The organism is Streptomyces sp. NPDC001750, from assembly GCF_042892615.1.
Taxonomy (GTDB): domain Bacteria; phylum Actinomycetota; class Actinomycetes; order Streptomycetales; family Streptomycetaceae; genus Streptomyces.
The window spans coordinates 122,760-180,430 of the sequence record NZ_JBIAUE010000002.1; the positions used below are offsets into that span (position 1 = coordinate 122,760).

Genomic DNA, 57,671 nt, shown 5'->3' on the forward strand with positions numbered 1-57,671 from the left:
TCGCCCCCGGTTCCCCCCGTAGGTTCCCGCCACCCCCGGGGCACGCTCACCGGGCGGTGGTGCACCCCCCCCCCCCCGCCTTCCAGGAGTCGTTCGCTGGAATCCGGGGACGGCGGGCGCCCCTCGCATACGGGATACGGGCCGCCGCACGGCCCGCGTCCTCGGCCGGCGGCGCGGTCAGCCCATGAACTTCTTGAACTCGTCCGGCAGCTCGAAGCCCTTGTCCCCCGGGGCCGGAAGGCCGGGCGCACCGCCCTGCGCGGCCTGGGCGCGTCGGGCGGCGGCGGCCTGCTCCTCGGCCTTGCGCTTCATCGGGTTGCCGCTCTTGCGCTTGCCCTTGGCCTGCTTGACCTGCTTCTTCTGACGGCCGGGACCACCACCCATGCCGGGCATCCCCGGCATACCAGGCATCCCGCCGCCCTGCGCCATCTTCGACATCATCTTGCGCGCGTCGAAGAACCGCTCCACCAGGTTCTTCACCGCGCTGACCTCGACGCCGGAACCCTTGGCGATGCGCGCCCGGCGCGAGCCGTTGATGATCGTCGGCTCGGCCCGCTCCTTCGGGGTCATCGACTTGATGATCGCGGCGGTGCGGTCCACGTCGCGCTCGTCGATGTTGTTGATCTGGTCCTTGATCTGCCCCATGCCGGGCAGCATCCCGAGCAGCTTGGAGATGGAGCCCATCTTCCTGACCTGCTCCATCTGGGCCAGGAAGTCGTCGAGCGTGAAGTCCTGCCCCTTCTTGGACGCCAGCTTGGAGGCCATCTTGGCGGCCTCTTCCTGGCTGAAGGTCTTCTCCGCCTGCTCGATCAGGGTGAGCAGGTCACCCATGTCGAGGATGCGGGACGCCATGCGGTCGGGGTGGAAGGCGTCGAAGTCGTCGAGCTTCTCACCGTTCGACGCGAACATGATCTGCTTGCCCGTGACATGGGCGATCGACAGGGCCGCACCACCGCGGGCGTCGCCGTCGAGCTTGGAGAGCACCACGCCGTCGAAGCCGACGCCGTCGCGGAACGCCTCGGCGGTGTTGACCGCGTCCTGACCGATCATCGCGTCGACGACGAAGAGGATCTCGTCGGGGCTGACGGCGTCACGGATGTCCGCGGCCTGCTGCATCAGCTCCTGGTCGATACCGAGACGGCCGGCGGTGTCGACGATCACGACGTCGTACTGCTTGGACCGGGCGTGCTCGATCGAGTCCTTGGCGACCTGGACCGGGTCGCCGACGCCGTTGCCCGGCTCGGGGGCGTACACCGCGACACCGGCGCGGTCGGCGACGACGCTGAGCTGGTTGACGGCGTTGGGGCGCTGGAGGTCACAGGCGACGAGCAGCGGGGAGTGGCCCTGGCCCTTGAGCCAGCGGCCGAGCTTTCCGGCCAGGGTGGTCTTACCGGCACCCTGGAGACCCGCGAGCATGATCACGGTCGGCGGGTTCTTGGCGAACCGCAGCCGCCGGGTCTCGCCACCGAGGATGGAGACGAGCTCCTCGTTGACGATCTTGACGACCTGCTGGGCCGGGTTCAGCGCCTGGGAGACCTCGGCACCGCGCGCCCGCTCCTTGACGTTGGCGATGAAGGCCCGGACGACGGGGAGGGCTACGTCCGCTTCGAGCAGGGCGATACGGATCTCGCGTGCCGTGGCGTCGATGTCCGCCTCGGACAAGCGGCCCTTGCCCCGGAGGTTCTTGAAAGTCGCGCTAAGACGGTCGGAGAGAGTATCGAACACGGCGCTCGTCGGTCCTCGGGGTCGGGGGCATAGCAGATCGCTCTCTAGAGTATCCGGCTCGGGCGAGCGGCAGCCCTTGCCCGCCCTCTCCGGCCGACGAGGGCCGCAGCGCGGCGGTGGCGGGGAGCGGTGTCCGCCCCGGCGGGGAGCGGGATGTCCGCCCCGGGCGCGCACGCGGGGGACGGCGATCGACGCCGGAACGTCCTGCGGCCGACAGGGAACACGTCCATCGGCATCCGCCCGGTGTCCACCCGGACGAGCACGCCGTCCACGGGGGCGAGCGCGCTCCCCCACGCCTCACCGCAAGGCATCCTCCAGAGCCTTCGCGAGGGTCGCCGCCTCCTCGTCCGTCGGCACCGAGCCGTCCTCCCGTGTGACGTAGACCGTGTCCACCGCGTTCGCCCCCAGCGTCGACACACGCGCGCCGCGTACCCGCACCGCGCACCCCTCGAGCGCGCGGCCGATCCGGTGCAGCAGCCCGGGGGCGTCCTGTGCCCGCACCTCGATCACCGTCGCCAGCCGTGAGGCGGCCGGCGCGACCGTCACCCTGGGCGGCGGAGCCTGTGCCCCGCGCCGCCTCGGCCGGGCCGCCTCGCGCTCGGCCAGGCGGGCGCCGAGGTCCAGGCCGCCGTCCAGGGCCCGTACCAGATCGGCGCGGAGCCGGGCGGCCTGCGGCAGGGAGCCGTACTCGGCCGCGACCCGCCAGCGCAGCAGGAGCAGGCACGGGCCGCCGGGTGCGCCGACGGCGGCCTCGGCGACCCCGGCGGGGAGTTCCAGGGTGCGCAGGTCGGCGGCGCGCACGGTGAGCCGGTGCAGAGCGAGGACGCCCGCGGTGGCGGGAAGCACGCCGGGGCGGTCGGGCAGGACGACGAGGAGTTCGGCACCGACCGGTTCCGGTGTGCCGTCCGGATCCGGTGCGCGGCCCCGAGCCGGATCGCGGTCCGGATGCGGTGTGCCGTCCCGAACCGGTTCGCCCTCCCGGGCCGGGGTCCCTGTCCGGGCGTGCAGGGCGAGGGCGGGCCCGCCGGTGCGCAGGGTCTCGACGGCGAGCCGTTCCTCCTCGGCGTCGGGCCCGGCGGGTTCCGGTCCCTCGGGTTCCCGGCCGGCGAGCACGGCGGCGACGCGCCCGACGAGGTCGTCGACGAGCTGGGCGCGCCAGGCGGACCAGGCGGCGGGGCCGGTGGCGAGGGCGTCCGCCTCCGTGAGGGCGTGCAGGAGCTCCAGGGTGGACGGGGTGGAGACGGCCTCGGCGACGGAGCGGACGGTCGCGGGGTCGTCCAGGTCGCGCCGGGTCGCGGTCCCTACGAGCAGCAGGTGATGGCGTACGAGGGTGGCGATCACGCCCACGTCGTGCCGGTCGAATCCGATCCGGGCCGCCGTGTCGCGGGCGATGACCTCACCGGTGACCGAATGGTCGCCCGGCCGGCCTTTGCCGATGTCGTGCAGGAGCGCGGCGACGAGCAGGAGGTCGGGCCGCCCGACGCGCCGGGTGAGCGAGGAGGCCCGGACCGCCGTCTCGACGAGGTGGCGGTCGACGGTCCAGGTGTGGACGGGGTTGCGCTGGGGGCGGCAGCGGACGCGTTCCCAGTCCGGGAGCAGTCGGCCGATCAGCCCCTCGGCTTCGAGCGCCTCCCAGACGGGGACGGCGGCCTCGCCCGCGCCGAGGAGGATGACGAGTTCCTCGCGGGCCTCGGCAGGCCAGGGCACCGGGAGCGGGCGGGCGGTGGCGGCGAGGCGGCGTACGGCGTGCCGGGAGAGCACGAGCCCGGAACGGGCCGCCGCCGCGGCGGCGCGCAACGGCAGCACCGGGTCGCGTTCGGGGCGGGCTGTGCGGGCGAGGACGGCCTCGCCGTCGGCCTCGACCACGCCGTCGGCGAGCGGGGTGCGCTCGGTCCCCGCGGGCCTGCCGCCGCCGAGGGGGGCACGCGGCCGGTGGCGGGCGGAGCGGGCGCGCAGGACGCGGTCGACCTCGCGCCAGGTGGTGTCCGCCGCGTACGAGACCGTGCCGGCGGCCTCGTACACCTGCCGGAGCAGGGCGTCGGCGTCGAGGAGTCCGAGGGCGGCGGCGACCTGGTCCTGTTCCTGGAGGGCGAGGCGGTCGGTGGCGCGGCCGGTGGCGAGGTGGAGTGCGTCCCTGGTGTCGAGGAGGGCGCGGCGGGCCCCGGCGAGGCCCTCGCGAGGGGCGTCGGCGATCCACGAGGCGGCCACGGCCCGCAGGGCGGTGAGGTCGCGCAGTCCGCCGCGCGACTCCTTGAGGTCGGGTTCGAGGAGGAAGCGCAGCTCGCCGTGGTGTTCGGCCCGTGCGCGGCAGAGTTCGGCGAGGGCGGGGAGCCGCCCGGGAGCCGTCTCGCGCCAGTCGGCGAGGACCGCGGTGCGCAGGGCGGCGACGAGGCCCGGGTCCCCGGCGACCGGTCGGGCGTCCAGCAGTCCGAGCTGGACCCTGAGGTCCCGGCCGGCCGTCCGGCGGGCTTCCGCGAGGGTGCGTACGGAGTGGTCGAGCGCGATGCCGAGGTCCCAGACGGGGTACCAGAGGTGGTCGGCGAGGGCGGCGACGGCTCCGGCGTCGGCCCTGCCGTCGTGCAGGAGCAGCAGATCGAGGTCGCTGCGCGGGGAGAGTTCGCCGCGTCCGTAGCCGCCGACCGCGACGAGGGCGGCGCCCCCGACGCCGACCCGCCCGGCGGCGGTGGTGAACAGTGCGGTGAGCCAGTCGTCGGTGAGCGACGCGAGGGCGGTGCGGCGCCGTGGCCCGGACCGCTCCGCCGCCCGGAGGAGGCGCAGCCGGGCCGCCGCGTAGCCGCCGTGCCCCGAGGCCGTGGATCCGATGGTCGCATCGGCGTTCACGTCGGGGGTCGCTTCGGTGCTCGTCATCCGGGTGCCTTTCGTTTCGGGGCCCCGGGGAGGCCGTGCGGGCCGCCCCGGGGTCCGGGCCGGTCCCGGGCGGCGTGCGCCCGGTCCTCGGCCGGCCGGAACGCGCCCCAGCACGCGTCCGGTCGGAGATGGTCCGTCAGAGCGCGTCCGGGCCGCGCTCGCCCGTCCGGACCCGGACGGCGGTGTCGACCGGCACGCTCCAGACCTTGCCGTCGCCGATCTTGCCGGTCCGGGCGGCCTTCACCACGACGTCGATGAGCTGCTCGGCGTCCTCGTCCTCGACGAGGACCTCGATGCGGATCTTGGGAACGAGGTCGACGGTGTACTCGGCGCCCCGGTAGACCTCGGTGTGGCCGCGTTGCCGACCGTATCCGCTGGCCTCCGTGAGCGTGAGTCCCTGGACGCCGAAGGCGTGCAGGGCCTCCTTGATCTCGTCGAGCCGGTGCGGTTTCACGACCGCCGTGATGAGCTTCATGCGTCCACCTTCCTGGTGTGCCGTACCGCCGTGGAGCCGGATCCCGGGGCCGTGGCTGCGGCGCGCGGCGACATTCCGCCGCCCGCTCCACCGAAGTCGTACGCGGTCTCGGCGTGTTGGGCCCGGTCGACACCGGAGATCTCGTCGTCCTCGCCGACCCGCATCCCAATCGTCCGGTCCAGGAGGAAGGCCAGGGCCGCGGAGACGACCAGGGAGTACGCGAGGACGGAGAAGACCCCGACGGCCTGCTTGCCCAGCTGTTCGAGGCCACCGCCGTAGAAGAGGCCCTTGGCGTGGGACTGGACGCCGCCGGTGGCGAAGAGACCGACGAGGAGGGAGCCGACGACACCGCCGACGAGGTGGACGCCCACGACGTCCAGGGAGTCGTCGTAGCCGAACCGGTACTTCAGGCCGACGGCCATGGCGCACAGCACCCCGGCGACGGCCCCGACCGCGAGGGCGCCGAGCGGGCTGACGGCGCCGCCGGACGGTGTGATGGCGACGAGGCCCGCGACCGCGCCGGAGGCCGCGCCGAGCGTGGTGAAGGAGCCGTGGCGGAGCTTCTCGTAGGCGAGCCAGGAGAGCATCGCGGCGGCGGCGGCGACCTGGGTGTTGACGAACATGACCGCGGCGACGCCGTCGTCGTTGCCCAGCCACGATCCGGCGTTGAAGCCGAACCAGCCGAACCAGAGCAGTCCGGCGCCGAGCATCACCAGCGGCAGGCTGTGCGGCCGCATCGGGTCCTTGGCGAAGCCGACGCGCCTGCCGATGACGAGGACGACGCCGAGGGCGGCGGCGCCCGCGTTGATGTGGACGGCCGTGCCGCCCGCGAAGTCGATGACGCCCATCTCGTAGAGCCAGCCGCCCGAGCCCCAGACCCAGTGGGCCACGGGGAAGTACACGACGGAGGCCCACAGCGTGACGAACAGGGCCCAGGAGGTGAACTTCACCCGGTCGGCGAGGGCGCCGCTGATCAGTGCCGGGGTGATGACGGCGAACATCAGCTGGAAGACGGCGAAGACGTACACGGGGATGGTGCTGCCGTCCCAGAGCCGGTTCGGGCCGATCCCGCTCAGACCCACGTAGTCCGAGGCCCAGCCGACGACCGAACCGACGTCGTTGCCGAAGACGACACTGAACCCGTAGAGCACCCACAGGACGGTGACGATCCCGAGGCTGATGAAGCTCATCATCAGCATGTTGAGGGTGCTCTTGACGCGGACCATTCCGCCGTAGAAGAAGGCCAGGGCCGGGGTCATGAGCATCACCAGGGCCGAGCAGATGAGCATGAACCCGGTGTTGGCGGCAGACAGGCTCGGGGGGTCTGCGGCGAGCGTCGTGATGCCTGGGGGCATCGGCGCCTCCTCGTCGTCGGAGCGGCCGCGGCGCGACGGACGGGCCGTGTGCGCAACCGCTGGGGAGGACCCGTGCGGGACCGTCGGGAACGCCGCGTGCGGGACCGTTGGGAAGGAAAGGACAGGTGCGGACCGCGGGGAAAGGGTGCGGGCCGTCGTGCACCACGAGACTCGCCCGGCGCGGTTTCCGGCGATGCCGCACGGTGTTTCACGGCGGTGACGAACGAGTCCGGTGTGTTAAGTCCCCATGAACCGCCGATGGCGCCCGCGCCCCGGGTGCGTGCGACGCCCGATGCCGCGCACGGGCCGCTCCGGCGCCCGCGAGCAGGGCCCGGCCGGACCCCTTCCGTGTCCCGCCGGGCTCACGCCCCGGCTTCGCGCACCGGCCTCCTGCGCACGCTTCGCGTCGGCTCCCGCACCGGGGGCGGGAACGCGAACCGGCCACGCCGTCCGCCCCGCGACCTGGCGATTGGGGGAGCCGAAGTCGATGTGTGCGGGGCGGCCGTCGTGGCCGGTGTCCGGGGCGCCGCTCGTCAAACCGCCTCGGCGGTTTCGGGCAGCTGCTCGGTGAGGAGGTCGGTCAGCCTGGCGACCTCGGGGATGTCCCCGAAGTCCCTGGCCGCGGTGTCGACGGTCTTGCGGAGTCGGGTGTTGACGCGTTCGGAACGGATCTTCTTCGCGACCCGGAGCGCCTGCTCGGCGAGCATCGTGGACTCTTCGGGCTCGCGTTTGAGCAGGTGGACGGTGGCGAGACCGATCAGGTTGAGCGCGTAGGACCGCTGATGCTCGTCGTCCTCGCTGAACAACTGGACCGCCTTGCGCATGCGCGGCTCGGCGAGCCCGGCGTACGTGGGCCGGCGGCCCGCGATGTAGGCGAGGTCGCGGAACGAGTGGGAGTTCTCGCCGTTGAGCTCGGCCTCCGAGAAGAAGCGGATCCAGTCGGGTTCGGGCTCGCCGTCGATCCCGACGTCGAGGAACGTGTCCTCGGCCATCCGGACGGCCCGCTTGCACTTGGCCGCCTGGCCCATGTTGGCGTACGCGCGGGCCTCCATCGCGTACAGCATGGCCTGGGTGCGCGGGGTGGCGCAGTCGCGGCTGCCGTACTGGGCGAGGTGGATCAGTTCGAGGGCGTCGTCGGGCCGTCCGAGGTGGATCATCTGCCGGCTCATGCTGGACAGAACATACGAACCGAGCGGTTTGTCCCCGGCCTCTTTCGACGCGTGCAGCGCCAGAACGAAGTACTTCTGGGCCGTGGGCTGGAGACCGACGTCGTAGCTCATCCAGCCCGCCAGCTCGGCCAGCTCGGCCGCGCAGCGGAAGAGGCGCTTGGCGGTGGCCTCCGGCTGGGGCTCCTGCAGGAGGTCGGTGACCTCGTGGAGCTGGCCGACGACGGCCTTGCGGCGCAGACCGCCGCCGCACTGCGCGTCCCACTGGCGGAACATCGCCGTGGTCGACTCCAGCAGGTCGAGCTCGGGCCCCGAGAGCTTGGAGGGACGACGGGCCGCCGCGGCCGGCTCGGGCTCCGCGGGTCCGGAGGCGGTCACGGGCACCAGCCAGCGCTGCATGGGTTCGACGAGGGCGGGTCCGGCGGCGAGGGCGAGCGAGGACCCGAGGAATCCGCGCCGCGCGAGCATCAGATCGCTGCGGGAGAACTCGCTGAGCAGGGCGACGGTCTGCGGTCCGGCCCAGGGCAGATCGACCCCGGACACGGACGGCGACTGGTGCGCGGCGCGCAGTCCGAGATCCTCGACCGCCACGACCGAACCGAAACGCTCCGAGAACAGCTCGGACAGAATGCGCGGAATGGGCTCGCGCGGCTGCTCGCCGTCGAGCCAGCGCCGCACCCGGGAGGTGTCGGTGCTGATGTGATGCGCACCCATTTGCCGCGCCCGCCGATTGACCTGCCGCGCCAGCTCGCCCTTCGACCAGCCGCTGCGCACGAACCACGAGCTCAATTGCTCGTTGGGGCGCTTACCGGCATTCGTATCGCCTGCGCCGCTGCCACTCACTGGAACGCCCCCATCCCGCTGAAACCGTCGCGATCCCGACGAACGCTGTCGCGCGAACCGCTATCAGAATGCCCTGATCCGATGACGCCCATACGGAGACTGCACGCGATCGAACAGGAAATCGGGTTGCCTCCGGCATACCCATGCGCGCACATACTTCCATGGTTCGTGTACCGACGGTAATCCTACGATCACCACCTCGGCGAGGGTGCTCACGGAAACGCCACCATTCGCCACCCCTTCGGATGAACGCGAACGCCACCAGGCGCGATTCACTTGACACACGGTCGATCAATTGTGGTTGCAGCGACGCACGAAAGGGGCGCGCGGCTCACGCCGCGCCACCGCGTGCGCACCGGCGCATCACGGATCGCGACGACGACGGGGTGTCATGCCGTCATTCCGCGTCGTAACCACCGGCGAGTCGGACCCGTTGGAGGGGGCATGGGCTTCACGATCGGCGGCATCCGCGAGATGCGCACCGGCTCACGACGCCGCGGCCGCACGGCCGAGAGCACGGCGGTGGCCGAGTACACAGGACTGTGGGGCTGGGCCGTGGCACCCGGAGCGCGCGTCGTGGACGGCCGCTGCTCGTGCGGGAAGGACCGGTGCCCCTCCCCCGGCGCCCATCCCCTCGACTTCGCGCCCGAGATCCCGCCGGGCGCCGCGCTCGACGCGGCGGTGGAGGCGTGGGCCCGGGTGCCGGGCGCCTCGCTGCTGCTGCCCGTGGGGCGCGGCTTCGACGTGCTGGACGTCGCGGAGGCCGCCGGGCGCCGGGCCCTGGCGCGCATGGAACGGATGGGGCTGCCGCTCGGCCCCGTCGTGCTGACGCCTTCGGGGCGGGCGCGGTTCTTCGTCGCCCCGGGCGCCGCCGCCGAGCTCCCGCGTCTGCTCTACCGGATGGGCTGGGACGACGCGGGGCTGGACCTCCGGGCGCTGGGCCCGGGCCGCCACATCACGGCCCCGCCGTCCGACGAGGGTGGTCTCGGCCCCGCCCGGTGGCTGCGCCCGCCGGTGCTGGACACGGCGGCCGCGCCGCCCCCGGCCCGGCTGCTGCTGGGCACGCTGGCGTACAGCTGCCATCGCGCCCCCCTGCGCGGCTGACGTCGGCGCGCCTCCCCGCGCATTCGGGGGTCTCGCGCGCGCATTCGGGCGCCCCCCGCGCGCATTCGTGGCGTCCTCTCACAAGAGGGTCCGACACCCGGAAGGGTCCGGCACGAAATCGGACCCTGGAGAGGATCCGGCACGAAAGAGCCCGACCGCCGGCGTTCCGGCGGTCGGGCTTCTTCGCGAACGGGGACGGCGCGGGCGTCAGTCCCCGATCAGGGCGTCCACGAACGCCTCCGGCTCGAACGGCGCCAGGTCGTCCGGTCCCTCGCCGAGGCCGACCAGCTTCACCGGTACGCCCAGCTCGCGCTGCACGGCGACGACGATGCCGCCCTTCGCGGTGCCGTCCAGCTTCGTCAGCACGATGCCGGTGATGTCGACGACCTCGGCGAACACCCGGGCCTGCACCAGGCCGTTCTGCCCGGTCGTCGCGTCGAGGACGAGCAGGATCTCGTCGAGCGGCCCGTGCTTCTCGACGACCCGCTTGACCTTGCCGAGCTCGTCCATGAGGCCGGTCTTGGTGTGCAGCCGCCCGGCGGTGTCGATGAGGACGACATCGGCGCCCTCGGCGATGCCCTCCTTCACCGCGTCGAAGGCGATCGACGCCGGGTCGCCGCCCTCCGGGCCCCGGACGGTACGGGCGCCGACGCGCTCGCCCCAGGTCTGGAGCTGGTCTGCGGCGGCGGCACGGAAGGTGTCGGCCGCGCCGAGCACGACGCTGCGGCCGTCGGCGACGAGCACCCGGGCCAGCTTGCCGGTGGTGGTGGTCTTGCCGGTGCCGTTGACGCCGACGACCATCACCACACCGGGGGTGTCCAGGCCGCTCTCGGTCTTGACCGCACGGTCGGCGTCGGTGCCGATCAGCGTGAGGAGCTCCTCGCGCAGCAGGGCGCGGAGCCCTTCGGGGGTACGGGTGCCGAGGACGCGGACGCGCTCGCGGAGCCGTTCCACCAGCTCCTGGGTGGGGGCGACGCCGACGTCCGCGGTGAGGAGGGTGTCCTCGACCTCCTCCCAGGTCTCCTCGTCGAGGTTGTCCCGGGACAGGAGCGTGAGAAGCCCCTTGCCGAGGGTGTTCTGCGAGCGGGCGAGCCGGGCGCGCAGCCGGACGAGCCGGCCGGCGGTGGGCTCGGGTACTTCGAGGGCGGGGACGGCGAGCGCCTCCGGCCCGACCTCCTCGACGGCCTCCACGGCGGGCGCCTCGGCCGTGGGGGGAGCGACCTCCTCGATGGTGCGGCGCGGTTCCTCGCGCGGCGTCTCGGCTTCCTCGCCGACTTGGGGCTCGGCGGGAGGAGTGATGGTCGGCGTGCTCGGCGGCGCCGGGGGCAGCTGCTTCTTCTTGCGGCCGCTGACCACGAGCCCGCTGATCACGCCGACCGCGACCAGGGCGATGACTACAGCAAGGATGACGAATTCCATAACCCGTCCAGTATCAGCCACACCCGGCCGTGCGGGCCGCCCCGAGGAGCGGGCCGCGCGAGGCGCCACGGAGAATCACCCGCACTCCCACATGGCCGTCATGCACTTTTTCATGACATCTGCGGCAAATATACGATCACGTCCGCGGAGACCCGCGACCTGGAACCCGCCCCCGACAGCCAACGCACCGGCCGGGTCCGGACCCCCTTCCCCCCACCTGGGCCGGTGCGAATTCCCCACCTGGTTCGGAGCGCACCCGACCGTGCCGTCGCTCCCCATCGGCGCCGGACCGGAGCGGTTCTCCGGACCGCTCTCCGACACCCGAGCCGGGCGGCACGGGCTGGGGCGGGTGGCCACGATCACCGTCTCCGGGGAGCTGCACGCGGGCCCGCCGCGGCCCGTCGCCGGGCGCGCGGGAGCACCGCGGAACGACACACCCCTACACTTCTGACGGCACGTCAGATAGTGTCCGGCCTCGCCGAGTCCGACCGACGAAGAGGACACGCGTCATGGCCTTCACAGTGGTCCGGTTCAATCTCGTCGATCCCGCCGCAGGCCCCGAGTCGCTCTCGGCGCGCTACCGCGCCTCGCTGGAGATGGCCGCGTACGCCGACGAGCACGGGATCGACACCGTGCAGACCGAGGAGCACCACGGCGCCGAGAACTCCTGGCTGCCCTCCCCCTTCGTCTTCGCCGGGGCGGTCCTCGGCTCCACCCGCCGGATCGCCGTCACCGTCTCGGCGATCATCGGCCCGTTGCACGACCCGCTGCGGCTGGCCGAGGACATCGCGGTCCTGGACCTGCTGGGCGCGGGCCGTCTGATCACGGTGGCAGGGCTCGGATACCGGCCGCAGGAGTACGAACGGGCGGGCGTCGAGTGGACGAACCGCGGCAGGCTCCAGGACGAGCTGCTGGAGACCCTGGTGCGGGCGTGGACCGGGGAGCCGTTCCCGTACCGCGGCCGTACGGTCCGGGTCACGCCGCGCCCCTACACCCGGCCGCACCCTCCGTTGCTGGTGGGCGGCAGTTCGCGGGCGGCGGCGCGGCGTGCGGCGCGGTTCGGTCTCCCGTTCTTCCCGAGCGCGCATCTGCCGGAGCTGGAGGCGTACTACCACGAGCGTCGGGCGGAGCTCGGGACGGACGGGTTCTGCATGATGCCGTCGGCCGAGACGCCCCTGCTGCACGTGTCCGAGGACCCGGACCGGACGTGGGCGGAGCACGGCGAGCACTTCCTGCACGAGGCGCGCACGTACGCCTCCTGGCAGTCCGCGGGTATCCGTTCCGCCGTGCGCTCGGCGGCGGGCACGGTGGGCGCGCTGCGGGACGAGGGCGTCTACCGGGTCGTCACCCCGCGGGAGTGCGCCGCTCTGGCCGGGAAGCTCGACAGTCTGGTGCTGCATCCGCTGTGCGGCGGGATGCCCCTCGATGAGGGGTGGCGCAGCCTGCGGCTGTTCTGCGAGGCGCTCGCGTCGCGCTGATCCGGCGCGCGGGCGGTCCGCGTCCGGAGCGGGGCGCGGGAACGGGCACGGGTCAGCCCATCTCCTCCAGCGCCTTGCCCTTGGTCTCCCGCACGAACCTGAGCACGAACGGGACGGAGAGTGTGGCGAAGCACGCGTAGATGATGTACGTGCCCGAGAGGTTCCAGTCGGACAGGCTCGGGAAGCTCGCGGTGATCAGCCAGTTGGCCATCCACTGCGCGGAGGCGGCGACCCCGAGCGCCGCCGCACGGATCCGGTTCGGGAACATCTCGCCCAGGAAGACCCAGACGACGACGCCCCACGACAGGGCGAAGAAGAGCACGAACACATGGGCCGCGACGAGCGCCACGACGCCCTGGATGTGCGGCAGCTTCCCGCCGACGAGCAGGGCGGAGAAGGCCCATGCCTCGAAAGCGAGGGCGACGGCCATGCCGGTGGAGCCGACCAGCGCGAGCGGCTTGCGCCCCACCCGGTCCACCAGCGTCATCGCGATGACGGTACCGATGATGTTGATGATCGACGTGGTGAACGAGTAGAGGAACGACTCGCTCGGGTCGATGCCGACGGACTGCCACAGCGTCGCCGAGTAGTAGAACGCCACGTTGATGCCGACGAGTTGCTGGAAGACCGAGAGACCGATGCCGATCCAGACGATCGGCAGGAAGCCGAAGCGCCCGCCGAGCAGGTCCTTGAACGTGGACTTGTGTTCCCGGTGCATGGCGGTCTCGATATCGGCCACCCGCGCGTCGAGGTCGACGCCCTTGCCCTCGACCTCCTCCAGGATCCTCCGGGCCCGGTCCTTGCGGCCGATCGAGATCAGGAACCGGGGCGATTCCGGGATCGCCAGCGACAGCAGCCCGTACAGGGCGGCGGGGACGACCATCACACCGAGCATCCACTGCCACGCCTCCAGACCGCCGATCCGGCCGCGCTGATCCCCTCCGGCGAATTGCAGGATGCCGTAGTTGACCAGTTGCGAGATGGCGATGCCGACGACGATTGCCGCCTGCTGGAAGGAGCCGAGGCGGCCCCGGTAGGCGGGCGGCGAGACCTCTGCGATGTACGCGGGGCCGATCACGGACGCCATGCCGATGGCGAAGCCTCCGATGATCCGCCACATGGCCAGGTCCCAGAGCGCGAACGGGAGTGCGGAACCGACGGCGCTGATGGTGAAGAGCACGGCGGCGATCTGCATGCAGCGGATCCGGCCGATGCGGTCGGCGATGCGTCCCGCCGTGGCCGCGCCCAGCGCACAGCCGATCAGGGCGATGGCGATGACCTGGGCGAGTGTCGCCGAGCCGATGGCGTACCGGCTGCGGATCGCCTCCACGGCGCCGTTGATCACCGAACTGTCGTAGCCGAAGAGGAAGCCGCCCATGGCGGCGGCGGCCGTGATGAAGACGACATGGCCGAGGTGATCCGGTTGGGCGGCGCGGGCTCCGGACGCCGGTCCCTGCGCGGTGTCGGTCACATGAACTCCTGATGCCTGTACGCGTCGTCAGGTGCGGGCAACGAGCCGTGCGGGAAGCGTGCTCCCCACAGGGGACACACCCCAGTGGGGCACAACTTTCCGGCTGCCACCACTTGAGGGGGAGCGGACCGTACGACCGTCGCGTTCGGCCCCCGAAGGCGTCGTCGTCGCATCGGCACCCGTCCGTTCGGGACAGCGCGCGAGAGGGGTTGAAGTGTCGAAGACCGACAGACCCCGACGGGGCTCAGCGCAGCCGCTGGCTGATGACCTTGGAGACCCCGTCCCCCTGCATCGAGACGCCGTACAGCGCGTCGGCGACCTCCATCGTCCGCTTCTGATGCGTGATCACGATCAGCTGCGAGCTCTCCTGGAGCTCCTCCATGATCCGGATCAGCCGCTGCAGATTGGTGTCGTCGAGGGCCGCCTCGACCTCGTCCATCACGTAGAACGGGCTGGGCCGGGCCTTGAAGATCGAGACCAGCAGGGCCACCGCCGTCAGCGAGCGCTCCCCGCCGGACAGCAGCGAGAGCCGCTTGACCTTCTTGCCCGGCGGCCGGGCCTCGACGTCCACCCCGGTCGCGAGCATGTTGTCCGGGTCGGTCAGGACGAGCCGCCCCTCACCGCCCGGGAACAGCCGCGAGAACACGCCCTCGAACTCCCGGGCCGTGTCCCGGTACGCCTCCGTGAACACCTGCTCGACCCGCTCGTCGACCTCCTTGATGACCTGCACCAGATGGGCCCGGGTCTTCTTCAGGTCTTCGAGCTGCTCGGAGAGGAACTTGTGCCGCTCCTCCAGGGCCGAGAACTCCTCCAGGGCGAGCGGATTCACCTTTCCGAGTTGCTGATACGCCCGTTCGGCCGCCTTCAGCCGCTTCTCCTGCTCGGCCCTGACGAACGGCCTCGGCCGGTTGCGCGGGTGTCCGGGATCGTCCGGCACCTCCTCGCCCACCGCGGCGGGCGAGGGGGGTACGGGCTGGTCGGGACCGTACTCGGCGACCAGGGCGGCCGGCTCGACGCCCAGCTCCTCCAGCGCCCTCGCCTCCAGCTGCTCCATCCGCAGCCGCTTCTCGGCGCCGAGCACCTCCCCCCGGTGGACCGAGTCGGTGAGCTTGTCCAGCTCGTCCTTGAGCGCGCGGCCCCGGTCGCGCTCGGCCGTCAGCTCTCGTTCGCGCTCCGCCTTCGCCTCCTCGGCCGCGGACCGCTCGCGCTCGGCCCGTACGACGGACACCTCGACGTGGGCGAGCAGCTGACGCGCCCCGGTCGCGACGGCGGAGGCCACGTGGGCCTCGTGACGCCGCCGGGCGCGGCGCCGCTCGGCACGGGCCCGGGCCTCGCGTTCGGCGCGGGCCGCCCGGTCGAGGGAGTCCGCGCGGCCCGCGAGCCCCTTGACCCGCTCCTCGTGGGTACGCACCTGGAGGCGGGCCTCCATCTCGGTCTGCCGGGCGTTGGCCCCGTCGGCGGCGAGCCGGTCGCGCACGGAGGTGTCCGGCTCCTCCTCGATGGGAGTCTCCTGGGCGACGAGCAGCCGTTCGGCCAGTTCCTCGGCCTCCTCCGTCGCCCGGTCGAGGGCTTCCTGGGCACGCGCGGCGGACGCGGTCGTGCGCTCGGCCTCACCCGCCGCGCCACGCGCCTGCCCGGCGAGCCGTCCCAGCCGCTGGGCCACCCCGGACTTCTCCCGTTCGGCGGCCCGGCGCCGTTCCCCCAGTTCCTCGACCTGCCGGGCGCACGCCTCGCGCCGCTCCCCCGCGATCCGCTCGACCTCGGTCAACTCCGCACACCGCACGGCCAGTTCCTCCATCTGGGCGGCGGCCTCGTCGACCGACGCCTGCACTTCGAGGAGGCTGGGCGCCCCGGCGGAACCGCCGTGCGCGAAGTGGGCCGAGAGGATGTCGCCCTCGGCGGTCACGGCGGTCAGTCCGGGATGCTCGGCGACGAGGTCCTCGGCGTCCTCCAGCGTGCCGACCACCACGGTGTCCCGCACCAGTCCGCGTACGGCGTCCACCAGTTCGACGGGGCCGCGGACCAGGTCGGCCACGGCCGGCGGCGTCCCGACCGGTCCCGCACCTGCCCCCTCGGCCAATCCCGCGCCGGCCCCCTCGGCCAATCCCGCGCCGGCCTCCTTGGCCGGTCCCGCGCCGAGACCGTCGGCCGGCCCCGCCACCGGGCCTCCGACGGGGGCGCCCAGCAGCAGGGCCGCCCGCCCCGCGTCCTGCTTGCGCAGCAGCCGGATAGCCTCCGCCGCCGTAGCCGGATCGGTCACCGCGACCGCGTCCGCCGCGGCGCCCAGAGCCGCCGCCACCGCCACCTCGTACCCGGGCTCCACGGACAGGAGCTCCGCGGCCGGCCCGAGCAGGCCGGGCAGCCGGCCCCGTGCGCCGAGCAGCGCGCCCGTGCCGTCCTTGCGGCGCAACCCGAGGGCCAGGGCCTCGTGACGTGCCGCGACGGCCGCCCGCTTCCGTTCGACGGCGGTGGCGGCCTCCCGGGCCGCGGAGAGCGCCGCCTCCGCCTCCGCGAGTTCCCGCCGGGCTTCCTCGTACCGCTCGCCGAGTTCCGCGTCGCCCGCGTCCAGGCCCTCGACCTCGGCCCTGAGCTGCTCGTACTCCTCCTGAGCGGCGACCGCCCGCTCCTGGGCCTCGTCGCGTGCGGCGGCGAGCCGGTCGATCTCGGCCTGGGCCGAAGCGGCCCTGCCACGGGCCGCGTTGGCCTGTCCGCCGAGCCGGGCGAGCCCTTCGCGGCGATCGGCGATGGCCCGGGCGGCGTCCTTGAGCCCGCGCTCCTCGGCGGCCAATCGCCGTTCCAGCTCGGCACGGTGGGCGGCGGTGTCCTCCAGCGCGTGTTCCGCCGCCTCCAGGGCGGCCGTCAGCTCCGCCTCCTGCTCACGGATGCGGGTGGCCTCCCGTTCCATGTCCTCCGGATCACGGCCGCGCCGCTCCTCCTCGACGGGCGCGGTGGCGCTCTTCACCCGGGCATCGGCCAGCGAGATCGTGCCGCGCACCCGTTCGGCCAGCTGCGACAGCTCGTACCAGGTCTGCTGGGCCCGCTGGAGTCGCGGCGCCAGCCGCCGCACCTCGTCCTCCAGGCTCGCCTCGCGCGCCAGAGCCGCCTTGAGCTCCGCCTCCGCGGCCTCCCGGCGCTCCTTGAGCGCCGCCTCGTCCGCGAGTTCGCTGCGCAGCGCGACCCGCAGCGCGACCAGGTCGTCGGCGAGCAACCGCAGCCGTGCGTCGCGCAGATCCGCCTGGATGACGGCGGCCCGCCGTGCCACGGCCGCCTGCCTGCCCAAGGGCTTCAACTGCCGTCGCAGTTCGTCGGTCAGGTCCTGGACGCGGGCCAGATTGGCTCCCATCGCGTCCAGTTTCCGCAGCGCCTTCTCCTTCCGCTTGCGGTGCTTGAGCACACCCGCGGCTTCCTCGATGAACGCGCGCCGCCCCGAGGGGTCGGCGTGGAGCACCGAGTCCAGCTGGCCCTGGCCGACGATGACGTGCATCTCCCGGCCGATACCGGAATCCGAGAGGAGTTCCTGGATGTCCAGGAGCCGGCAGGTGTCACCGTTGATCTGGTACTCGCTGCCGCCGTTGCGGAACATGATCCGAGTGATCGTCACCTCGGCGTATTCGATGGGTAGTGCGCCGTCGGAATTGTCGATGGTCAGCGAGACCTCGGCCCGCCCGAGCGGCGGTCGCCCGGTGGTGCCGGCGAAGATCACGTCCTCCATCTTGCCGCCGCGCAGGGATTTGGCCCCCTGTTCCCCCATGACCCAGGAAAGCGCGTCCACCACATTGGACTTGCCCGACCCGTTCGGGCCGACGACACACGTGATGCCGGGTTCGAACCGCAGCGTCGTGGCGGAGGCGAACGATTTGAAACCACGCAGGGTCAGGGCCTTGAGATGCACGCCGCCGGACTCTACCCTTCGCGCTCGGTTTCACCGATGAAGGTGCAGGGCACATCAGACGGTAAGGGAAGGAATGTATGCCGGGGGGATCGGTCCCCGTGCAGCCTGTGGGCACCATTGCGGTCGGCCCGGCGCACGCGGGAGCCGGAGTGAGAAGCCCGGCCCGGGGCACCGAAAAGGCTCTGCCGAGGGGACCGGAAACCGGTCGCGGAGGAAACCGGTCGCGGAGACCGGGAGAGAAAGAAGGGACGCCGGGGCGCCCCTTGTGAAATCTTGCCGCGTTGTTGCGTATGCGATCTCGCTGGTGCAGCGGCACATGGTGGACCACGGACTTGTCACGCAGGTGACAGTTCAAGAGCGATGATCTTCAATGATCCGGCGACGATCCGGGTGATGATCTCGAACGGTTGACGCGAGCATCCCGACCGGGCCCCGAGGGCCATCGGTCAGGTCAGCGCCGGCTCCGCCCGAGGTACGTCGATGTCCATGCTGTCGAGCAGCGACTCTTGGTGCTGGGCGGCGGCGTTGAGCGCGTCGTTCTCGTGCTGAATCCGTACGAGCTCGGATTCGAGGTCCTGCACGCGCTGCTGGAGCCGTCGCATCTCGGCGAGGAGTCGCGGGTCGGAACCGCCGACGTAACCGAGAAGCGCCTTTGCCATGATGGATGGTCCTCCACACTGAGTGACCGACCGATGCGGTGTGGGTCGTGAGGGATTCGCACCCGCGGTGCTCGGCAGTGCTTCCATTCACTGCTGTTCTGCTGCCAAACAGCTCTGCCGAACAGCTCAGGTGCGCGGGGATTTCAGCGTCTCACCAAAAAGTTTGACGGTCAACACGATCACACCCTGCCGAGCCGTGCGGCCCCGGGGCGCGCGGCTTGGGCGATCATGCGGCGCGACTCTCCTGCGGGGCCCTCGGGGGCGTGGAGATCATCCTTACTGCCGCAGCCTGGCACGCCAACCGAATCTTGGCAACCATCTGGTCATTCCGCAGGTCATTTCATGTGCACGGAGATGAGCGCACCCTCCATCACCGCACGCCGCTTATCGAACACGGACCGAACATCTACCCCCGAAAGAATGACGGACCCGGGGCCGGGTCAACGGATCTCGAAGCCTTCGTAACCACCGCGCGGCGTGTCCCATATCTCAGTCACTCCGTCCACGTGCCCGGGTGTGTCGTCCGAGCGCAGCCACTCCAGCAGACGGTGGCAATTCTCACGCCGCCCCTCGGCCACGACCTGCACCCTGCCGTCGTCGAGGTTGAGGGCGAACCCGGTGAGCCCGCCGATCTCCAAGGCGTTCTCCCTGGTGAACCAGCGGAAACCGACCCTCTGCACCCGACCGCGCACCCATGCGGTGAGCCGTACGTCTTCGTCCATGCACGAACGCTAACCGGTCGATCGCCCACCCCCGACTGGCCGATCGTCCTCGGAGCACCTGTGGCCGAACGGCCATGGCGTACAGTCCCCCACGCACCTGACCTCACTCCAACGGGTGAAGCGCGTTGACGCCGAGGGCGGCGTCCACACCCCAGAAGGGCTCGACAGATGGGACGCCATCGACGCTCCGCCGCAACTCCTGCCGTCCAGGACCGCACGACGGGCGACCCGGACCGGCACCGGAGCGCGCACCGCGGAAAGCGGCGGGGCGCTCCCGTACGCACAGGACTGATCGGCGTCTCCGCCGCCCTCGCGGTGGGAGCGGTCGCGGTGGCCTCGGGTCTGCTGCCCGACGGCGACACCGACACGCTCGGCGGCGCGCCCTCGGACCGGGTACGTACCGAGGGAGCCTCGGACCCGCTGGGCCGGGGCGGATCCCCCGCCGACCGCTCAGATCCGGCCGTCGGCCGTGGTGCCGGGCGTAAGGAAGCCCCCGAGGCGCAGTCCCCCACCGCCTCACCGTCCTCCGCCTCCCCGTCGGCCCCGTCCCGCGCCCCGGGGGCGTCCGCACCGGCCGGCCGTACCGAGCCGTCCCGTTCCCCGGGCCCGGCGGACTCCGGCCGGGGCTCCGCCCCGAGCGAAGCCGGAAAGTCGTCGGCCGCGACACGGACCCCCGCCGCGTCCGCCCCGTCCGCCCGGAGGCCGAAGGCTGCCTCTCCCGCCACCGACCCTGCCCGGGCCGGGGTCCTCGCCCTGGTCAACGAGGAACGGGCGAAGGCCGGTTGCAGCCCGGTCACCACCAGTGCCTCACTCACCTCGCTCGCCCAGGACCTCAGCGAGGACATGGCCGCCCGCGGCTTCTTCGACCACACCGACCCCGACGGCCGGTCCCCCTGGGACCGCGCCTCGGACGCCGGGGTACGCGGGCTGGCGGCCGAGAACATAGCCCGCGGCCAGGCCGACGCCCGCGCCGTGATGGATGCCTGGCTGCACAGCGAGGGCCACCGCAGGAACATCCTCAACTGCGACTACAGGACCCTCGGCGTCGGTGTGCATCGTGGCCCCGGCGGCCCCTGGTGGACCCAGGAGTTCGGCTTCTGAGCGCACCGGAAGCCGGTCCCTCGCACCCGGAGCGCCTGCCGGGCGGGGTCAGGCAGCGGCGCGCGGGGGCCGCTGGCAGCGCGGGCAGAAGTAGCTGGAGCGGTTCATCCACGCCCGGCGCCGTATCGGCGCACCACAGCGTCGACAGGGCTCGTCCTCCCGGCCGTACGCGTCCAGCGAGCGGTCGAAGTAGCCGGACTCGCCGTTCACATTGACGTAGAGGCTGTCGAAGCTGGTGCCGCCCTGGTCGAGCGCCGCGTTCATCACCTCGCGCACATGGCCGAGCAGCTCGGCCGACTTCGGGCGGGTCAGGGTGGCGGTCGGCCGGTCGTAGTGGAGCCGGGTGCGCCACAGCGCCTCGTCGGCGTAGATGTTGCCGACCCCGCTGATCAGCGACTGGTCGAGCAGGGCGCGCTTGATCGTCGTACGGCGCAGGCGCAGGGCCGTGTGGAACGCCGCGTCGTCGAAGGAGGGGTCCAGCGGGTCGCGCGCGATGTGCGCGATGGTGTCGGGCAGCCCGTCGACGGTGTTCCCGTGGACCGAGAGGCCGCCGAAGGTGCGCTGGTCGACGAAGCGCAGCTCGGTGCCGAGGTCGTCGTCGAAGCGGATCCGTACCCGCAGGTGCTTCTCGTCGGGGGCGTCCTGCGGCTGCACGAGGAGCTGGCCGCTCATGCCGAGGTGGCCCAGCAGCGAGCTGGAGGCTTCGTCCAGCGGGACCCAGAGGTACTTGCCGCGGCGCATGGCCGTTCCGAAGCGGGCACCGCCGAGCCGGGCCGCGAAGTCCACCCCGCCCGCGAGGTGGCGCCGGACCGCGCGCGGATGCAGCACCTCGACGTCCGTGACCGTGCGGCCGGAGACCCAGCGCTCCAGCCCCCGTCGTACGACTTCGACCTCGGGCAGCTCGGGCACGGTATGGCTCCTCAGGGACTTTTCCAGGGTATCCGGACAGGGAGAACCCCCCGGCGCGCGGTGCACCGAGGGGTTCTGGGTCAGGCCGGAGCGATGCCCGCGGACGACGGGTCGGCAGGGGTGTCGGCGGCCCCTCCGTCGGCGGCGGATCCGGCTGCCGCCCCCCGTGCCTCCACGGCGGCGCTGATCTCGCGCCAGGCGGACTCCGCCGCCTGCTGCTCCGCTTCCTTCTTGCTACGGCCGGTGCCGGTGCCGTACGAGACACCACCGACGCGGGCGGCAGCGGTGAAGGTCTTCTCGTGGTCCGGTCCGGTCTCCGTGACGAGGTACTCGGGAACGCCGAGGTTCTCGCTCGCGGTCAGCTCCTGGAGGCTGGTCTTCCAGTCCAGGCCGGCGCCGAGGTTCGAGGACCTGTCGATCAACGGGTCGAAGAGCCGGTGGACCAGCTCCGAGGCCGCGTCGAGGCCCTGGTCGAGATAGACCGCGCCGATCACCGCTTCGAGGGTGTCGGCGAGGATGGACGCCTTGTCCCTGCCGCCCGTGCCCTCTTCACCGCGGCCGAGCCGGATGAAGGAGCCGAGTTCGAGGCCGCGGCCCACTTCCGCAAGTGCACGCGAGTTGACCACCGCGGCCCGCAACTTGGCCAGCTGCCCCTCGGGCAGATCGGGGTGGGTGCGGTACAGCGTGTCCGTGACCACGAGACCGAGCACCGAGTCCCCGAGGAACTCGAGCCGCTCGTTGGTGGGCAGACCGCCGTTCTCGTACGCGTACGAACGATGGGTCAGCGCACGCACCAGAAGGGCGGACTCAAGGTGATACCCGAGCCGCCCTTCCAGAAGCGTGTGGGACGAGGCCGTGTTGACGTTGTCTGTCTGCTTCTTGCCGTTCGACAACTCAGACATCGAGCCTCTCACCAGCCGCTCAGACCTCGAGGACCTGGCGCTTGTTGTACGTGCCGCAGCTGGGGCACGCGATGTGCTGCAGCTTCGGCTCCTGGCAGCGCTCGCACGAAACCAGGGTGGGGACCGCAGCCTTCCACTGCGACCGGCGGTGGCGCGTGTTGCTGCGCGACATCTTCCGCTTCGGAACAGCCACGGCTACTTCTCCTGCTTCTTGTCGACGCCCGCTTCGGCGCCGCCCATGTTGTCCTTCTCGCCGTCCTGAACGGTGTCGGCGAGTCCTTGCAGTGCCGCCCAGCGAATGTCGACGGCATCGTGGTGGTGACCGGGGTTCTCGTCCAGCCTGACTCCGCATTCGGAGCACAGCCCGGCACAGGACTCCCGGCACACCGGCTGCATCGGCAGTGCGAGCACCACCGCGTCACGCAGCACTGGTTCGAGGTCGAACAGGCCGTCCTCGAGGAAGAGCCTGTCCTCGTCGTCCTCGGCGTCGTCGCCCGGTTCCGGCTTGATCGCACGGCCCCGGTCGTCGGCGTCAGGGTACGAGAACAGCTCCTGGAAGTCCGCCGCGACCTCCTGGCGCAGCGGCTCCAGACACCTTACGCACTCCCCCTCGGCCGACGCACGGGCGGTGCCTGTGACAAGCACCCCTTCCATGACCGATTCGAGGCGGAGCTCAAGCTCCACGGGCGAGCCTTCCGGCACGCCGATGACTCCGTCGATGCCGAGAGCCGGTGAACCGGGTGCGTCCACCGTGCGGGTCAGCCGCTGGAGCGCACCTGGCCGCCGACCCAGCTCGTGCGTGTCGAACACGAGGGGGCTGCGATGGTCGAGGTGGCCGTTCAGGGCTTTTCCTGCTTTCGAGATCATGAGCGTCACGCATCGTGGGAGGGCCGACCGGTTCCGGATCCGAAACGGGCAGCCGGGATCGCGGACATAGCGCGACCGAGGAGCCAGGATACTGGACACACCGCCCAGCTCCCAATCCGGTCCGCCCCGCCGCGGGCCCCTCCCGCTCCGCGGGGCGCACCGGGCGGGGCTCCTCACCGGTCGGTCAGCGGTCCTGCTCGTACTGCCGGAGCCGGTCCAGATCGATCATGCTGGTGTCGAACAGGCTGGTCTCGTCGAGGGCGCTCCCGCCCTGCGCCTGCTGGGGCTGTCCGGGCTGCTGCGCGGGCTGGTGCTGCTGCCAGCCGTCGTAGCCCTGGCCGGGCAGCTGGGCCCCGTTCTGGTCGTAGCCCTGCTGCTGGTGCTGCTGGTAGGCGGCGTACGGGTCCGGCTGCTGCTGGTACCCGTAGGGGTCCTGTTGCGGCTGTTCCTGGTACCCGTACGTCTCCGCGTAGACCGGCTGGGCCTGGGCCGGGAAGTGCGACGGGGTCTGCTGCGCGCCGGACTGCGGCTCCGGGGTGGCCAGCTCGGCGAGGCCGGCCCAGTGGTCCTCGTCGCTGACGTGCACCGGGTTGCCCGCCGCGTCCTGGGCCGCCATGTGCGCGCCGAGCTCGTCGGTGGCGACCCGGCCGTGCAGTTTCTGCCTGCCCCGGCCGACCGCCTCCAGGGTCTTGGCGAGCACCGCCTCGAAGGCGCCGAACTTGGTGTCCACGTACTCGTCCGCGCGGCGCCGGAGGGTTTCCGGGTCGGTGCTGCGCTCGGGGGCCTCGGCGAAGTCCGGGTCCTCGTACCCCTGCGCGTCGTACGCCTGGCCGCGGCCGAGGAGCTTCTCGCGCCCCCGGTCGACGGACCCGATGGTCTTGGTGAGGACGACCTCGAAGTTGGCGAGCTTGCTGTCGACGTATTCGTCGGCCTCGGCGCGGACCTCGGCGGCCTCCCGGCGGGCCTCTTCGAGGATGCGGTCGGCCTCGGCCTGCGACTGCCGGGCGATCTCCGTCCCGGAGATCAGCGAGCTGCGCTCGGCGTGCGCGGCCTCGACGATCCGCCCGGCCTCCTGGCGGGCCTGCTCGACCATCTGTTCCTGGCCGCCGATGAGCTCCCGCGCCTGGGCGAGCGAGCCGGGCAGGGCCTCGCGCACCTCTTCGAGCATCGCGAGCAGTTCGGCGCGGTTGACCACGCACGAAGCCGACATGGGCATGGACCGGGCACTGCCCACCACCTCGACGATCTCGTCGAGTCTCTTCTGCACGTCCACCGTGTGCTCGCCACTCTCTACAGCCGATTGGAGACGGACGGGACGACTGTACGGCCAGTCGGCGCCCACCCGGACACCTGGTGACCGGCCGTCGGCCGATCAGCGGGAGCGCAACCGTTCGGCCAGGGCCTCCTGGACCACCGGGGGAAGCAGGTGGGAGACGTCGCCGCCCCAGGCGGCGACCTCCTTGACCAGGGAGGACGACAGGAAGCTGTAGGCGGGATTGGTCGGTACGAAGAGCGTCTCGACGCCGGACAGGCCGATGTTCATCTGGGCCATCTGCAGCTCGTAGTCGAAGTCGCTGACCGCGCGCAGCCCCTTCACGATCGCCGGGATGTCGCGCTGCTTGCAGAAGTCCACCAGGAGGCCGTGGAAGGACTCGACCTGGACGTTGTCGAACTCCGCGGTGGCCTGGCGGATCAGGTCGATGCGCTCGTCGACCGTGAACAGCCCCTGCTTGGACTTGTTGATCATCACCGCGACGTGTACGACGTCGTACAGCTTCGAGGCGCGGCCAATGATGTCGAGATGCCCGTTGGTGATGGGGTCGAACGACCCCGGACAGACGGCGCGGCGCAACGTGATTCCCTCGCTCTCCGGTGCGGTCATCGTGCCTCTTCGCACGTAGAGGCGGCGTGACCGTACCAAAGCGTGCCCTCGCCGTAGCGACGGGACCGCAGTGGCTCGAATCCCGTGGGCCAGCCGAATTCTCCGCCTCGGGTGCTGCGTTCCACGGTGACGAGTGCGTCCGGCGTGAGCCACCCCTGAGTACGGAGTGTGATCAGGATCTCGCAGAGGTCGCCATCGGTCACGGCGTAGGGCGGGTCGAGGAACACGATGTCGTACGGCACCGCGGGCGGGGGGCCCGAGACGATCTGCTCGGCCCTGCCGGTGCGGACCTCGGCGCCGGGCAGCCCGAGGGCGCGGGCGTTGTCCCGGACGACGCGGACGGCCCTGGGGTCGGCCTCGACGAGCAGGGCGTGGGCCGCGCCCCGGGAGAGCGCCTCCAGGCCGACGGCGCCCGACCCCGCGTACAGGTCCGCGACCCTGGTGTCGTCGAGACCGCCCAGGAGGGATTCCCAGGTGGAGAAGAGGCCCTCGCGCGCACGGTCGGAAGTGGGGCGGGTGCCGGTGCCGGGCGGGACGGCCAGGAGGCGTCCGCCGGCCGCGCCGGCGATCACGCGGGTCATGGGTGTCTGGTCCTCGGTTCGTGGGTGGTCCGCAGGGTGCCGCGGTGCCGTGCCACCCACGATATGGCGTCGCGGCGGATCGGGCCGCGCGCCCGTGCCCGTCCGGCTCCTCGTCGCCCGGCCTCGTCCCTCGGCGCCGTCTCCCGTCCCCCGGCCGGGCTCGCCCCGCTCAGCCCTTGTCCAGGTACTGCTCGCGCTCCTTGTCCAGCAGGGCGTCCAGCGCGGTGCGCAGCTCGGGCAGGTGCTCCAGCTCGGGGTCGGCGGCGACGATGGTCGTGGCCTCCTCGCGGGCGGCGGCGATGACCTCCTCGTCGTCGATGACGGTGAGCACCCGCAGGGAGGAGCGCACCCCGGACTGGGCCTGGCCGAGGACATCGCCCTCGCGCCGCTGCTCCAGGTCGATCCGGGACAGTTCGAAGCCGTCGAGGGTGGACGCGACCGCGGAGAGCCGGGCGCGGGCGGGACCGGCCTCGTGGGCCTCGGTGACCAGCAGACAGAGTCCGGCGGCCGATCCGCGGCCGACCCGGCCGCGCAGCTGGTGCAGCTGGGAGACGCCGAACCGGTCGGCGTCCATGATCACCATGACGGTGGCGTTGGGAACATTGACCCCGACCTCGATGACGGTGGTGGCGACGAGGACATCGGCCTGCCCCGCGGCGAACCGGCGCATCACCTCGTCCTTGTCGTCGGGGTTCATCCTGCCGTGCAGGACCTCGACGCGCAGACCGGCCAGCGGACCCTTGGCGAGCTGTTCGGCGATGTCCAGGACGGCGAGCGGCGGGCGCTTCTCGCCGTCGTCCCCGCCGTCCTTGCCGTTCTCGGTGCTGTCCGCGCCGTCGGCGGCCTTCTTCCGGGGCTTCGCCTTCCCGGCCGGCGCCTCCTCGTCGGCGTCGTCCCCGATGCGGGGGCAGACCACGTACGCCTGGTGGCCGTTCTCCACCTCCTCACGGACCCGCTCCCACGCGCGGCTGAGGAAGTGCGGCTTGTCCTTGGCGGGCACGACATGGCTGGCGATCGGCGAACGGCCGGCCGGCAACTGGTCGAGCACGGAGGTCTCCAGGTCGCCGAAGACGGTCATGGCGACCGTGCGGGGAATGGGGGTGGCCGTCATGACCAGCAGGTGCGGCGGCTGCTTGCCCTTGGAGCGCAGGGCGTCGCGCTGTTCCACCCCGAAGCGGTGCTGTTCGTCGACGACCACCAGGCCCAGGTCGTGGAACTTCACCTTGTCCTCGATCAGGGCATGGGTGCCGATCACGATCCCGGCCTCGCCGGTGACCAGGTCCAGCAGGGCCTGGCGGCGGGCGGCCGCGCCCATGGAACCGGTGAGCAGCACCACTTTCGTGCCCTGCTCGGAGCCGCCCAGCATCCCGCCCTCGGCCAGTTCCCCCATCATCTCGGTGATGGAGCGGTGGTGCTGCTGGGCGAGCACCTCGGTGGGGGCCAGCATGGCGGCCTGCCCGCCCGCGTCGACGACGCCCAGCATCGCGCGCAGCGCGACCATGGTCTTGCCCGAACCCACCTCTCCCTGGAGCAGCCGGTGCATCGGGTGCTCGGTCGCCAGGTCGTCGAAGATCTCGGCGGAGACCTTCCGCTGTCCCTCGGTGAGGGTGAAGGGCAGCTTGGCGTCGAAGGCGTCGAGCAGCCCGCCGGACCGGGGCCTGCGGGCCACGGCCGGAAGCTGGGTGTCCGTGTAGCGGCGGCGGGCCAGCGCGACCTGGAGGACGAACGCCTCGTCCCACTTCAGGCGGTCGCGGGCGAGCGCGATGTCCGCCTTGGTCTGCGGACGGTGGATCTTCAGCAACGCCTCCGGGAGCGAGGCGAATCCACGGCCCTCGCGCAGTGCGGGCGGCAGCGGGTCGACGGCCTCCTGGGCACCGGGCAGCACCGTGTCGACGGCCTTCGCGATCCGCCACGAGTCCAGTTGCTTGCAGGCGGGGTAGATCGGCAGCAGCCGCCCGGCGAAGGCGTCCACCGCCTCCGCGGCCTCGTCGGTGTCCTGGACGTCCAGCAGCTGGTACGTGGGATGGGCCAGCTGGAGCTTCCGGTTGAAGACGGACACCTTGCCCGCGAACATGGCCCGCCGCCCCGGCAGCAGCTCCTTGTGCGGCTTGTGGACCCCGTGGCCGAAGAAGACCAGCTGGAGGCGGCCGTGCCCGTCGGTGAGGGTCACTTCGAGCCGCTTGCCGCGGCCGTTGTTGAACGTCAGCACGCGGGCGTCGGCGACCTGGGCGACCACCGTCACGTGCTCGTCCAGCGGGAGGTCGGTCAGCGCCGTGAGCCGGCCGCGCTCCTCGTACCGCCGCGGGTAGTGGTGCAGCAGATCACCGACCGTGTGCAGGTCGAGGTGGTCGGCCATCACCTTCGCGGTGGCTCCGCCGAGCAGCTTCCTGAGGGGTTCATCGAACGCAGACACGCGATCCATTGCACACCACACCACTGACAGATGCCGGACGCGCACCACTGGGAACGTCCGATTCCGCCGCTCGTGGCAGTGACCGTGCCTCCGTCTGCGGCCGGTCCGGGCGGCGCCCCGGGGACGGCGACGGCGAAGGCGGGTCGGCCGGGTCCCCGCCGTCGCGCACGGGACGGGCCCGGGGAAGCTCCGGCCCCGGCCACGGGGACCGGTCGACAACAGGTGCCCCGGTCCGGATCGTCGGCCGCCCGGGAGCGCCTGGCCCGTGGCCCGTCGTCCCGTGCACGGACACTCACGGGGCGGCACCGTCCCGCGGGCCGGCGGTGGGCGGCTACTCCACCCCGATCAGCAACGGGGCGCTCTGCCGGCCGCCCCGGTACACCACCGTGTCGACCGCCAGATACCCCTCGCGCACGTGTTCCTCCAGCGCGTCGGCCAGGCTGTCCGGGACGTCCTCGCCCAGGACGAGGGTGACCAGTTCGCCGCCCGCCGCCAGCATGCGGTCGAGCACGCCGCGGGCGGTCTCCGGCACGCCCTGGCCGATGACCGCGACGTCGCCGTCGATCAGGCCCAGCACGTCGCCGGCCTGGCAGATGCCCGCCATGGTCCACGACTGCCGTTCGGCGACGGCGAGTTCGGCGTAACGGGTGGCACCGGCCGCGGCGGTCATGGCCACCACGTCCTCGTCGAAGCTGCGGCCGGGTTCGTGGACGGCGAGGGCGGCGACGCCCTGGACGGCGGCCCGGGTCGGAATCAGGGCGACCCTGATCCCCTCGGCGCGGGCCTGCTCGGCGGCGGCAGCGGCGGTGTGCCGCAACTCGGCGTCGTTGGGCAGCAGGACGACCTCGCGGGCGTGCGCCCGGCGGATCGCGTCGACGATCTCGCCGCTGGCAGGCGGCTCCCCCGGGCGCGCCAGCACCGTCGTCGCCCCGGCCTCCTCGCACAGGCCGCGCAGCCCCTCGCCGGGGACCACCACGACGACGGCACGCTGCACGGGTTCGACGTGGGGCGGCACCCGGTCCGCGCCGAAGTGGGTGATCCGGATCCGGTACGGGCGCCCGGCCTCGACGCCCGCCTCCACCGCCGCGCCCGCGTCGTCGACGTGCACATGGACGTTCCACAGTCCGTCGCCGCCGACCACCACCAACGAGTCGCCGAGCCCGTCGAGCCGCGCGCGCAGCCGGTCCACGGCGTCGTCGTCCGCCTCCAGCAGGTAGATGACCTCGAACGCCGGTCCGCCCGCCGCGCAGTCCCCCGGCACCGGCGCGACGGGCAACGGGGCCACCGGCCCGGCGGCGTACGCGGGTTCGGGCGCCCGCCCGGAGACCGCCTCGACGAGTGCCCCGAGCACCGTCACCAGGCCCCGGCCCCCGGCGTCCACGACCCCGGCCCGGCCCAGCACCGCGAGTTGCCCGGGGGTCGCCTCCAGGGCCGCTCGCGCCCCCTCGTACGCCGCCCGCGCCACCGCCGCGGTCCCGGCGGCGCCCGCCGTGCGCCCGGCGGCCTCGGCGGCCCGGTCGGCCACGGTGAGCACGGTGCCCTCGACGGGGTGGGCGACGGCCCGCCGGGCGGCGACGGCGGCGGCGGACAGCGCCCGGCGCAGGTGATGCGCGTCGTGTCCGTCGGCCAGCACCCCGGCCATTCCGCGCAGCAGCTGGGCCAGGATCGTGCCGGAGTTCCCCCGGGCGCCGATCAGCGCCCCGTGCGCCATGGCCCGTACCGCGTCGGCGGTCGCGGGCACGGTCGCACCGGTCTCGTGGGCGGCGAAGACGGCCTCGACGGCCCGGACCGCGGACTCCGCGGTCAGATAGAGGTTGGTGCCGGTGTCCCCGTCGGCGACCGGGTAGACGTTGATCGCGTCGATCGCCGCGCGCTCCCGGCCCAGCGCCTCCAGGGCCAGCGAGCACCAGGTGCGCACCGCGACGGCGTCCATGTCGTCGGCGGGGTGTGGCACCTGTGGTCCTCCTCGGAATCGGCCGGTGGGGGTCGGCTGCACCGCAGAGTAGTCCCCGCGCGGCGGTCCCGGGCCGGGACGGGCGGGACCGGGGGAGGTGGAAGCCATGGTAGTTTCGTTCTGCCGAAGCGGTCGTTGTATGCTGCTTCGGTTGCCCGATGCGAATCGGGCCATTCCTCCGGTACCGCCACTTCAGTCATATGATTCCGGCGCGCCGGAATTCACTGTAAGTGCATCTGAAGTCTTTGGAGTGACCCGTGGCTGCCAACTGCGACGTCTGCGGCAAGGGGCCGGGCTTCGGCAACAACATTTCGCACTCGCACCGCCGTACGTCCCGTCGCTGGAACCCCAACATCCAGCGCGTGCGTGCCGTGGTCGGTCGGACGCCGAAGCGGCTCAACGTCTGCACCTCGTGCATCAAGGCCGGCAAGGTCGCGCGCTGACGTTCCCGTCGTAGCGCAGCCTTCCGGTTGCCCGAAAAGCCGGTCCATCTCGGTGGACCGGCTTTTTGTTGTGCGCTCGCGCCACGGCCGGGCGCGGGACCGCTCACGCGCCGCGCGCCCGCCAGCCGTGGTCGACGGGCCCGATCCCGGCACCCAGCGGGAAGCCCGCCGCGATCGCCCCGGTGACGTACTCCTTCGCGTTCCGCACCGCCGTGGGCACGTCGTGTCCCAGGGCCAGCCCGCAGGCGATCGCCGAAGCGAGGGTGCAGCCGGTGCCGTGGGTGTGACGGTTGTGGTGCCTGGGTGCGCGCAGCCAGTGTTCCCGGTCGCCGTCCGTGAGGAGGTCGACGGGGGCGCCCGGCAGATGGCCGCCCTTGATGACGACCCAGCGCGGCCCGAAGCCCAGGACCGCGTCGGCGGCCCGCCGCATCCCGGTCTCGTCCGTGACGGTCGACCCGGTGAGCTGCGCCACCTCGTCCAGGTTCGGGGTGGCGACCGTGGCGACCGGCAGCAGCCGCGTGCGTACGGAGTCGAGCGCTTCGGCGGCCAGCAGCGGATCTCCGTGCTTGGAGACGCCGACCGGGTCGACGACGACGGGGGCGTCCGTGCCGGCGAGGAGTCCGGCCACGGTCTCCACGAGCGCGGCCGACGCCAGCATGCCGGTCTTCACCGCCCGCACCCCGATGTCGTCCACCACGGCGCGGTACTGGGCGCGCACCGCCTCGGGCGGCAGTTCCCAGGCGCCCCGCACCCCCAGGGAGTTCTGCGCGGTGACGGCGGTCAGCACACTCATTCCGTGCACGCCGAACGCCATCATCGTCTTCAGGTCGGCCTGGATGCCCGCGCCGCCGCCGGAGTCGGATCCGGCGATGGTGAGCACACGGGCGGGCGCGGTGACGGGCTCGGCGGCAGGCGTGGGGACGGGTCTGGGCATGTGCCGAATCTACTGGGCGCTCGTCGCGCCCCTGCCACGGGGCGACGCCCGGCGGCGGGCGGCGACTTCGGCGCTCCGGATCACCGGGCGTCCTCTATGCCCCCGAAATGGTCCCAGCCGCTCTTGCTGGTCCAGGGCGCGCCGTCGACCGTCACCTGGGGCAGCGCCGAGGAGTTGAGGACCTCCCCGATCACCTTCCAGCGGGCGGGCAGCTTCACGTCCGGCGGGAACGTGGCGACGATCGCGTGGTCCTCTCCCCCGGTCAGCACCCACTGGAGCGGGTCCACGCCGACGGCCTGACCGATGTCGGACATCTGCGTGGGGATGTCGATGAGGCCCGAGCGGATGTCGATCCGGACCCCGCTGGCCTCCGCGATGTGCCCGAGGTCGGCGACCAGTCCGTCGCTTACGTCGGTCATCGCGGTGGCGCCGAGCCCGGCGGCGGCGGGGCCCGCGTGGTACGGCGGTTCGGGGCGCCGGTGGGCCTCGACGAAGGCGCGGGGCGAGCGGAAGCCGCGCGAGAGGACGGCGTATCCGGCGGCGGACCAGCCGAGCCAGCCGGTCACGGCGACGACGTCGCCGGGCCGGGCCCCGGACCGGGTGACCGGTTCGTGGTTGCGCAGATCGCCGAGCGCGGTGATCGAGACGGTGATCATGTCGCCGCGCACCACGTCCCCGCCGACCACTGCCGCTCCGGCGACCTGGCACTCGTCGCGGAGGCCGTCCATCAACTCCCCGGCCCAGGTGACCGGGAGTTCGCCCGGGACCACCAGGCCGAGCAGCAGCGCCGTCGGCACGGCGCCCATGGCGGCGATGTCGGCGAGGTTCTGCGCGGCGGCCTTGCGGCCGACGTCGTAGGCCGTCGACCAGTCACGGCGGAAATGCCGTCCCTCCAGCAGGATGTCCGTGCTGGCCACGACCCTGCGGTCGGGAGCGGAGACGACCGCGGCGTCGTCGCCGGGGCCGAGCCGTACCGCCGGAGTGGTGGTGAGCCGGGACGTCAACTCCCTGATGAGCCCGAACTCCCCCAACTCGCCCACGGTTCCCTTCACCGAGTCCCACCTCTCATCTGTCGCGCCGGACGGTCGCCCGGGTCGCCTCGACGGCCCGGGATCCGATGTGTGGACCGGCCGCCGTCGCAGGGAGCAGTCTGCACCGGTTCCCGTCGGCGCGCCCCACCCCCTCCCGCACCGCGGCGCCAGCGGTCGCGGGCCGTCATTGCTGTCGGTACTGTCAAGGCATACGTCAACTCGAGCCGTGCCCGTGCCACGCTGTGGGCGGCAACCGGCCCCCGGGTCTCCCCGCGGCCCGCGGCGACGCGATACCGTGGCGTCCCTTTCCCCCACATGATCCTCGTGGCCGCCCTGGAGGTTCCGTGGTACAGGCGTACATCCTCATTCAGACCGAGGTGGGCAAGGCGTCGACCGTCGCCGAGACCATCTCCGGCGTTCCGGGAGTGATCCAGGCGGAGGACGTCACCGGCCCCTACGACGTGGTCGTGCGCGCGCAGGCCGACACGGTCGACGAACTCGGCCGCATGGTGGTCGCGAAGATCCAGCAGGTGGAAGGCATCACCAGAACCCTGACCTGCCCGGTCGTCCATCTGTAGTCCCCGTCTACGCTGGGCCGGTGACATCACCATGCCGCCGGTTCGGCCATCCCGTGCTTCTCGGTCCGTCCGTCGCCGCGCTGCTGCTGGCCGCGGTGGGCTGTTCCTCGGACGCGGCCCCGGCGGTCACGATCCCCACGCCGTCCGCGGAAGCCGCGGCGTACTGCCGCGCGCTGCATGAGGAGCTGCCGGAGACCGTCGCCGGACTCGACCGCGGTGACACCGCGGCGAAGTCCGAACTGACCGCCCAGTGGGGGGACGGAGCGATCGTACTGCGCTGCGGCGTCCCCCGGCCCGCGAAGATGGACGACCCCTCGGCCAAGGCCGTCGAGGCGAACGGCGTCGACTGGATGCTGGAGCAGCGGGACGAAGGCGGCCCGCTGTTCACGACCACCTACCGCAAGGCGTACGTCGAGGTGCGGCTCTCCGAGGCGTACGCCCATGACGCGAGCCCGCTGGCCGCGTTCGGCCCGGCCGTGCTGAAGGCGGTGCCCGCCGCCCTGTGACCCCGGCAGCGGGGTGTCACGCGCTCCGTGGCGCCGTACAGGGGCGTGCGCGGGTACGTGCACCGCAGGGCGCGGGCACCGTCCGTGGAACGCACGCCCTGCGGGACGGCGCGCACGCCCCGCGCGGACGGCACACGCACCGCGCGTGAACGGCGCCGTCTCAGCGCAGGCCGGTCGACCGGTTCAGCGCTGCCCGGATCAGCCGGTCCACCAGCTCCGGGTAGCTCACGCCGCTCTCCTGCCACATCCGCGGGTACATGGAGATCGGGGTGAAGCCGGGCAGGGTGTTGATCTCGTTGATCACGAAGTCGCCGTCCTCGGTGAGGAAGAAGTCGGCGCGCACCAGGCCCTCGCAGGACACGGCCTCGAACGCCTCGATCGCCAGGCGCTGGACCTCGGCGGTCTGCTCCTCGGTGAGCGGGGCGGGCACGATCCCGGAGGCCGAATCGATGTACTTGGCCTCGAAGTCGTAGAAGTCGTGAGAGGTCACCGGCGGGATCTCGGCGGGCACGCTGGCACGCGGCCCGTCCTCGAACTCCAGCACCCCGCACTCGATCTCGCGGCCCCGCAGCAACGACTCGACCAGGAACTTCGGGTCGTGGCGGCGGGCCTCCTCGATCGCCTCGTCGAGCCCGGACAGGTCGTCGACCTTGGTGATGCCGAAGGACGAACCGGCCCGGGAGGGCTTCACGAACAGCGGCCAGCCGTGGTCCCCGGCGAAGTCCACGATGCGCTTGCGGACGGCGGACGGGTCCGCGTCCCACTCGCGGGGGCGCACCACGAGGTACGGGCCGACCGGCAGCCCGAACGAGGTGAAGACCCGCTTCATGTACTCCTTGTCCTGGCCGACCGCCGAGGCGAGCACCCCCGCGCCGACGTACGGCACACCGGAGAGCTCCAGCAGCCCCTGGAGGGTGCCGTCCTCGCCGTACGGGCCGTGCAGCACGGGGAAGACGACGTCGACCTCACCGAGCGCCTTGGGCACCGAGCCGGGCTCGCTGTACGTCACTTCACGGCTGCCGGGGTCGACGGAGAGCACCACGCCGCCCTCGGTGGACTCGGCCAGTTCGGCCACGTCCGGCATCCTGCGGTCCGCGATGGCCATGCGTTCGGGTTCGTCGGCGGTGAGCGCCCAGCGGCCGTCGGTCGTGATGCCGATCGGCATGACGTCGTACTTGGTCCGGTCGATGGCGCTCAGGACGGCGCCGGCCGTGACGACCGAGATGCCGTGTTCGGAGCTGCGGCCGCCGAACACGACGGCCACGCGCGGCTTGCGGAGCTGCCGCTCCGGGCTCTGGGGGAGGTTCTCGCTGCTCATATCGCGTTGAGGGTACCTGTTGGTACCACGCGCGTCAGCGCGGCCGGGGCCGTCGGAGCGGTGGCGGCGGACGCCGTTCACCGCGCCGCGCGCCCCGGAACCCGCCGCCCGGCGCGCCCTTCCCCCGGCTGCCCACGCCCTGCGCGCCGCCCACGCCGTACACGTGGTCGGCGCCTCCCGGCTCACGGCGCCGAGCGGGACCGGCACCGTGCGGAACTCGGGCCGCCCCGGTCTCAGCGCCGCTCGGGCTTCGCGCTGCGCGCCATCAGCTCGCGCAGCGCGACCACCGGCTGCTTGCCCCCGTGGACGATGTCGACGACCGTCTCGGTGATCGGCATGTCGACGTCGTACCTGCGCGCCAGATCCAGCACCGATTCACAGGACTTGACGCCCTCGGCGGTCTGCTTGGTGACCGCGATCGTCTCCTGGAGGGTCATGCCCCGGCCGAGGTTGGTGCCGAAGGTGTGGTTGCGCGAGAGCGGCGAGGAGCAGGTCGCCACCAGGTCGCCGAGGCCCGCGAGCCCGGAGAAGGTGAGCGGGTCGGCGCCCATGGCGAGGCCGAGCCGGGTCGTCTCGGCGAGCCCCCGCGTGATCAGCGAGCCCTTGGCGTTGTCGCCGAGCCCCATGCCATCCGCGATGCCGACGGCGAGACCGATGACGTTCTTGACCGCACCGCCGAGTTCGCAGCCGACGACGTCGGTGTTGGTGTACGGGCGGAAGTACGAGGTGTGGCAGGCGGCCTGGAGGCGGCAGGCCACGGACTCGTCCCGGCAGGCGACGACCGCCGTGGTCGGGCGGCGTTCGGCGACCTCCTTGGCGAGGTTGGGGCCGGTGACGACGGCGATACGGTCCGCGGAGACCTTGGTCACGTCCTCGATCACCTCGCTCATCCGCTTCGCGGTGCCGAGTTCGACGCCCTTCATCATCGAGACGAGGACGGTCTCGGAACCGAGATGCGGGGTCCAGTCGGCGAGGTTGGCGCGCAGGGTCTGCGAGGGCACGACGAGCACGGCGAAGTCGGCGCCGTCCAGCGCCTCGACGGCGTCCGTGGTGGCCCGGAGCGACGCGGGGAGTTCGATCCCGGGCAGGTAGTACGGGTTGGTACGGGTCGTGTTGACGGCCTCGGCGACCTCGGCACGACGGCCCCAGAGCGTGACCTGGCAGCCGGCGTCGGCGAGCACCATGCCGAAGGCCGTACCCCATGAGCCGGTTCCGAAGACGGCCGCCTTCGCGGGGTGCGTCACTTGGATCCCTCTCCTTCGGCCTTGCGGCGCTGTTCCGCACGGGCCGTGCGGTGGTCGTACGGCTGCGCGGGGGCCTTCTCGCCCCGGACGATCTCCAGCTGCTCGGTCACCGCGGCCATGATGGCCTCGGTGGCCTCGCGCAGGACCTCGGGCGTCGGCTGCCTGTCGTAGAACCGGGAGAGGTCGACGGGCGGGCCGGCCTGCACCTGGAGCGTCTTGCGGGGGAAGAGCCGGATCTTCTTCTCCTTGGCGTACGGCGGCACCGCCAGATTGGCACCCCACTGCGCGACCGGGATGACCGGGGCCTTCGTGAGCAACGCCACGCGGGCCGCGCCGGTCTTGCCGGCCATCGGCCACATCTCGGGGTCCCGGGTGAGGGTGCCCTCCGGGTAGAAGGCGACGCACTCGCCGCGCTCGATGGCGTCGACTGCGGCGCGGAAGGCGTCCATCGCGTCGGACGTCTCCCGGTACACGGGGATCTGCCCGGTGCCGCGCAGCATCATCCCGACGAAGGGCGTCCTGAAGAGGCCGGCCTTCGCGAGAAGACGCGGCACGCGTCCGGTGTTGTACTGGAAATGGGCATAGGAGAGCGGGTCCAGATAAGAGTTGTGATTGACCGCGGTGATGAATCCGCCGTCGGCCGGAATGTGCTCCATTCCCCGCCAGTCACGCTTGAACAGAACCACCAGCGGCGGTTTCGCGATGACCGCCGCCAGGCGGTACCAGAAGCCGATTCTGCGGCGGGACACTCGGACACCTTCCTCTAAGGACCTGAACTCTGCCTGGACTCTGCCTGGCTACTGACGGTCAAGTCTCGCCCCAGGCCCCTGCTCTGTCGAGAACACCGTACGCCCAGCTTTCCGGACCGACTCCTCGGGTTCTCGCGCCGGCAGGCGAGAATAGGCGGCGACGCGCTGCGAGGGGGAGATCGCCACGAACACCGACCCGGCCGGCCCGACCGGTTCCTGGACCTTGGTGGTCCCGTTGAAGCCCTTGGCCCTGGCCAAGAGCAGGCTCACGCCCACGACCGGCGACGCGCTGCGCCCGCGACTGGCCCTCGCGTTCGCCCGGGACACGGTGACCGCCGCCCTGTCCTGCCCGGCGGTACGGGATGTGGTGGTCGTCACGGACGATCCCGGGGCCGGTGCGGCGCTCGCGACGCTCGGCGCGGACGTCGTGCCCGACGAACCGGGCCGGGGGCTCAACGCCGCCCTGGCGCACGGCGCGCGGACCGTACGGTCCCGGCGCCCCGGGGCACCCCTCGCCGCGCTGGGCGCGGACCTCCCCGCGCTCCGTCCCGCCGAATTGTCCCGGGTACTCGAATTCGCCGCAGCATTTCCCCGCGCATTTGTCACGGATGCGGCGGGAATCGGAACAACATTCCTGTCGGCCGCGCCCGGGGCGGAATTGCGCCCGCTTTTCGGCGGCCCCTCCCGGGCCCGGCACCTCGACTCCGGTGCGGTGGAAATCGGCCTGACCGGCATCGATTCGGTACGCCAGGACGTGGACACCGGCGAGGATCTGCGCGCGGCCCTCGGGCTGGGAGTCGGCCCGCACACGGCGGGATACCGGGCCACCGGCGCGGCACCGGCGGACCGATAGGCTGCCGTCCATGCAGGCGACCGCGTACACGTACGACCCCGAGACCCGCACCGGCAGCGTGCTCCTCGACGACGGCACCCCGGTGGAGTTCGGCTCCCAGGCCTTCGACGCGGGCGGTCTGCGGCTGCTGCGCCCCGGGCAGCGGGTGCGGATCGAAGGCACCGGCGAGGGCGCGGAACTGCGGATCACACTGGTGACCCTGCAGACGTTCTGAACGGCCGCGGCTCCTCCACGGCACACCACGGACTCCCTGACGGCCGCAGGCTCCCTGAGGGGCCGCGGGCCCCGTGACAGCCGCGGGCCGGGCTCCCCGAGAGGAACCCGGCCCGGCGCGTATGAGCGGCCTGCGCTGCTCGGCCTCACTTCTTCCGTGCGGTGGTCTTCTTCGCCGTGGTCTTCCGCGCGGTGGTCTTCTTCGCGGGCGCCTTCTTCGCCACGGCCTTCTTGGCCGGCGCGGTCTTCTTGGCCGCCGCCTTCTTCGCCGCGGCCGCCGTCGTCTTCTTCGCGGCCGCCGTCGTCTTCTTCGCCGCCGCGGTGGTCTTCTTCGCCACGGCCTTCTTGGCCGGTGCGGCCTTCTTCGCCACAGCCTTCTTCGCTGCGGCCTTCTTGGCCGCGGCCTTGGCCGTCGTGCGGGCGGAAACACCGCCCGTGAGGCTGCCCTTGGGCGCCTTCTTCACCGCCACGTCGTGCTTGGGGAGCTTCTTCGAGCCGCTCACCAGGTCCTTGAAGCCCTGTCCCGCGCGAAAACGCGGCACCGAGGTCTTCTTGACCCGCACCCGCTCGCCCGTCTGCGGGTTGCGGGCGTAACGGGCCGGGCGGTCGACCTTCTCGAACGAGCCGAAGCCGGTGACCGAGACCCGGTCCCCCGCGACGACCGCGCGGACGATCGCGTCGAGCACCGCGTCGACAGCGTCCGCGGCCTGCTGACGGCCGCCGAGCTTGTCGGCAATCGCTTCTACGAGCTGCGCCTTGTTCACGTCTTCCCCTTCGGAGACATTGCCAGAACGAAAGTGTTCAAGCGTTTTCGCACGTTAGGCAGATATATACCGCAAATCAAACACGAAACGGGCTAATCACCCTAGTGCCGCAACGAAGTCGACCGCTGCGTCGTTCCGCAGAGTCACTCACCTTCGGGGAGTCGGCCCTCGTCGAGGTCCTTCATCAACCGGTCCAGACGCCTTGCCGCATCCGGGAGATCGTGCTTAGCCGCGGCCGTGATGACCAACAGCTTCCGGGACAGCGCCATCCGTACGCCCTCCGGGACTTGCAGTGCGCGCACTCTTGTGTGCGCTTCCTTCAATCGGTCGGCGACTTGGCCGTAAAGCTCGAGTTGGCTGTCGCGTTCCATGCACCGATTGTGCCATCTGAGGCGAGTTGTCGCCCGACGGGGTCTCAACAAGCGACTGCGCCCCCTGCCGGGCGGCAGAGGGCGCAGTCATGGAAACGTCCTGCTCAGACCTTGAGCGTGCGCGGTTTGAAGGCCGGCCTGGCCGCCTCGTACGCCGCGATGTCCGCTTCGTTCTGAAGGGTGAGGCTGATGTCGTCCAGCCCGTTCAGCAGACGCCAGCGGGCGTTCTCGTCGAGTTCGAAGTCCGCCGTGATTCCCTCGGTGCGGACCTGCCGGGCCTCCAGGTCGACGGTGATCTCGGCCGTCGGGTCGGCCTCGGTCAGCGCCCAGATCCGGTCGACGGTGTCCTGGTCGAGCACGACGGTCAGCAGGCCGTTCTTCAGCGAGTTGCCGCGGAAGATGTCGGCGAACCGGGAGGAGATGACGGCCTTGAAACCGTAGTTCTGCAGCGCCCACACGGCGTGTTCGCGGGACGAACCGGTACCGAAGTCGGGACCGGCCACCAGGACCGTCGCGCCCTCGCGCTCGGGGCGGTTGAGGACGAAGTCGGCGTCCTTGCGCCATGCCTCGAAGAGCCCGTCCTCGAAGCCGTCGCGGGTGACCTTCTTCAGCCAGTGGGCGGGGATGATCTGGTCGGTGTCGACGTTGCTGCGGCGCAGCGGAACGGCCCGGCCGGTGTGCGTGGTGAAGGCTTCCATGTTTCTCAGACTCCAGCGGGCGTACGGACGTCGGCGTCGGACAGGTCGGCGGGCGAAGCCAGGTGGCCCAGCACGGCGGTGGCGGCCGCGACCTGCGGGGAGACCAGGTGCGTACGGCCGCCCTTGCCCTGTCGGCCCTCGAAGTTGCGGTTCGAGGTGGAGGCGGAGCGCTCGCCGGGGGCCAGCTGGTCGGGGTTCATGCCGAGACACATCGAGCAGCCGGCGTGCCGCCACTCGGCGCCCGCGGCGGTGAAGACCTTGTCCAGGCCCTCCTCGACGGCCTGGAGGGCGACGCGGACGGAGCCCGGGACGACCAGCATCCGTACGCCGTCGGCGACTTTGCGGCCACCCAGGACGGCGGCCGCGCCCCGCAGGTCCTCGATCCGGCCGTTGGTGCAGGAACCGACGAAGACGGTGTCCACGTTGATGTCACGCAGCGGCTGCCCGGCGGTCAACCCCATGTATTCCAGGGCCTTTTCGGCGGCGAGCCGCTCCGATGCGTCTTCGTACGAAGCCGGGTCGGGGACGCTGGCCGACAGGGGCGCGCCCTGGCCGGGGTTGGTGCCCCAGGTGACGAACGGCGCCAGTTCGGCGGCGTCGATGACGACCTCGGCGTCGAAGACCGCGTCGTCGTCGGTGCGCAGCGTCTTCCAGTACGCGACGGCGGCGTCCCAGTCCTCGCCCTGCGGGGCGTGGTCGCGGCCCTTCAGATAGGCGAAGGTGGTTTCGTCCGGGGCGATCATGCCGGCGCGGGCCCCGGCCTCGATCGACATGTTGCAGACGGTCATCCGGGCCTCCATCGAGAGCTTCTCGATGGCGGAGCCGCGGTACTCGATGATGTAGCCCTGGCCGCCGCCGGTGCCGATCCGGGCGATGATCGCGAGGATCAGGTCCTTGGCGGTGACACCCTCGGGCAGTTCGCCGTCGACGGTGATCGCCATGGTCTTCGGGCGGGCCATCGGCAGCGTCTGGGTGGCCAGGACGTGCTCGACCTGGCTGGTGCCGATGCCGAACGCCAGCGCGCCGAACGCGCCGTGCGTGGACGTGTGGGAGTCGCCGCACACGACCGTCGTGCCGGGCTGGGTCAGGCCCAGCTGCGGGCCGACCACGTGCACGACACCCTGCTCGACGTCGCCCAGCGGGTGCAGCCGCACGCCGAACTCCGCGCAGTTCTTGCGCAGGGTCTCCAGCTGGGCGCGCGAGACCGGGTCGGCGATCGGCTTGTCGATGTCGAGGGTCGGGGTGTTGTGATCCTCGGTGGCGATGGTGAGGTCGAGGCGCCGCACCCGGCGGCCGGCCTGGCGGAGGCCGTCGAACGCCTGCGGGCTGGTGACCTCGTGCAGCAGGTGCAGATCGATGAAGAGGAGGTCGGGCTCGCCCTCGGCGCGCCGGACGACGTGGTCGTCCCAGACCTTCTCCGCGAGTGTCCTACCCATCGCTTTCCCTCCGGCCGGCGTCTTCGCCGGCCCAACTAGAGATGTGGTGCGCCACCGTCCGGACCCCCGAGCGGGGCGGTGGCCGCGGGCCGTTGTGCGGCCGCCCTTCCAGATTGGCAACTTCCGCCGAAAATTGAACTTGCGTTTCACAGAGTGAGACGGGAGTATCGTCGTATGGACAACTCTAGCGGCGTCGGCGTTCTCGACAAGGCGGCTCTGGTCCTGAGCGCCCTGGAGTCCGGCCCGGCCACCCTCGCCGGGCTGGTCGCGGCGACCGGGCTCGCACGACCCACGGCCCATCGACTCGCCGTGGCACTGGAACACCACCGTCTGGTGGCGAGGGACATGCAGGGCCGTTTCATCCTCGGCCCCCGACTGGCCGAGCTGGCCGCGGCGGCGGGCGAGGACCGTCTGCTGGCGACGGCCGGGCCGGTGCTCACGCATCTGCGTGACATCACGGGCGAGAGCGCGCAGCTCTACCGGCGCCAGGGCGACATGCGGATCTGCGTGGCGGCGGCGGAGCGGCTGTCCGGCCTGCGGGACACCGTGCCGGTCGGCTCCACGCTCACCATGAAGGCCGGCTCGTCGGCCCAGATCCTGCTGGCCTGGGAGGAGCCGGAGCGCCTGCACCGCGGCCTCCAGGGTGCCCGCTTCACGGCGACGGCACTTTCGGGCGTGCGACGCAGGGGCTGGGCCCAGTCGATCGGTGAGCGCGAGCCGGGCGTGGCCTCGGTCTCGGCGCCGGTGCGCGGCCCCTCCAACCGCGTGGTCGCCGCCGTCTCGGTCTCCGGCCCCATCGAGCGGCTGACCCGCCACCCGGGCCGGATGCACGCCCAGGCGGTCATCGACTCGGCGGCGCGACTCAGCGAGGCCCTGCGCCGGAACGGCTGACAGCCGTACGCTCCCCGCCCGCACAGCCCGTCGCGCACCCCATCGTGCACTCTCACGCGATGTGCGACTCCTCCCCCGGCCGCCCCAGCGTCGTGGCGGCCCCATCCAGCTCTCCACCGGTGCCAAGTCCCCGCATCCGCCCCGGACATGACGGCACGGCACACCCGTCGGGAATCACGCGGCGCCGGACACACGGCAACTCGCCCCGCGCACAAGCAGAAGGGTCCTTCACCGAAGTGAAGGACCCTTGTCTGTCCTGCTGTTGTACCCCCGACCGGATTCGAACCGGCGCTACTGCCGTGAGAGGGCAGCGTGCTAGGCCGCTACACAACGGGGGCTTGCTTCTTGCGTTTGCATTTCTGCGCTGGGCTACCAGGACTCGAACCTAGAATGACGGTACCAGAAACCGTAGTGTTGCCAATTACACCATAGCCCACAGTGATACAAGTACCCCCGACCGGATTCGAACCGGCGCTACTGCCGTGAGAGGGCAGCGTGCTAGGCCGCTACACAACGGGGGCCCTAGCGATCCTGCATCGAAATCATGGGTGCGACCCTGATGATCTCGCGGGAAGGATCTGTACCCCCGACCGGATTCGAACCGGCGCTACTGCCGTGAGAGGGCAGCGTGCTAGGCCGCTACACAACGGGGGCTTGTTTCCTGCGTTTGCATTTCTGCGCTGGGCTACCAGGACTCGAACCTAGAATGACGGTACCAGAAACCGTAGTGTTGCCAATTACACCATAGCCCACTGGAACGCAACCCCTTGCGGAGCCTTTGTTCCGGCTGCGCTTCCCGTTCGGATCTTTCGTCCCGCTCGGGCGGCGCAGGAAGAACATTACCCGAAGGTGTCCGGCGCTCCAAAACGGGTATCGCCCACCAGCAGCGCGGGCAGCTGATCGAGCCCGCTGATGCGGGCGAGCTCGGGCCGTCCGCCGCGTCCGTCCCGGTCCAGCCAGATCCCCATGAGCCCCGCGGCGGCCGCGCCGCGGGCGTCGATGTCCGGCTCGTCCCCGACGTACGCGACCTCCCCCGGCTCCAGCGCGAGCGCGTCGCACGCGGCGTGGAAGGCGCCGGGTTCGGGCTTGGAGACGCCCAACTCCACGGCACACACCACCGCCTCGAACCGGTCCCGCACGCCGAGTACGCGCAGCTTCCGGTCCTGGTTGTGGATGCTGGAGTTCGACAGCACCGCGTGCCGGAACCGGCCGGCCAGCCGGTCCAGAACGGGCAGGACGTCCGGGAAGAGCGACCAGGCGGCCTCGTAGTGGGCCGCGTGCCGAGCAAACCAGTCGTCGGCCTCGGCGTCGTCCAGCGCCCGCGAGAGGAACTCCCGGACCCGGTCCCTGCGCTGCCCCGGGAAGTCCGTCTCCCCGGCCGCGAACCGCGCCCAGTGCACATCGGTGATCGCCCGCCATGCGACGAGGGCCTGCTCGACGGAGCCGTATCCGTCGGGCAGGCCCTCCTGTTCGAGATGCGTGCGCATGCCGGCGCGATCGGCGCCGCTGTAGTCGAAGATCGTGTCGTCGATGTCCCAGAGCACGGCTCGGATGACCATGCCCGAAACCTATCCCGGCCGGGGCCCCGCCGTCCCGGACTTCCCGATGCCGGGGGCCTGTCGCTACGGGCCGTGCGGACGGCCGCGCGCCGCGGCCCGCCTTCCGCTCCCCGGTCCCGGCCGCCGGGACTCCGTGTGACGAGCCCTCACCGCGCCCGGAGAGCGGGTCGGGCTCCAGCCGGTCGGACGTCCACGAGGCGTCCCCGACACGGCGTTCCCGGGCCTCGGCCGACCGGCCGGGTCCGGCGGTGCCTCGCGGCCCGGAAACGCCCGGGGGCGGCGCCCGGGGTGATCCGGGTGCCGCCCCCTGCGGGCGTATGGCCGGTGCCTACGCGGCCGCCAGCTTCGCCAGGGCCGCGTCGATGCGGGCGATGGTCTTCTCGCGGCCCAGGATCTCCAGGGACTCGAAGAGCGGCAGGCCGATCGTGCGGCCGGTGACCGCGACACGGACCGGCGCCTGGGCCTTGCCGAGCTTCAGGCCGTGCTCCTCGCCGGCGGTGAGGATCGCGTTCTTCAGTGCGTCCGCGTTCCACTCGGCGTTGATCAGGTTGGCGCGGGCCGTGACGAGCAGGGCGTCGGAGCCCTCCTTCATCGCCTTGTTCCAGGACGCCTCGTCCTCCACCGGCGCGTCCAGGAAGAGGAAGTCGACGTTGGCCGTGATGTCGGAGAGGACCGTGACACGGGTCTGCGCGTGCGGGGCGATCGCGGCGAATCGCTCCGCGTCGAAGGACTCCGGGGTCCAGGGAGCGAACGGGGCCTTCAGCCAGGGGCCGCACGCCTCGGTGAACGCCTTCACGTCCATCCTGCGGATGTGCTCGGCGTTGATGTGCTCGCACTTCTTCAGGTCGAAGCGCGCCGGGTTGGCGTTGACGTCCTTGATGTCGAACGCGGCCACCATCTCCTCGACGGAGAAGATGTCGCGGTCCTCGGAGATCGACCAGCCGAGCAGGGACAGGTAGTTGAGCAGTCCCTCCGGCACGAAGCCGCGCTCGCGGTAGAGGTTGAGGGACGCCTGCGGGTCGCGCTTGGAGAGCTTCTTGTTGCCCTCGCCCATGACGTACGGGAGGTGGCCGAAGGCGGGGATGTCCTTGGCGATGCCCAGCTCGATGAGCGCCTTGTAGAGGGCGATCTGGCGCGGGGTGGAGGAGAGCAGGTCCTCGCCGCGCAGGACGTGGGTGATCTCCATCAGGGCGTCGTCGACCGGGTTGACCAGCGTGTAGAGCGGGGCGCCGTTGGCGCGGACGATGCCGTAGTCCGGCACGTTCTCCGGCTGGAAGGTCAGCTCGCCGCGGACCAGGTCGGTGAAGGTGAGCGCCTCGTCGGGCATCCGGAAGCGGACGATGGAGGTGCGGCCCTCGCTCTCGTACGCGGCGGTCTGCTCGGCCGTGAGCTCGCGGCAGTGACCGTCGTAGCCGGACGGCTTCCCGGCGGCGCGGGCGGCGTCGCGGCGGGCGTCGAGCTCCTCGGTGGTGCAGTAGCAGTGGTACGCGTAGCCGCCCGCGAGGAGCTTCTCGGCGACGTCCTTGTAGAGGTCCATGCGCTGCGACTGGCGGTACGGGGCGTGCGGACCGCCCACCTCGGGGCCCTCGTCCCAGTCGAAGCCGAGCCAGCGCATCGAGTCCAGGAGCTGGTCGTAGGACTCCTCGGAGTCGCGGGCGGCGTCGGTGTCCTCGATGCGGAAGACGAGGGTGCCGCCGTGGTGCCGGGCGAAGGCCCAGTTGAACAGTGCGGTGCGGACCAGGCCCACGTGGGGGTTGCCGGTCGGGGAGGGACAGAAACGTACGCGTACAGGTGCGTTAGCCACGCTTGATCACCTTGTTGGTGAGAGTGCCGATGCCTTCGATGGTGACGGCGACCTCGTCGCCGACATGGAGGGGGCCGACCCCCGCGGGGGTGCCGGTGAGGATCACGTCGCCCGGAAGCAGCGTCATCGCTTCCGTGATGTGGACGACCAGGTCCTCGATCGAGCGGATCATGTCGCTCGTCCGGCCGAGTTGTCGTTGCTCGCCGTTGACCGTTGCCTGAATGGTCAGATCGCGGGGGTCGAGGTCGGTCTCCACCCAGGGGCCGAGGGGGCAGGAGGTGTCGAAGCCCTTGGCCCGGGCCCACTGCTTCTCGCGCTTCTGGGCGTCGCGGGCGGTGACGTCGTTGGCGCACGTGTAACCGAAGATGACGTCCTTCACGCGCTCGCGCGGCACTTCGCGGCACATGCGGCCGATGACCACGGCCAGTTCGGCCTCGTGGTGGAGCTCGTTCGAGAAGGAGGGGTACTCGATGGCGTCGCCGGAACCGATCACCGAGGTGGTGGGCTTGAAGAAGGCGACGGGGACGTCCGGTACCTCGTTGCCGAGCTCCTTGGCGTGCTCCGCGTAATTGCGGCCGATGGCCACGACCTTGTTGGGGAGCACCGGCGGGAGGAGGCGGACCTTGCTCAGCGGGACCTTGGTGCCGGAGAGCTCGAACTCGGCGTACGGGATGCCCTTGATGATGTCGAGGACAAGCCCGTCGGGACCCTCGCCCTCGACGGCGCCGAAGGCGACATTGCCGTCGATGGAGAACCTGGCGATGCGCACGGGATGCTGTCGCCCCTCACTTGCTGGCTGACTGAAGACTGACACTCCAGGCTAACGCCTCAGCCTGCGGGATCCGCCCGAAAGGAACGTCGTCCGGCACGGGGCCGCGAGGCGGCGCGAGGGGTCGCGAGGGGCGACCGTGCGTACTACTCGGCGACCACGGCCGTGGCCGGGGCCTCCATCAGGATGGTGCGACGGGGGTTGGCCGTCTGGGAGGGCAGCTCGACGGAGTGCTCCGGGCGTTCCGGCGTCCGCAGTTCGGCGACGTCCCCGAGGTGCGCCAGCGTGGTGCGGCGGGGGTTGGCGATGTTGCGGAGCGTCTTCGTCGTCTTCATCTGTCGCTGCGACCCTGTCGGTACGGGCGCCGCCCGGAGGAGCGCCGGTTGTCGGATTTGCCATCCCTGTAAAACGCCAGGCTAAACATCGAATTCCCTTGGAAAGCCCGGACGAGACGGCGATCATCGTGTGAGTTTGCTCACCACCCCAGGGATAAAAGTCCCAATTCGGGCACGTAATCACCTCCGGCAAAACAGACATTTAGTAACTGAATCAGCCATTCCGCTCCTGATCATGTCGACTGGGACACCCGGCGCCGCCCGCCCATTGATGATCAATATTCCGTTTTGTCCATGATCACGGTCCACCACTGGTTACCCCTCCATCACAACGGGTCACCCGCATCCCGCCCTGGCACGGGGCCCTTGTTGGAGATCCGGCACTGTGCTGGAATTCCACGCACCGCCGCGGGTTTCAGGCCGGCGCGCAGGGGCGCAAGCAGCGCCGAGTGGCGGCGGGAAGGGGGAAGAGCGCCGGTCACTCACGACCGACAGGGGCGGACACCTCGCCCCACGACGCCGACACCGTCCCACCCGCCTCGCGCGGAGGGGGCGCCTGGTCCAGAGGTTGCGACGCTAGTGCAGGGACGTTTCAAGAGGGATGGCGCCGGGTCTCCCCAGGCCCGCCAGGGCCGGGGGGAAGCCGCGGCGGAGCCGGAGCCGCACGGCGGGACCGACCGCGGCTCCTCGCCCCAGCACGCCCAGGGCCCCGGACCCGCCAGATCCGGCGACGGGGACGACCGCCGTCCCGGCAGCGCGCCGGACGCCGGCGAGCCGGACGCGTCGTCCAAGTCCCGCGAGCCCTCCGGCGCGGGTTCGCGCATGGCCCTTCGCAACTGGCGCATCAGCACGCGCCTGGTCTCGCTGCTCGCGCTGCCCGTGGTCGCGGCGACCACACTCGGCGGTCTGCGGATCAACGAGTCCATGAACGACATGCAGCAGCTGGACCACATGCAGCTGCTCACCAAGCTGACCATGCAGGCGACCCAGCTCGCCCAGGCGCTCCAGGCGGAGCGCGACAGCTCGGCCGGTCCGCTGTCCCACGGCGGGACCACCAGCAACTACAAGGTCAGCGTCCCCCGCGACAAGACCGACAAGGCGCAGGCCGCCTTCCTCGACGCGACGACCTCCATCGGCGACCCCTCCGGTGACGAGGCCCTCGAGGGCATCTACTCCAGCGTCAACCACATCGCCACCCAGCTGGGCGACATCCGTGACATCCGCAAGGACGCGTACGCCAAGGGCACGCCGAGCCTTCAGACCATCGACCAGTACAGTCAGCTGATCACCTCGCTGCTGAGCCTCTCGCAGGACATGGCCCAGGCCACCAGCAACTCGGAGATGATCAAGCGGACCCGCGCACTGGCGGCCTTCTCCTCCGCCAAGGAGTACGCCTCGATCCAGCGGGCCGTCATCGCCGCGGCCCTGCCCGTCGGCGGCAAGGAACCGCATCTCGACAAGAACGACCAGGAGTTCGGCCGCGGGGCGCTGCGCAAGGAGGGCGCGGCCATGCGTTCCTTCGCGGCGGTCTACTCGGCCACCGGCAACAACGCCGCCGACCTGACCTCCACGCTGACCAACGGCAACCCGGAGATCAAGGCCGCCGAGACCTACGCGAAAAAGGTGCTGGAGAGCCCCACGGGCCTGAGCGGCACGGCGCGCCGTTCCTACATGGACTGGTACGACCAGAGCTCCACCAAGATCAATGCCATGACGACCATCGAGGCCACCCTCCTCGGTGACATGGAGAGCAAGGCCCGCGAGCTGCGCGACGAGTCGAAGCGCGAGGCGATCATCAGCGGTGCGCTCATCCTGCTGGTGCTCGGCGTCTCGCTGGTCGGCGCCTTCGTCGTCGCCCGGTCGATGATCCGTTCGCTGCGGCGGCTCCAGGACACCGCTACGCGCGTCGCACAGGACCGGCTGCCCGAGATCGTCAAGCAGCTGTCCGAGGCCGACCCGCAGGACGTCGACACCTCGGTCGAGTCCGTCGGTGTGCACTCCCGGGACGAGATCGGCCAGGTGGCCGCGGCCTTCGACGACGTGCACCGCGAGGCGGTCCGGCTCGCCGCCGAGCAGGCGCTCCTGCGGGGCAACGTCAACGCGATGTTCACCAACCTCTCGCGCCGCAGCCAGGGCCTCATCCAGCGTCAGCTCTCGCTCATCTCCGAGCTGGAGTCGCGCGAGGCCGACCCGGACCAGCTGTCCTCGCTCTTCAAGCTCGACCACCTCGCGACCCGCATGCGCCGCAACGGCGAGAACCTCCTCGTCCTCGCGGGCGAGGAGCCGGGCCGCCGGTGGACGCGGCCCGTTCCGCTGGTCGACGTGCTCCGCGCCGCCGCCTCCGAGGTGGAGCAGTACGAGCGCATCGAACTGGCCGCGGTGCCCGCCACCGAGGTCGCGGGCCGGGTCGTCAACGACCTCGTGCACCTGCTCGCCGAGCTGCTGGAGAACGCGACGTCGTTCTCCTCCCCGCAGACGAAGGTCCGGGTCACCGGTCACGCGCTGCCCGACGGCCGGGTGCTGGTCGAGATCCACGACACCGGCATCGGTCTCTCCCCCGAGGACCTGGCCGCGATCAACGAGCGGCTGGCCTCGCCGCCCACCGTGGACGTCTCCGTCTCCCGCCGCATGGGTCTGTTCGTGGTCGGCCGCCTGTCGCTGCGCCACGGCATCCGGATCCAGCTGCGGCCCTCCGACTCCGGTGGTACGACCGCGCTGGTCATGCTGCCCGTCGAGGTGGCGCACGGTGGCAACCGCCCGGCTCCCGGTCAGGGACCCGGGCAGCAGCCCGCCGGGGCGCCCGGCGGGGCCCTGGGCGCGGGCGGCGGCCCCGGCGCGGCGGGCGGCCCCCGTCCCGGCCCGGGCGGCGCTCCCGCGGTCCCGGGGGGCCAGAACGGTCCGCGCGGCCAGGTCGGCGCGGGCCCCGGTCCGCGTGCGGCGCTGCCCACGCGGGACGGCGGTGCCCGCCGTTCCCCGGACGAGCAGGGCCGGCAGAACGCCGGATTCCCGTCCGACGGCGGTCCGCAGGACGTCTCACGCCCGGGGCCGCGTCAGGGCGGCGGCCTCGCCGGTGCCTTCGGCAACGCCGCCCGGCTCGGCGCACGCGGCCAGGGCGGCAACACCGGACGTACGGAGCCGAACGGGCCCGACCTGTTCGACAAGAACCGCGGCAGGGGCCACCAGGACGCGCGTGGCCCGCAGGGCCGGCCGGACCTGGCCGCGTGGCAGCCTCCGCAGGCCCCGCAGCCTCAGCAGGCCCCGCAGGACCCCTTCGGCCGCCCCGACGCTCCGGCGGACTCCGGACGTCAGCTCCCCCCGGTCGGTGGCCCGCGTGCCGAACTGCCCGGCGGCAACCCCCTGCCGCAGCGCCCGCAGCAGGCCGGGTGGGGCACCGGGGACTCGGCCCAGCCGGACGCCCCGCGCGGCCACGAGGAGCCCGAGGCCACCGGCCGGTTCCAGCTGCCGGGGAACCCGCAGCTCGCGCCGCGGCCGTCGCCGGACGACGACCGGCAGGGCCCCGGCTCCACCGCCGAGTTCGCGCGCCCCGACTTCTCGGCCCCCGCCCCGCAGAATCAGGGTCCGCAGGGCCGGTCGCCGCTGGACGGGCCGTCCCAGGACCCGGCCGGCACCGGTCAGTTCGCCCGCCCCGACTTCGGACAGCAGCAGGACCCCGCGGGCACCGCGCAGTTCGCCCGCCCCGACTTCGGACAGCAGGCGCCCGCGCCGGTGCGGGACCAGGGGCTGTCGGCGCCGCGTCAGCGGAGCCGGGAGGACGAGGACTTCGGTGCCCCGCGTCCGCCCGCCGCGCCCACCACCGCCGGTGACGGGCAGTACCGTCCGGTCGCGCCGTCGCAGGCGCGGCCCGAGGCGTTGCCGCCCGCGGCCGGTCCGGGCGACGGCCGTACGCCGCTGTACGACACCCTGGAGACGAACTGGTTCCACGGCCCGCAGCAGGGCGGCCAGCAGCCGCCCGCCGGGCCGCAGGGCCCGGCTTCCCCGGGGCGCGCGGAGCAGGAGGACCCCTCGGCTCCCGCCGCGCCGCACCTCACGGGAAGCGACTCCGGTTCCCCCACAAGCTCCTGGCGCCCCTCGCCGAACGACGAACTCGTACGGCAGGCGGAGCGGGCCAAGAATCCCGCGGCAGGCGGAGTCACCACGTCCGGACTGCCTCGCCGGGTCCCTCGCGCCAACCTGGTGCCGGGCACCGCCCAGCAGCAGAACCACCAGTCGGGTCCGCAGGTGTCGCGTGCGCCCGACGACGTGCGCGGGCGGTTGACCAATCTCCGCCGGGGCATCCAGCAGGGTCGGCAGGCCAACAACCAGTCGACCGGCAGTTTTCCACTCGGCCCCACTCACCAGCAGGAGCGTTAGTTGAGCCCGATGAGTCAGGCCGCGCAGAATCTGAACTGGTTGATCACCAACTTCGTGGACAACACCCCCGGGGTGTCGCACACGGTGGTGGTCTCCGCCGACGGACTCCTGCTGGCCATGTCCGAAGGTTTCCCGCGTGACCGTGCCGACCAGCTCGCGGCCGTCGCCTCCGGTCTGACCTCGCTGACCGCGGGTGCCTCCCGGATCTTCGAGGGCGGCGCCGTCAGCCAGACCGTGGTGGAGATGGAACGGGGCTTCCTGTTCCTGATGTCCATCTCCGACGGATCCTCGCTGGCCGTGCTCGCGCACCCGGAGGCCGACATCGGTCTGGTCGGCTACGAGATGGCCCTCCTGGTCGACCGCGCCGGCACCGTCCTCACCCCGGACCTCCGAGCCGAACTCCAAGGCAGCCTGCTCCACTAGGCGGCCACGAACCGACCACCAGGAAACGCTCTCAGACCCTCGCCCGTCCGGCCGCCTAGAGCCCCACCGGCCCTTCAGACGGCAAGCCGACACTCTGCTGTCACGCCCGGAGGATTCATGACCCCGCCACCCGCCTCGTCCGACCCGTACGGCGCACTGCACCACGCGTCGTACGACGGAGAAGGCGACCAGCCGCTGGTCCGCCCGTATGCCATGACCGGCGGCCGGACCCGGCCCCGCTACCAGCTCGCCATAGAGGCGCTGGTCTCCACCACGGCCGACCCCGCGCACATGGCGACACTGCTCCCCGAGCACCAGCGGATCTGCCACCTGTGCCGCGAGGTCAAGTCGGTGGCCGAGGTCTCGGCCCTGCTGTCGATGCCGCTCGGCGTGGCCCGGATCCTCGTCGCGGACCTGGCGGAAGCCGGCATGGTGGCCATCCACCAGCCGGGCAACGGAGAGGCCGGCGGCGCGCCGGATGTGACACTGCTCGAAAGGGTGCTCAGTGGACTTCGCAAGCTCTAGCGGCGGAGCGGCCCGGGCCACCACCTCGGCGAAGATCGTGGTGGCGGGCGGCTTCGGCGTGGGTAAGACCACGTTCGTCGGTGCCGTCTCGGAGATCAACCCGCTGCGTACGGAAGCCGTGATGACGTCCGCGTCCGCGGGCATCGACGACCTGACGCACACGGGCGGCAAGACGACGACGACCGTCGCGATGGACTTCGGCCGGATCACGCTGGACCAGGACCTGATCCTGTACCTCTTCGGTACGCCCGGACAGGACCGCTTCTGGTTCATGTGGGACGACCTCGTCCGCGGCGCCATCGGCGCCGTCGTCCTCGTCGACACCCGCCGCCTCGCCGACTGCTTCCCCGCCGTCGACTACTTCGAGAACAGCGGCCTCCCGTTCATCATCGCCCTCAACGGCTTCGACGGACACCAGCCCTACACCCCCGACGAGGTCCGCGAAGCACTCCAGATCGGACCCGACACCCCGATCATCACGACGGACGCCCGGCACCGCGCCGACGCCAAGAGCGGACTGATCACCCTCGTCGAGCACGCGCTGATGGCACGGCTCAAGTAGGTGCAAGTCGGTAGAGCGGTACGGTAGTTGCAAGCATGTCCCGCCGGGGGCGGGACTGTGTCCTTAGACACGATCCGCCCCCGCCTTCATAACGTTTCGACAGAGAATTGCCGCGTATTCAGCACCCGATGCGGTCAATCGGTGCCGCTGCGCTCACATGAGCCTCGCCTTTTGGCGGGGCTCGCTCTTTATGCCCGTTTTATCCGAGGCTTGGACCACTCGGAATGGCTGATTCCGAGTGTTTGGAACGCGACCGCTCCCCGTGCTGGAATTCGACGAACTTCTGAGTAGTACGGCCCTGAACGAAATACGGCACACCGTAGGTGCCGACGCCGAGAGGTTGTTGTTCGAGTGAGGCGAAGCAAGGATGGCTCCGCGGCGCAGCCTGAGCGGGGCAATTTCACCCCGCCGTCGCGTGCCGCGGCATCGCCCGCCGATGCGCCCGCGCACACGGGGTCGGGCGGCAGCACCAGTCGGCTGGCCCCGCGCAACTGGCGGGTGCCCACCCGGCTGAACGCCATCCTCCTCATTCCGGTGCTGGTCGGCCTGGTCATGGGCGGCTTCCAGGTGAAGGGCTCGGTCGACACCTGGCGCGGGGCCCAGGACGCCGAGAAGACCGCGCTGATCGTCCGCGCGGCCTCCGAGTACGGCCAGGCCCTCCTCGACGAACGCGACCTCTCGGCCCGCCCCCTCCTGTCGAACGAACGCGACGACGCCACGATCGACCGGGTCCGGGCCACCACCGACGCCGCCGCGGCCAAGTTCGACGAGGCCGTGAAGGGCATGCCCGCGAAGCGCGGCCTGGAACGGCGCCTGCAGCTGTTCCGGCTGGAGGAGCCCAAGCTCCCCGAGCTGCGCAAGTCCGCCTACGCCGAGGGCATGGACCCGGTGAGGACGGAAGAGGGCTACGTCCAGGTGCAGCACTCCCTCATGGAGTTCGCCAACGAACTGGGCCTGGGCACCGGCAACATCACCAGCTACGGCCGCACGGTCTACGCGATCCAGCTGGCCCAGGCCGCAGAATCGCTTCAGCGCTCCATCGGCATGCATCTGCTGGTGCGGCCGAGCCGGAAGGGCGCCACCTTCGACGCCCAGGTGAAGGCGTTCGGCTCGTACAACTACCTGGAACGGATCGCGCTCGACGAGTTCGGCTCCGGTGGCACGGAGGCCGACTCGAAGCGGCTGAAGCAGGTCATGACCGCCCAGGCGGCCGCGGGGGCGAAGGAGCTGAAGAAGGCCGAGCAGCGGGCCGAGGCGGCCGGCACCCCCTTCGTCGACCCGCCGAGCGTCGACGGCTCGGTCTTCGACGGCATGGCCCAGCAGATCGCGCGGGGCGAGTCCCCCGAGAAGCTGGCCGCGAAGGGCATCACTCCGGAGACCTGGCTGGCGGCCGCCACCGCCAAGTTCGACGGCTACGCCACGGTCGAGAAGGAACTCGTCGACAAGGCGGTGGCCGAGGCGGCGGACATCTCGTCCGGCGCCCGCAACGACGCGATCGTGGACGCCGCCGTCGTGGTCGTCGCACTGCTGGCCGCGTTCGTCCTGGCCGGGCTGGTGGCACGGCAGATGAGCCGTTCCATGCGCGAGCTGCGCACGGCCGCCTTCCAGATCGCCGAGCAGCGGCTGCCCATGCTCGTCGACCAGCTGTCCAGGAACGATCCGGGGCTGGTCGACACCCGTGTCCGTCCGCTCCCGATCGACAGCCGCGACGAGATCGGCGAGGTCGCCCGCGCCTTCGACCAGGTGCACCGGGAGGCGGTCCGGCTGGCGGCCGAGCAGGCCATGCTGCGGGGCAACGTCAACGCGATCTTCACCAACCTCTCGCGCCGCAACCAGTCGCTGATCGAGGGCCAGCTGACCCTCATCACCGATCTGGAGAACAACGAGGCCGACCCGGACCAGCTGGAGAACCTGTTCCGGCTGGACCACCTGGCCACCCGCATGCGCCGCAACGGCGAGAACCTCCTCGTCCTCGCCGGCGAGGAACCCGGCCGCCGCTGGAACCAGCCGGTCCCGCTGGTCGACGTGGTGCGGGCCGCCTGCTCCGAGGTGGAGTCGTACGAGCGCATCGAGGTGTCCGGCGTGCCGGAGACCGAGATCCACGGCGAGTCCGTCACCGACCTGGTGCATCTGCTGGCCGAGCTGCTGGAGAACGCCACCACGTTCTCCTCGCCGCAGACCAAGGTGCGGGTCACCGCGACCCGGCTGCCCGACGGCCGCGTGGTGATCGAGATCCACGACAAGGGCATCGGCCTCACCCCCGAGGACTTCGCCGACATCAACCACCGGCTGGCCAACCCGCCGACCGTGGACGCCGCGGTGTCCCAGCGGATGGGCCTGTTCGTGGTCGGCCGACTGTCCGACCGGCACGGCATCCGGGTCCAGCTGCGTCCCTCGGGGGAACAGGCCGGGACCACTTCGCTGGTCATGCTGCCGGACGCCATCACCCACGGCGGCGGTGGCGAACCGGCCGAGGCCCAGGGCGACTTCACCGTCTCCTCGATCATTCCCGAGCGGCAGGAGCCCGAACAGCCCGCGCCCCGGCCCCAGATGCGCACGGCGGCCGAGCTGGGCTTCGACGACTCCCGTTACGAGCAGCCGTCGGCCGGTGTCGCGCCGCTGGACCCGGTGGGCCGCTCACTGCTGCGCGACGAGCGCCGGGCGGCTCTGGGCGCCCAGACGCCCGGTGAGCAGCCGCAGTTCGCCCAGGAGCCGCACGCCGCCGGCCGGCCCGTCGACGGCGCGTACGCGCAGAACGGATACCCGCAGCACGGGTACACCGGGAACGAGCACGCCCAAAGCGGCTACTCCCAGGAGGCGTACGGACAGGCGCAGTACGGACAGGAGCCCTACGGGCAGGACCAGTACGGTCAGGACCAGTTCCGGCAGGAGCAGTACGGGCAGGAGCAGTACGGGCAGGAGCCTGGGCAGCAGCCGTACGCCCCGGAGCAGTACGGGCAGGACCAGTACGGCCGGCCTCCGTACGAGGGCGGCTACACGCCGCACCCCGGCGGCGACGGCTCGGCCGCGCAGCCCGGTGCCGTCGCCCCGGAGGAATCGCCGGACGCATATCCGGAACCGGCATATGCGTCCGGCGATTCCTCCGGGACGGTGCCCGAGGAGACGTTCGCCACCGGCCCGCAGCAGGACGAGTGGACGAACCGGGACGGCTACCCGCAGACGCCCGAGCCCTCGCCCGGAGCGGAAGCGGAATCTTCCCCGAGCACCCCCGCCGAGGCCCCGGAAAGCGTAGGCTTCAACCGTCCGGGACCCACCCCGAACTCCGGCCACGAGCTGACCGAAGCCGGTCTGCCGCGCCGGGGCAGTCAGCAGCACTGGCAGCCCACCGGCCGCGGAAACACCCGGCCGCTCGCCGTGCAACAGCCGCAGCAGCAGGACGAGCTGCCGCCGCGACAGTCGCCCCCGCGGCAGGACGCGGACGGCTCCGACGACCGGCGTTCGAAGAACGACGAACGCTGGGAGCGGGCCGAGAAGCTCCGTGAGCCGAAGGCGGGCGGCGTCACCCCGTCCGGACTCCCCCGGCGGGTGCCCAAGGCCAATCTGGTCGAGGGTACGGCGGAGCAGACTCCGCAGGGCGGCCCACAGGTCTCCCGCGCACCCGAGGACGTCCGCGGCAGGTTGAGGAACCTGCGGCGGGGCGTACTGCGGGGACGTAACGCGGGTTCGGACACGAGTAACACCTACAACCAGGAGCGTTAGTGTGAGCCCGATGAGCCAGGCGGCGCAGAATCTGAACTGGTTGATCACCAACTTCGTGGACAACACCCCCGGGGTGTCGCACACGGTGGTGGTCTCCGCCGACGGACTCCTGCTGGCCATGTCCGAGGGATTTCCGCGCGACCGTGCCGATCAGCTCGCGGCCGTCGCCTCCGGTCTGACCTCGCTGACCGCGGGTGCCTCCCGGATCTTCGAGGGCGGCGCCGTGAACCAGACCGTGGTGGAAATGGAGCGCGGCTTCCTCTTCATCATGTCCATCTCCGACGGATCCTCGCTGGCCGTGCTCGCGCACCCCGAGGCCGACATCGGTCTGGTCGGCTACGAGATGGCCCTGCTCGTCGACCGTGCGGGCAACGTCCTCACGCCGGATCTCCGAGCCGAGCTGCAAGGAAGTCTTCTCAACTAGCAAAAGGAAGTCTTCTTAACTGATAAACGGACAGTGCGTTTCGCGCCACCGGGTCATAAGGTGCGGTGGCGCGGCCCCACTGGGATCGGGACCGGCAGGCGGAGGAGGAATCGTGACAACACCCCCAGACGGGCACCGGTACAACGGCGGCCAGGACGTGCCGGGTGAGCACGGGAGCAATCCCTTCAACTTCCCCTCCGCGCCCAGCGGACAGGGCACGCAACAGCCGTACCGGTCGTTCCGGCCCCATGAGTGGCCGCAGCAGCCGTCGAGCGGTCCGCAGGAGCCCGCCCGGCCCCCGCAGCGGCCGTACCGCGACACCCCGCCCCGACCGCCCCGTATCCAGCCCGTGCCGCCGCGGCAGGCCCCCGAGCCGGCCGCCCCCGTCGCGCACAATCCGCTCGTCCGTCCGTACGCCATGACCGGCGGCCGGACCCGACCGCGCTACCAACTCGCGATTGAGGCGTTGGTCAGTACCACGGCCGATCCGTCGCGGCTGCAAGGGCAGTTGCCCGAGCATCAGCGGATCTGCCGGTTGTGCTTCGAGATCAAGTCGGTCGCCGAGATTTCGGCACTGCTCTCGATACCCCTCGGCGTTGCCCGGATCCTCGTAGCCGACCTGGCAGAGGCCGGACTCGTCGCTATCCATCAGCCCGGCGGCGACGAGTCCGCCGGTGGCCAGCCAGATGTGACACTGCTCGAAAGGGTGCTCAGTGGACTTCGCAAGCTCTAGCGGCGGAGCAGCCCGCTCCACTACCTCGGCGAAGATCGTGGTGGCAGGGGGCTTCGGCGTGGGTAAGACCACGTTCGTCGGTGCCGTCTCGGAGATCAACCCGCTGCGCACCGAAGCCGTGATGACGTCCGCGTCCGCGGGCATCGACGACCTGACGCACACCGGGGACAAGACCACCACGACGGTGGCGATGGACTTCGGCCGGATCACGCTGGACCAGGACCTGATCCTGTACCTCTTCGGTACGCCCGGACAGGACCGCTTCTGGTTCATGTGGGACGACCTCGTCCGCGGCGCCATCGGCGCCGTCGTCCTCGTCGACACCCGCCGCCTCGCCGACTGCTTCCCCGCCGTCGACTACTTCGAGAACAGCGGCCTTCCCTTCGTCATCGCCCTCAACGGCTTCGACGGACACCAGCCCTACACCCCCGACGAGGTCCGCGAAGCACTCCAGATCGGACCCGACACCCCGATCCTGACCACGGACGCCCGGCACCGCGCCGACGCCAAGAGTGCGCTGATCACCCTCGTCGAGCACGCGCTGATGGCACGGCTGCGCTAGTGCCGCCTGCCGTGCGACGGCACTTCGAGGACACGGCCCCGGCCCTGTCGTAGTTCTGTGACCGGCATG

Annotated in this window: 49 protein-coding genes and 5 tRNA genes; 17 read left to right on the forward strand and 37 right to left on the reverse strand. The window is 71.6% G+C overall.

The genetic code is table 11. The features are described from left to right. Positions 1-177: 177 nt before the first annotated feature. The 5 genes from ffh to ACFYY6_RS03960 all read right to left on the reverse strand — a co-directional run bounded on the left by ffh (position 178) and on the right by ACFYY6_RS03960 (position 8,432). Positions 178-1,725, reverse strand: coding sequence for a signal recognition particle protein (ffh, locus tag ACFYY6_RS03940; protein ID WP_351516820.1), 1,548 nt, complete (start codon positions 1,723-1,725; stop codon positions 178-180). Between the two features lie 297 nt (positions 1,726-2,022). Further along, positions 2,023-4,593, reverse strand: coding sequence for a [protein-PII] uridylyltransferase (locus tag ACFYY6_RS03945; RefSeq protein WP_389191565.1), 2,571 nt, complete (start codon positions 4,591-4,593; stop codon positions 2,023-2,025). Positions 4,594-4,729: 136 nt separating this feature from the next. After that, positions 4,730-5,068, reverse strand: a complete 339-nt coding sequence (locus ACFYY6_RS03950; RefSeq protein WP_351516817.1) for a P-II family nitrogen regulator — start codon at positions 5,066-5,068, stop codon at positions 4,730-4,732. Then, positions 5,065-6,423: an ammonium transporter gene (locus ACFYY6_RS03955; protein WP_389191568.1), complete on the reverse strand. Its 1,359-nt coding sequence runs from the start codon at positions 6,421-6,423 to the stop codon at positions 5,065-5,067. The genes ACFYY6_RS03950 and ACFYY6_RS03955 overlap by 4 nt, the downstream gene beginning before the upstream one ends. Before the next feature lie 533 nt (positions 6,424-6,956). Then, complete coding sequence (locus ACFYY6_RS03960; RefSeq protein WP_351516814.1) at positions 6,957-8,432, reverse strand: hypothetical protein; 1,476 nt, start codon at positions 8,430-8,432, stop codon at positions 6,957-6,959. Between the two features lie 444 nt (positions 8,433-8,876). On the opposite strand from ACFYY6_RS03960, the gene ACFYY6_RS03965 reads away from it, so the two are divergent. Beyond that, positions 8,877-9,536, forward strand: coding sequence for a bifunctional DNA primase/polymerase (locus ACFYY6_RS03965; protein WP_351516813.1), 660 nt, complete (start codon positions 8,877-8,879; stop codon positions 9,534-9,536). A 207-nt stretch (positions 9,537-9,743) separates the two neighbouring features. Here ACFYY6_RS03965 and ftsY read toward each other — a convergent pair whose 3' ends face one another. Then, complete coding sequence (gene ftsY / locus ACFYY6_RS03970; RefSeq protein ID WP_351629623.1) at positions 9,744-10,955, reverse strand: signal recognition particle-docking protein FtsY; 1,212 nt, start codon at positions 10,953-10,955, stop codon at positions 9,744-9,746. A 509-nt stretch (positions 10,956-11,464) separates the two neighbouring features. Between ftsY and ACFYY6_RS03975 the strand changes: the two genes are divergently transcribed. Then, positions 11,465-12,433, forward strand: coding sequence for an LLM class flavin-dependent oxidoreductase (locus ACFYY6_RS03975; RefSeq protein WP_351516811.1), 969 nt, complete (start codon positions 11,465-11,467; stop codon positions 12,431-12,433). 52 nt (positions 12,434-12,485) lie between these two features. On the opposite strand, the gene ACFYY6_RS03980 is transcribed toward ACFYY6_RS03975, so the two are convergent. The 4 genes from ACFYY6_RS03980 to ACFYY6_RS03995 form a co-directional block, all read right to left on the reverse strand. Continuing rightward, a complete protein-coding gene (locus ACFYY6_RS03980) occupies positions 12,486-13,904 on the reverse strand; it encodes a sugar porter family MFS transporter (RefSeq protein ID WP_386608154.1) in 1,419 nt (472 codons plus the stop codon). Between the two features lie 244 nt (positions 13,905-14,148). Continuing rightward, on the reverse strand, positions 14,149-17,796 hold the full coding sequence (locus ACFYY6_RS03985; RefSeq protein WP_351516807.1) for an AAA family ATPase: 3,648 nt from the start codon (positions 17,794-17,796) through the stop codon (positions 14,149-14,151). Positions 17,797-18,242: 446 nt separating this feature from the next. Continuing rightward, on the reverse strand, positions 18,243-18,455 hold the full coding sequence (locus tag ACFYY6_RS03990; protein ID WP_073784849.1) for a hypothetical protein: 213 nt from the start codon (positions 18,453-18,455) through the stop codon (positions 18,243-18,245). 440 nt (positions 18,456-18,895) lie between these two features. Further along, positions 18,896-19,177: an acylphosphatase gene (locus ACFYY6_RS03995; protein WP_386608153.1), complete on the reverse strand. Its 282-nt coding sequence runs from the start codon at positions 19,175-19,177 to the stop codon at positions 18,896-18,898. Positions 19,178-19,345: 168 nt separating this feature from the next. Here ACFYY6_RS03995 and ACFYY6_RS04000 point away from each other — a divergent pair, with 168 nt between their 5' ends. Beyond that, the gene (locus tag ACFYY6_RS04000) at positions 19,346-20,278 is read left to right on the forward strand and encodes a CAP domain-containing protein (protein WP_386608152.1); all 933 of its coding nucleotides are present in this window, start codon (positions 19,346-19,348) and stop codon (positions 20,276-20,278) included. 48 nt (positions 20,279-20,326) lie between these two features. Here ACFYY6_RS04000 and mutM read toward each other — a convergent pair whose 3' ends face one another. The 9 genes from mutM to ACFYY6_RS04045 all read right to left on the reverse strand — a co-directional run bounded on the left by mutM (position 20,327) and on the right by ACFYY6_RS04045 (position 29,786). Then, positions 20,327-21,187: a bifunctional DNA-formamidopyrimidine glycosylase/DNA-(apurinic or apyrimidinic site) lyase gene (mutM, locus tag ACFYY6_RS04005; protein WP_351516802.1), complete on the reverse strand. Its 861-nt coding sequence runs from the start codon at positions 21,185-21,187 to the stop codon at positions 20,327-20,329. Positions 21,188-21,267: 80 nt separating this feature from the next. Next, positions 21,268-22,089, reverse strand: a complete 822-nt coding sequence (gene rnc / locus ACFYY6_RS04010; RefSeq protein ID WP_351516801.1) for a ribonuclease III — start codon at positions 22,087-22,089, stop codon at positions 21,268-21,270. Positions 22,090-22,108: 19 nt separating this feature from the next. Further along, positions 22,109-22,282, reverse strand: coding sequence for a 50S ribosomal protein L32 (rpmF, locus tag ACFYY6_RS04015; RefSeq protein WP_003965982.1), 174 nt, complete (start codon positions 22,280-22,282; stop codon positions 22,109-22,111). A 2-nt stretch (positions 22,283-22,284) separates the two neighbouring features. Beyond that, complete coding sequence (locus tag ACFYY6_RS04020) at positions 22,285-22,956, reverse strand: DUF177 domain-containing protein (RefSeq protein ID WP_351516799.1); 672 nt, start codon at positions 22,954-22,956, stop codon at positions 22,285-22,287. A 184-nt stretch (positions 22,957-23,140) separates the two neighbouring features. Further along, a complete protein-coding gene (locus tag ACFYY6_RS04025) occupies positions 23,141-24,229 on the reverse strand; it encodes an ATP synthase F0 subunit B (RefSeq protein ID WP_351516798.1) in 1,089 nt (362 codons plus the stop codon). Positions 24,230-24,328: 99 nt separating this feature from the next. Next, positions 24,329-24,808, reverse strand: coding sequence for a pantetheine-phosphate adenylyltransferase (gene coaD, locus ACFYY6_RS04030; RefSeq protein ID WP_351516860.1), 480 nt, complete (start codon positions 24,806-24,808; stop codon positions 24,329-24,331). 26 nt (positions 24,809-24,834) lie between these two features. Beyond that, positions 24,835-25,419 (reverse strand): 16S rRNA (guanine(966)-N(2))-methyltransferase RsmD, encoded by a 585-nt coding sequence (gene rsmD, locus ACFYY6_RS04035; RefSeq protein WP_351516796.1) that lies wholly within the window; start codon positions 25,417-25,419, stop codon positions 24,835-24,837. Between the two features lie 169 nt (positions 25,420-25,588). After that, complete coding sequence (gene recG / locus ACFYY6_RS04040; RefSeq protein ID WP_351516795.1) at positions 25,589-27,841, reverse strand: ATP-dependent DNA helicase RecG; 2,253 nt, start codon at positions 27,839-27,841, stop codon at positions 25,589-25,591. A gap of 322 nt (positions 27,842-28,163) precedes the next feature. Further along, a complete protein-coding gene (locus ACFYY6_RS04045; RefSeq protein ID WP_351516794.1) occupies positions 28,164-29,786 on the reverse strand; it encodes a DAK2 domain-containing protein in 1,623 nt (540 codons plus the stop codon). Between the two features lie 257 nt (positions 29,787-30,043). On the opposite strand from ACFYY6_RS04045, the gene rpmB reads away from it, so the two are divergent. Then, the gene (gene rpmB, locus ACFYY6_RS04050) at positions 30,044-30,229 is read left to right on the forward strand and encodes a 50S ribosomal protein L28 (RefSeq protein WP_030928661.1); all 186 of its coding nucleotides are present in this window, start codon (positions 30,044-30,046) and stop codon (positions 30,227-30,229) included. A 103-nt stretch (positions 30,230-30,332) separates the two neighbouring features. Here the strand turns inward: rpmB and thiD are convergent, their stop codons facing one another. Together thiD and ACFYY6_RS04060 are read right to left on the reverse strand one after the other, a co-directional pair. Beyond that, positions 30,333-31,163: a bifunctional hydroxymethylpyrimidine kinase/phosphomethylpyrimidine kinase gene (gene thiD, locus ACFYY6_RS04055; RefSeq protein ID WP_389191574.1), complete on the reverse strand. Its 831-nt coding sequence runs from the start codon at positions 31,161-31,163 to the stop codon at positions 30,333-30,335. Between the two features lie 80 nt (positions 31,164-31,243). Beyond that, positions 31,244-32,215, reverse strand: coding sequence for a thiamine-phosphate kinase (locus ACFYY6_RS04060; RefSeq protein WP_351516792.1), 972 nt, complete (start codon positions 32,213-32,215; stop codon positions 31,244-31,246). Between the two features lie 323 nt (positions 32,216-32,538). On the opposite strand from ACFYY6_RS04060, the gene ACFYY6_RS04065 reads away from it, so the two are divergent. Both ACFYY6_RS04065 and ACFYY6_RS04070 read left to right on the forward strand, forming a co-directional pair. Then, positions 32,539-32,772, forward strand: a complete 234-nt coding sequence (locus ACFYY6_RS04065) for an Lrp/AsnC family transcriptional regulator (RefSeq protein WP_389191577.1) — start codon at positions 32,539-32,541, stop codon at positions 32,770-32,772. Positions 32,773-32,792: 20 nt separating this feature from the next. Beyond that, positions 32,793-33,278 carry a DUF3515 domain-containing protein gene (locus ACFYY6_RS04070; RefSeq protein WP_351516791.1) on the forward strand — a complete coding sequence of 162 codons (486 nt, stop codon included), beginning with the start codon at positions 32,793-32,795 and terminating at the stop codon, positions 33,276-33,278. 160 nt (positions 33,279-33,438) lie between these two features. Here ACFYY6_RS04070 and ACFYY6_RS04075 read toward each other — a convergent pair whose 3' ends face one another. From ACFYY6_RS04075 to ACFYY6_RS04085, 3 genes are all read right to left on the reverse strand, one after another. Further along, positions 33,439-34,596 (reverse strand): D-alanine--D-alanine ligase family protein, encoded by a 1,158-nt coding sequence (locus tag ACFYY6_RS04075; RefSeq protein WP_386608147.1) that lies wholly within the window; start codon positions 34,594-34,596, stop codon positions 33,439-33,441. A gap of 233 nt (positions 34,597-34,829) precedes the next feature. Continuing rightward, complete coding sequence (locus tag ACFYY6_RS04080) at positions 34,830-35,840, reverse strand: NAD(P)H-dependent glycerol-3-phosphate dehydrogenase (RefSeq protein ID WP_351516788.1); 1,011 nt, start codon at positions 35,838-35,840, stop codon at positions 34,830-34,832. After that, the gene (locus ACFYY6_RS04085) at positions 35,837-36,589 is read right to left on the reverse strand and encodes a lysophospholipid acyltransferase family protein (RefSeq protein WP_351516786.1); all 753 of its coding nucleotides are present in this window, start codon (positions 36,587-36,589) and stop codon (positions 35,837-35,839) included. The genes ACFYY6_RS04080 and ACFYY6_RS04085 overlap by 4 nt, the downstream gene beginning before the upstream one ends. A gap of 178 nt (positions 36,590-36,767) precedes the next feature. Between ACFYY6_RS04085 and cofC the strand changes: the two genes are divergently transcribed. Further along, the gene (gene cofC, locus ACFYY6_RS04090) at positions 36,768-37,442 is read left to right on the forward strand and encodes a 2-phospho-L-lactate guanylyltransferase (RefSeq protein ID WP_351516859.1); all 675 of its coding nucleotides are present in this window, start codon (positions 36,768-36,770) and stop codon (positions 37,440-37,442) included. A 10-nt stretch (positions 37,443-37,452) separates the two neighbouring features. Continuing rightward, a complete protein-coding gene (locus tag ACFYY6_RS04095) occupies positions 37,453-37,656 on the forward strand; it encodes a hypothetical protein (protein WP_351516785.1) in 204 nt (67 codons plus the stop codon). Between the two features lie 145 nt (positions 37,657-37,801). Here the strand turns inward: ACFYY6_RS04095 and ACFYY6_RS04100 are convergent, their stop codons facing one another. The 4 genes from ACFYY6_RS04100 to leuC all read right to left on the reverse strand — a co-directional run bounded on the left by ACFYY6_RS04100 (position 37,802) and on the right by leuC (position 40,924). Then, positions 37,802-38,419 (reverse strand): HU family DNA-binding protein, encoded by a 618-nt coding sequence (locus ACFYY6_RS04100; protein WP_386608144.1) that lies wholly within the window; start codon positions 38,417-38,419, stop codon positions 37,802-37,804. A gap of 143 nt (positions 38,420-38,562) precedes the next feature. Then, the gene (locus ACFYY6_RS04105) at positions 38,563-38,790 is read right to left on the reverse strand and encodes a hypothetical protein (protein ID WP_073784807.1); all 228 of its coding nucleotides are present in this window, start codon (positions 38,788-38,790) and stop codon (positions 38,563-38,565) included. Positions 38,791-38,894: 104 nt separating this feature from the next. Beyond that, positions 38,895-39,488, reverse strand: a complete 594-nt coding sequence (leuD, locus tag ACFYY6_RS04110; RefSeq protein ID WP_351516783.1) for a 3-isopropylmalate dehydratase small subunit — start codon at positions 39,486-39,488, stop codon at positions 38,895-38,897. Between the two features lie 5 nt (positions 39,489-39,493). Then, on the reverse strand, positions 39,494-40,924 hold the full coding sequence (gene leuC, locus ACFYY6_RS04115; protein ID WP_360103995.1) for a 3-isopropylmalate dehydratase large subunit: 1,431 nt from the start codon (positions 40,922-40,924) through the stop codon (positions 39,494-39,496). A 174-nt stretch (positions 40,925-41,098) separates the two neighbouring features. Here leuC and ndgR point away from each other — a divergent pair, with 174 nt between their 5' ends. Next, the gene (ndgR, locus tag ACFYY6_RS04120) at positions 41,099-41,815 is read left to right on the forward strand and encodes an IclR family transcriptional regulator NdgR (protein ID WP_073784801.1); all 717 of its coding nucleotides are present in this window, start codon (positions 41,099-41,101) and stop codon (positions 41,813-41,815) included. A 265-nt stretch (positions 41,816-42,080) separates the two neighbouring features. On the opposite strand, the gene ACFYY6_RS04125 is transcribed toward ndgR, so the two are convergent. The 9 genes from ACFYY6_RS04125 to ACFYY6_RS04165 form a co-directional block, all read right to left on the reverse strand. Further along, positions 42,081-42,153: transfer RNA gene (locus ACFYY6_RS04125), tRNA-Glu, on the reverse strand. Between the two features lie 26 nt (positions 42,154-42,179). Further along, a tRNA-Gln gene (locus tag ACFYY6_RS04130) sits at positions 42,180-42,251 on the reverse strand. Between the two features lie 12 nt (positions 42,252-42,263). Continuing rightward, positions 42,264-42,336 (reverse strand) — tRNA-Glu (locus ACFYY6_RS04135). Between the two features lie 60 nt (positions 42,337-42,396). Continuing rightward, positions 42,397-42,469 (reverse strand) — tRNA-Glu (locus ACFYY6_RS04140). Positions 42,470-42,495: 26 nt separating this feature from the next. Continuing rightward, a tRNA-Gln gene (locus tag ACFYY6_RS04145) sits at positions 42,496-42,567 on the reverse strand. Between the two features lie 87 nt (positions 42,568-42,654). After that, a complete protein-coding gene (locus ACFYY6_RS04150; protein ID WP_388647954.1) occupies positions 42,655-43,374 on the reverse strand; it encodes an HAD family hydrolase in 720 nt (239 codons plus the stop codon). A 328-nt stretch (positions 43,375-43,702) separates the two neighbouring features. Continuing rightward, entirely contained in the window at positions 43,703-45,178 is a 1,476-nt protein-coding gene (gltX, locus tag ACFYY6_RS04155; RefSeq protein WP_351516779.1) for a glutamate--tRNA ligase, read from the reverse strand. Beyond that, the gene (locus tag ACFYY6_RS04160) at positions 45,171-45,947 is read right to left on the reverse strand and encodes a fumarylacetoacetate hydrolase family protein (RefSeq protein WP_360103984.1); all 777 of its coding nucleotides are present in this window, start codon (positions 45,945-45,947) and stop codon (positions 45,171-45,173) included. Before ACFYY6_RS04160 ends, gltX begins: the two co-directional genes overlap by 8 nt. A gap of 146 nt (positions 45,948-46,093) precedes the next feature. Then, entirely contained in the window at positions 46,094-46,282 is a 189-nt protein-coding gene (locus ACFYY6_RS04165; protein ID WP_351516777.1) for a hypothetical protein, read from the reverse strand. A 579-nt stretch (positions 46,283-46,861) separates the two neighbouring features. Between ACFYY6_RS04165 and ACFYY6_RS04170 the strand changes: the two genes are divergently transcribed. The 8 genes from ACFYY6_RS04170 (at position 46,862) to ACFYY6_RS04205 (ending at position 57,602) form a co-directional block, all read left to right on the forward strand. Next, positions 46,862-50,653, forward strand: a complete 3,792-nt coding sequence (locus ACFYY6_RS04170; protein ID WP_389191580.1) for a nitrate- and nitrite sensing domain-containing protein — start codon at positions 46,862-46,864, stop codon at positions 50,651-50,653. Then, entirely contained in the window at positions 50,654-51,076 is a 423-nt protein-coding gene (locus ACFYY6_RS04175; RefSeq protein WP_014048545.1) for a roadblock/LC7 domain-containing protein, read from the forward strand. 117 nt (positions 51,077-51,193) lie between these two features. Continuing rightward, positions 51,194-51,601: a DUF742 domain-containing protein gene (locus ACFYY6_RS04180; RefSeq protein WP_073784783.1), complete on the forward strand. Its 408-nt coding sequence runs from the start codon at positions 51,194-51,196 to the stop codon at positions 51,599-51,601. Next, the gene (locus ACFYY6_RS04185; RefSeq protein ID WP_073784781.1) at positions 51,582-52,163 is read left to right on the forward strand and encodes an ATP/GTP-binding protein; all 582 of its coding nucleotides are present in this window, start codon (positions 51,582-51,584) and stop codon (positions 52,161-52,163) included. The genes ACFYY6_RS04180 and ACFYY6_RS04185 overlap by 20 nt, the downstream gene beginning before the upstream one ends. Positions 52,164-52,514: 351 nt before the next feature. Next, on the forward strand, positions 52,515-55,883 hold the full coding sequence (locus ACFYY6_RS04190; RefSeq protein ID WP_389191583.1) for a nitrate- and nitrite sensing domain-containing protein: 3,369 nt from the start codon (positions 52,515-52,517) through the stop codon (positions 55,881-55,883). A 10-nt stretch (positions 55,884-55,893) separates the two neighbouring features. Beyond that, on the forward strand, positions 55,894-56,307 hold the full coding sequence (locus ACFYY6_RS04195; RefSeq protein ID WP_009997645.1) for a roadblock/LC7 domain-containing protein: 414 nt from the start codon (positions 55,894-55,896) through the stop codon (positions 56,305-56,307). 112 nt (positions 56,308-56,419) lie between these two features. Further along, positions 56,420-57,040, forward strand: coding sequence for a DUF742 domain-containing protein (locus tag ACFYY6_RS04200; RefSeq protein ID WP_351516772.1), 621 nt, complete (start codon positions 56,420-56,422; stop codon positions 57,038-57,040). Further along, entirely contained in the window at positions 57,021-57,602 is a 582-nt protein-coding gene (locus ACFYY6_RS04205; protein WP_014048542.1) for an ATP/GTP-binding protein, read from the forward strand. The genes ACFYY6_RS04200 and ACFYY6_RS04205 overlap by 20 nt, the downstream gene beginning before the upstream one ends. The last annotated feature ends 69 nt before the right edge of the window (positions 57,603-57,671 follow it).

Excerpts from the sequence above, each read along its gene's own strand:
- ACFYY6_RS03965 (WP_351516813.1), top strand. The coding sequence starts at position 8,877 with ATGGGCTTCACGATCGGCGGCATCCGCGAGATGCGCACCGGCTCACGA.
- ACFYY6_RS03990 (WP_073784849.1), bottom strand. The coding sequence starts at position 18,455 with ATGGCAAAGGCGCTTCTCGGTTACGTCGGCGGTTCCGACCCGCGACTC.
- ACFYY6_RS04165 (WP_351516777.1), bottom strand. The coding sequence starts at position 46,282 with ATGAAGACGACGAAGACGCTCCGCAACATCGCCAACCCCCGCCGCACC.
- ACFYY6_RS04150 (WP_388647954.1), bottom strand. The coding sequence starts at position 43,374 with ATGGTCATCCGAGCCGTGCTCTGGGACATCGACGACACGATCTTCGAC.
- rnc (WP_351516801.1), bottom strand. The coding sequence starts at position 22,089 with ATGTCTGAGTTGTCGAACGGCAAGAAGCAGACAGACAACGTCAACACG.
- ACFYY6_RS03975 (WP_351516811.1), top strand. The coding sequence starts at position 11,465 with ATGGCCTTCACAGTGGTCCGGTTCAATCTCGTCGATCCCGCCGCAGGC.
- ACFYY6_RS04075 (WP_386608147.1), bottom strand. The coding sequence starts at position 34,596 with ATGAGCAGCGAGAACCTCCCCCAGAGCCCGGAGCGGCAGCTCCGCAAG.
- ACFYY6_RS04095 (WP_351516785.1), top strand. The coding sequence starts at position 37,453 with ATGCAGGCGACCGCGTACACGTACGACCCCGAGACCCGCACCGGCAGC.
- ACFYY6_RS04000 (WP_386608152.1), top strand. The coding sequence starts at position 19,346 with ATGGGACGCCATCGACGCTCCGCCGCAACTCCTGCCGTCCAGGACCGC.
- recG (WP_351516795.1), bottom strand. The coding sequence starts at position 27,841 with ATGGATCGCGTGTCTGCGTTCGATGAACCCCTCAGGAAGCTGCTCGGC.
- leuD (WP_351516783.1), bottom strand. The coding sequence starts at position 39,488 with ATGGAAGCCTTCACCACGCACACCGGCCGGGCCGTTCCGCTGCGCCGC.
- ACFYY6_RS04105 (WP_073784807.1), bottom strand. The coding sequence starts at position 38,790 with ATGGAACGCGACAGCCAACTCGAGCTTTACGGCCAAGTCGCCGACCGA.
- ACFYY6_RS04020 (WP_351516799.1), bottom strand. The coding sequence starts at position 22,956 with ATGATCTCGAAAGCAGGAAAAGCCCTGAACGGCCACCTCGACCATCGC.
- ACFYY6_RS03955 (WP_389191568.1), bottom strand. The coding sequence starts at position 6,423 with ATGCCCCCAGGCATCACGACGCTCGCCGCAGACCCCCCGAGCCTGTCT.
- leuC (WP_360103995.1), bottom strand. The coding sequence starts at position 40,924 with ATGGGTAGGACACTCGCGGAGAAGGTCTGGGACGACCACGTCGTCCGG.
- ACFYY6_RS04180 (WP_073784783.1), top strand. The coding sequence starts at position 51,194 with ATGACCCCGCCACCCGCCTCGTCCGACCCGTACGGCGCACTGCACCAC.
- rsmD (WP_351516796.1), bottom strand. The coding sequence starts at position 25,419 with ATGACCCGCGTGATCGCCGGCGCGGCCGGCGGACGCCTCCTGGCCGTC.
- ACFYY6_RS03950 (WP_351516817.1), bottom strand. The coding sequence starts at position 5,068 with ATGAAGCTCATCACGGCGGTCGTGAAACCGCACCGGCTCGACGAGATC.
- ndgR (WP_073784801.1), top strand. The coding sequence starts at position 41,099 with ATGGACAACTCTAGCGGCGTCGGCGTTCTCGACAAGGCGGCTCTGGTC.
- ACFYY6_RS03995 (WP_386608153.1), bottom strand. The coding sequence starts at position 19,177 with ATGGACGAAGACGTACGGCTCACCGCATGGGTGCGCGGTCGGGTGCAG.
- ACFYY6_RS03945 (WP_389191565.1), bottom strand. The coding sequence starts at position 4,593 with ATGACGAGCACCGAAGCGACCCCCGACGTGAACGCCGATGCGACCATC.
- ftsY (WP_351629623.1), bottom strand. The coding sequence starts at position 10,955 with ATGGAATTCGTCATCCTTGCTGTAGTCATCGCCCTGGTCGCGGTCGGC.
- thiD (WP_389191574.1), bottom strand. The coding sequence starts at position 31,163 with ATGCCCAGACCCGTCCCCACGCCTGCCGCCGAGCCCGTCACCGCGCCC.
- ACFYY6_RS04195 (WP_009997645.1), top strand. The coding sequence starts at position 55,894 with ATGAGCCAGGCGGCGCAGAATCTGAACTGGTTGATCACCAACTTCGTG.